Below are 56,148 nucleotides of genomic sequence, written 5' to 3' on the forward strand. Positions count from 1 at the left end.
ACTTCGACAAGCCATGTTGTCTGCATCACACAATCCCTTGCCTGTTCGGATGCAGCGCGTGGTTTCGCCGTGGCGAAAGTCAGACGTGCATCCCGGTTGCGAATCCTTGCATGGGGTGTCGCCACTCTGGCGCGACCTGCTGTTCAGGCCTGCCGATTTCGAGGGTTTCAAGCCGCCCTGCGAAGCCAATAATGTACTAGTCAATTAGTACTGTTCGCATATCCTAGTACAGACAAAATGCCTAGGCAACACGTTTTCTGTGCTGGTCGTTAGAAAATTTACAGGCAGTCAAGATGCACAAACAGGTTTCGATTGTGTGAAAACAGGCTGAATTTATCGTGGAATCTGCACATAAATCCACAGGCAAGAAAAAACGCACCCGGCCACTCATGTGCCCGGATGCGTTGAGACAAACACAATGGCTGGCCAAAGGCCAGCAAACGGAGGGGTCAGTGCGCGAGAGGATCAGGGACGACGGCGCCCCAATTGCCCATGGCGTGGCCTGCGACTTTTTCCAGCGCATCGCGCGGCGAACCATCGCGCGCCACCATGGCCATGCCGCGCTGTACCACGCCGTAGTAGTTGGCCAGGCTCTCGCAGTCGACATGCTCGCCGATCTCACGGCTGGCCTGCCCAAGGCGCAGGCGGTTTTTCAACATCTCGAAGGGTTTGCAGCGCAGCACCTTGAGCCCGACCCTGAGGTTGGGTAACGGGGAATTGAGGTCGGTCTGGGTGACGAAGCAACCGTGGGGGCGGTCTTCTCGGGTGAGGATCCTGGCGGTTGCCAGCAGAACGGCCTGGATCGAGTCCTGCGCCCGTTCGTACTTGTACAGCTCGCTCCAGATTTCCTCGCCAACCGTGGACCAGTAAAGCTCCAGCGCTTCGAGGAACAGGTCCTCCTTGGAGCCGAAGGCGGCATAGAGGCTGGGTGACTTGATCTTCATCACCCCCATCAGTTCGCTCAGCGACGTGCCATCGTAGCCCTTGTCCCAGAACAGCAGCATGGCCTTGACCAGCGCCTCGTGACGATCGAACTCCCGGGGTCTTCCACGACCACTCATATCTACTTCTCCCTTCAAACAACGGGTGGATCGCAACCTGGGCAGTCACAACCCGGATCCCACTGCGCCCCCAGGCAGCCATGACCTGCAGGCCTTGCGCGACAAGGCTTGCAGCGGCAATACGTGAACGGCGTTACAAAAAGAATTGTATTGTACTAATACATCCGTACAATCGGCGGTGTGCGAATGATATGCGGCCGCCAGCGGGGTACGTCAACCCCGGCTTACAAACAATAAGTCATGGCGTACATGCATGATCGCCAAAGCTTTTTCAGCGAAGATCACCCACAAAGGAGCGTTTCAGCAATGGATGTTGCAACTTACAGAAATGCAATGGCCCGGCTCGGCGGCGCCGTCTCCATCATCAGCACCGATGGCCCCAGCGGTCGCCATGGCTTCACGGCCTCAGCCGTGTGCAGCGTCACCGACACCCCGCCCACCCTGCTGGTGTGCATGAACAACCAGTCGCGCCAGCGCAGCAGTTTTGAAGAAAATGGGGTGCTCTGTGTGAACGTGCTGCGCGGTGACCACCAGCACCTGTCGGGCATCTTCGCCAACAAACACCTGGACATGGAGCAACGTTTTCAGGCAACGCCCTGGTCCACCGGGCACAGCGGCGCGCCGACCATGGACGAGGCGCTGGTCTGCTTCGACTGCCGGATCAGCGAAATCCACACGGTGGGCAGCCACAGCATCTTCTATTGCCAAGTGCTGAACATCGACAGCGCCCAGCACCCGGAAGGGTTGATCTATTTCGACCGTGCCTATCATCGCGTCGCCGCACCCGACCAGTCCGCGGCCTGAAGACTTCCGGAGAACACGCGTCATGGACAATCTCTGGACTTCGCTGCCACTGCCTGGCCTGAGCGACGATCAACGCCACTGGCTATTTGCTCCAGGCTCGCTGACCTTGCGCCTGAAGGCGCTAGGCCGGTTCAGCCTGGAGGTGACCCAGCAGCGGATCGATTTCCCCGAACCTGGTGAAGCCCATGCCTTGGGCTGCACCACGGACAGCCCTGCCTGGATCCGTGAAGTGGCCTTGAAAATCGACGACCAGGTGATGGTCTGCGCCCGCAGCCTGACCCCCATGCGCGAGCGCCGGCCAGCCTGGCCGGAGCTCGCCGGCTACGGCGGCGAGCCGTTGGGCAGCATGCTGTACAACACACCGGATATTCACCGCGGCGCTTTCGAATGCCAACGCCCGCAGGCCGATGACCCGCTGTCGCGCCTGGCCACGTCACTTGGCCAGCCAAGCGGCAAGCTGCTGGCCCGCCGTTCGCGCTTCCTGCGCGACGGCCAGCCACTGCTGATCGCCGAATGCTTCGTCGAGGGTTTCTGGGCGTTGCTGCAGGAGCGGAGCGCGCCGCTGAAACTGGCTATCTGAGCCAAGGGCGCGCTCGCGGGGGGAGGCGAATCAGCCTTCTTCCAGGCGGGCTTCGTTGTCGCGAATGACCTGCGAGGTGTGCGGGTCTTTGTCGACCGCGTCGAGCAGGGAGCTGAGCAAACCTGGGAAGCGGGCTTCCAGGTCATCCCGGCGGATCGACAGCAAGTTCTCACGACCATAAGGGCGTTGCCAGATCACGCCGCTGTCGCGCAGCACGCGCCAGTGGTGGGTCATGGTCGATTTGGAGGCACCTTTGAGGATGCGCCCGCAAGGGTGCTCTTCGCCATCGGCGAGGACCTTCAGCACGGTCAGGCGCAACGGATTGCCAAGTGCTGTCAGGACGTTTTCCAGGCGGATCTGCTCGATGCTGGGGTGGTTGGCAGTGTACATGCAATAACCTCAATAGCCTTACAAGGATCACCACGCCCCGGATCGCTTGCGCGGTACCGTCCGTGGTTTCCCCGTATTGATCAGGCGCGATTCCATGTCGCGCTCCTGGGAAGCCGAGTCCGAACCTGGCAATACCCCGTGGGGACAGCATGTTCCCAACTACCTAGGGCCATCAGTCGATGGCTGCCTGCCTCTGGAATCACGACTGTTTGTTAGTACGAACAGTGTAGGACTATACACCATTGTTACAACCGTTCGCGAGCCAATCGTGTTGCATGTGCTACCCGGGTGCATCAAGGTGCAACCCATTTAGCCTTGTAAAACAGGACGTTGTGCATTGCGACGGATTTAGAAAGGGGTGTGTTTCAAGGTGTAAAGCGCGGGTTTTTCGTTGGAGGAGTTGTAGCGCTCTTGAGACCGGGCGCCGCCTGCGCGGCGCATCGCGGATGAATCCGCTCCTACATCGGTTGCAACGTGCCGCACCTGCGAGGCCGAATGATCCCGAAGAAAACCTGTAGGAGCGGATTCATCCGCGATGCGCCGCACAGGCGGCGCTCGATCTCGTAGGCGCTGCAACTCTCCGGGCGAACACTTGAAAGCCAACGCCAGGTGCAACCCCGGCGCCGGCTGAACCAGCATTCAACGAACAGCGCTTGGCTCGGGCTCGTAGCCGCCCCCAAGTGCAGTAACCAGGCTCACCGCCGAGTCGATCTGCTTGCTGCTGAGCAACGCCAGGCGCATTTCATCCTCGATCAACTGCTCTTCGATATTCAGCGAATCGAGGAAATTGTTTTCCCCGACCTCGAACCGTTCGACAGCCAGATCGAAGGACGACTGAGCCGTATCCCGCGCGGTGCGTTGCAGGCCGATCTGCCGGTTCACCGCCTGCAACTCGGTCACCGACGTCGCCACCTGGTGCAGTGCCGTGTTCAGGGTCGAGTTGTAACCGGCGATCGCCAGGTCCAGGTCGGCGTTGCTCTGCTTGAGCTCGGAGCGCAAGCGCCCGGCATCGAACAAAGGCAAGGTCACGGTCGGCGCGATGTTCCAGAAACGGCTCACGCTGTCGTTGAAACTGTCACCGGACATGGCATGGATGCCGCCCGCCGCACGCAGGTTGATGTTGGGGTAGAAGCGCGTCTTCACCGACGCCACGGTCTGAGTCTGCGCCTCGACTCGCCAACGCGCCGCGACAATGTCGGGGCGACGCCCCAGCAGTTCGGCGGGCAGGTTTTCCGGCAAGGCGGCTTCGTCGCTCCTGAGCGGCTTGGGCCGGGCTATGTCGTGGGCACCATCGACGCCAGTGCCCAGCAACGCCGAGAGCTGCAGGCGGGCGACCTGCACATCGCTCCTGGCCCCCAGCAAGCTGGCCTCGGCACGTGCCACCAGGCCATCGACCCGCTGCAACTGGGACTTGTTGTCCAGGCCGTTGTGGTAGCGATCGCCGGTCAGGCTCTGCAGGTTGCGCAAGCGCTTGAGGTCGCGCTCGCTGAGGTCGACCACGTCCCAGGCGTAGGTCAGCTGGTTGTAGGCCTTGACCACGTTGGCCGCCAGCAGCAGGCGCGCCGACTGCACCTCGACCTCCGCCGCCCGCGCCTGGCTGACCGAGGCCTCCCAGGCACTGCGCTTGCCGCCCCACAGGTCGAGGTCGTAGTCGAAGGTCACGCCCAGGCTGCGCACGGTGACATAGCGGTTGCCCTGCCCCGCGTAATCTTCGCTGCGCGACAGCCGCGAGCGCTTCACGTCGCCGAAGGCGTCCACCTGCGGCGCCCGGTCGGCGCCGTAGTATTCCTGGTAGGCGTTGGCCTTGTCGGCCCGCGCCCGCACTTCCTGCAACCCTGGGTTGTTCTGCCAGGCTTTGGCCACCAGCCCGTCCAGCTGGGCGTCGCCGTAGCGCTGCCACCACTGCCCTTGCGGCCAGGGAGCGGCCGGCAAACGGGCGTCGGCCAGGGTAGTCGACGGCGCGCCTTCGGGGGTGAGCAGGGTTTGACGGTGGTCGATGCCGGCGTGGTTGACGCAACCACTCAGGGCCACCAGGGCCGCCAGCGACAGCGGCCATGCACAACGTGTGAGTTTCAACATGCGATTATCCCCGGGCCGGCGCGTCGATGGCCTGGCCTTCAGTGCTGTCGGCAGGCGTTGCCTTGGGCTGCCTGGCGGTGCTCAGCAGGCTGTAGACCGTCGGCAGGATGAACAGGGTGAACAAGGTGCCGATCAGCATCCCGACCACGATCACCAGGCCCAGGCCGAAGCGGCTGTTGGCCCCGGCACCGGTGGCGAAGATCAGCGGCGCCAGGCCCACGACCATGGCCGCGGTGGTCATCAGGATCGGCCGCAGGCGCACTTCGGCGGCGTGGCGGATCGCCTCCAGCTTGCCCATGCCGTGGTGCATCTGCAGTTCGTTGGCGAACGCCACCATCAGGATGCCGTGCTTGCTGATCAAGCCAATCAACGTGATCAGGCCGATCTGCGTGTAGATGTTCAGCGAGGTGTAGCCCAGCGCCAGCGGCAGCAGTGCCCCGCAGATCGACAGCGGCACGCTGATCAGGATGATGAACGGGTCGATGAAGCTCTCGTACTGCACCGCCAGCACCAGGTAGATGATCACCAGGGCGAAGGCGAAGGTCAGCACCAGGGTGTTGCCCTCCTGCACGAACTGGCGGGTATCCGACTGCCAGTCGTAGGTGTAGCCAGCCGGGAACTGCTTGGCCTGTTCGGTGAGGAAGGCCACGGCGTCGCCCAGGGTCACGCCCGGCAGGGGGATGGCCTGGAAGGTCGCGGCGTTCTGCTGGTTGAACTGCGGGCGCAGGTTCGGCTCGACCTTGACCTTGATGGTGGCCAGGGTCGACAGCGGCACCAGGTTGCCGTGCTGGTCCTTGACGTAGTAGCGGTTCAGCGCCTCGGGGGTCAGGCGATCCTGCGGCACGGATTGCGGAATCACGTCGTAGGAGCGGCCGTGGTAGGCGAAGCGGTTGACGTACTTCTCACCGATCAGGCTGTTGAGGGTCTTGCCGATGTCGCTCATGCGGATGCCCATGGCGTTGGCCTTGGCCCTGTCGACCTGCACCTCGACCACCGGGTTGTTGAAGTCCAGGTCACTGTCGACCACGGCGAACAGGCCGCTGCTGCGGGCACTGGCCTTGAGCTTGTCCATCACGTCGAACAGCGATTGGTAGTCCTGGTCGCTGCGCACCACCATCTGCACCGGCAGACCGCCGGTGGAGCCCGGCAGCGGCGGCATCTGGAAGACGAAGATGCTGGTGCCTTCGATCTGGCTGACGCGTTGTTGCAGCAACGGCTGGATCTGGTTGGCGCTGCGTTCGCGCTTGTCCCAGTCCACCAGGTTGATGCCGCCGACACTGTTCGACAGACCGTCGGTGCCGTTGGCCACCCAGTCGCTGTAGCCTTCCGGGAACTCCTTGAACACTTCGTGGAGCTTTTCCGAGAACGCCTCGACGTAGTTGATGTTGGCGTGCTGCGGGGCCTTGATCGCGGTCAGCAGGATGTTCTGGTCTTCCAGTGGCGCCAGTTCGCTTTGCGCCGACTTGTACAGCACCGGCAGGCTGAAGAAGATCACCAGCGCGATGGCCAGGCTGATCCAGCGCTTGGACAAGGACACGCCCAGCAACTTGCCATAGCGCTCGGCCAGCCAGTTGAAGAAGGCCTCGGCCTTGTGCGCCATGTAGCCTTCGCTCGACTTGGCGTCGAGCAGCCGGGTGCTCATGATCGGCGACAGGGTCAGGGCGACGATGCCGGACACCACCACCGAACCGGCCAGGGTCAGCGCGAACTCCTTGAACAGGGTACCGGTCAGGCCGCCCATCAGGCCGATCGGCGCGTACACCGCCGCCAGGGTGAAGGTCATCGCCACCACCGGCCCGGCCACTTCGCGGGCACCCAGCAAGGCGGCTTCGAACGGCGTCTTGCCGTCCTCGATATGGCGGTGGACGTTCTCCACCACGACGATCGCGTCATCCACCACCAGGCCGATCGCCAGCACCATCGCCAGCAGCGTCAGCAGGTTCAGGCTGAAGCCGAACATCTGCATCAGCACCGCGGCACCGAGCATCGACAGCGGGATGGTCACCAGCGGGATCAGCACGGTGCGGAAGGTGCCCAGGCACAGGTAGATCACCAGGACCACGATCACCAGCGCCTCGATCAGGGTGTGGGTCACCTCGTCGATGGACGACTGGATGAAGTGCGCCACCTCGAACGGGATCTGCACCTTCACGCCTGGCGGCAGGGTCTTCTCGATTTCCGGGATCAGCGCCTTGACCGCATTGACGATGGTCAGCGGGTTGCCGGTGGGCGCGGCGTCGAGGCCGAGGAACATCGCCGGGACCGCGCTCATCGCGCCACTGGTGTCGAACGACGCGGCGTTGAGCTCGACGGTGCCGACATCACGCACGCGGATGATGTTGCCGTTGTCGTTGCGCAGGACCATGTCCTTGAAGTCTTCGACGCTGGTCAGGTCGGTGTTGATGCGCAGGTTGCTGACCACGTACAGGCCTTTGACCTGGCCGGGCGCGGCCTGGAAGTTGTTCTCCTTGATCGCGTCGGCCACGTCCTGGCCGGTGATGCCGTAGCCGGCCAGCAGGTCAGGGTCCAGCCATAGGCGCATGGACATGGTCTGGCCGCCCAGCACGTTGATCTTGGCCACGCCGTCGATGCCCGAGAACATCGGTTCGACCACCCGCGAGATGTAGTCGGCCACTTCCGGCATCGACAGCTGCTCGCTGGAGAACGCCACGTAGGCGACGCTGGTGAAGCCGCCGGAGGTGCGCTCGATTACCGGGTCATAGGCTTCGGCAGGCAGCTTGTAGCGGATCTGGTTGACCTTGGCCATCACCTCGGTGAGCGCATTGATCGAGTTGCTGTTGAGCTGCATGCGCACGGTGACCAGGCTCTTGCCCTGGGTCGAACTGGACGACAGGTAGTCGATGCCCTCGACCGAGGCCACGGCCTGGCTGATCGGCTGGGTCACGAAACCCTGCATCAGCTCGGAAGAGGCACCCGGGTACTGGGTGGTGATGGTGATGGTCGAGGTTTCCAGCATCGGGTACTGGCGCACCGGCAGCTTGGTGAACGCCATGATCCCGAACAGCAGGATCAGCGTGCTGACCACCAGCGCCAGCACGGGCCGGCGCAGGAAAATATCGGTGAAATGCATGATCGTTCCTCAGCGCTGGACGTTGAGCCGCACGGTGTCGGCCACAGGCTCGATGGCGACGCCGTCCTGCAGCTTGATCTGCCCGGAGGTCACCACTTCGTCGCCTGCTTGCAGGCCTTTGGCAACCACCGCCAGGCCATCGCGGCGCTCGCCGATGCTGATGTTCTGCCGGCGGACCTTCTTCAGGCCGTTTTCTTCGTAGGTGACGAACACACTTTCGCCATAGGCGTTGTAGGTGATCGCGGTTTCCGGCACCACCAGCTCATCCTTGCCCGGCAGCTGTACCTTGACCTTGGCGTACATGCCCGGGCGCAGCTTGCCCTGGTGCTCCTTGAGCAGCGCCTGGACCTTGATCACGTGGGAGTTGTTCACCTGTGGGTCGATGGCGCTGACCGTGCCTTCGAACTTCATGCCGCTCCACGCATCGACAGCCAGCTCGACGGCCTGGCCCTTGACGATGTTGGCGCTGTCGCGCTCGGAGACGGTGAAGTTGACCCGCAGGCCATTGAGGTCGGTGAGCGTGGCCAGTGGGCGACCGGCCTGCACGTAGTCTCCCAGGTGAACCTGGCGAATGCCCAGTTCACCGGAGAACGGCGCGCGGATGGTCTTCTGCGCGATCTGCGCCTGGATGTTCTCGAGGTTGCCCTTGGCCGCGTCGAACTGCGCCCGGGCGCTGTCCAGCGCGCGCTGGCTCTCGGCGCCGTTGCGCGCCAGGGCCTGCAGGCGCCCGTAGTGGGTCTTGGCGGCTTCGAACTCACCACGCAGGCGAGTCAGCTCGCCTTCTTCCGGCGAGGTGTTGAGCTTGACCACCACGTTGCCGGCCTTGACCTTGTCGCCCGAGTCGAAGGCCAAGGCCACCACCTGGCCGCTGACTTCGGCCGACAGCAGTACCTGCTGGCGGGCCTCGATCTGGCCGATGGCAACCTGGTAATAGGTGTACGGCACCTGCTTGACCTTGGCCAGGGCCGCGGGTACCAGAACGGGGGCGGGCGCCGGCTCTTCTCCATGAGCCACGTAACGCAGTGACAAGCCCCCCAGTACCGCAAGCGTGACCACTGACGCCGTTACTTTCCCTAGATAGTGTTTCGCCCGCATGACTTACCCCCTGTCGCCTGGATCGGCAACCTTCTGGAAATTCAACATTTAGAAAACTCCAACCTGCACGCTGCTGGCCCGGTCGGGCTGACCGGGGTGGCATCGGCTGAATGTCGGTGACTGGCGATGAACGCCGGATCAATAGATCTTGCTGGTCTGCGCCTTGCCCAGGTACAGCTTGCCCAGGCCGAACAGGTTCAACGGCGACAGGACGAAGTGCTTGGAGCCGACATGGATGTCGCGCAGGCTGCGCTCGAGCGCGCAGGTCTTGTAGACCGCCTTGGAGCCGGTCAGCCCATGCAACTGGTTCACGGCATTGAGCGCATGCTCGTTGAGCAGCGAGCCGGCCAGCCCGACACGTACGTTCATGCCGTCGCCATCGGCCAGTTGCGACTGGGTGATGGCGTCTTCCAGCAGCAACTGGGCGCTGTGCAGTTGCGCCAGGACGATGCCGGTCTTCTCGCTGGTCAAGGCGGCCACGCCCTCGTCGGCCGGCACGGTGCGCTCGTCGCGGAAGTACTCCAGCGCGGCCTTGGCCACACCCAGCACGGTGCCCATCGCGGCGATGGTGCCGAAGTCGTAGTAACCCACCTTGTAGGCCAGCGAGGCGCGTGGCGCCGGGGCCTTCTTCAGCGATTCAGGATCGACGCTGTAGTGCGCCGGCACAAAGACATTGCTGCATTCGAAATGATTGCTGCCGGTACCGCGCATGCCCATCACATCCCAGGTCTTGAGGATGCGGCATTCGCTGCGTGGCACGAAGAGCATGCGCACCTGCGGCTGCGAACCGTCGGCGACTTCCTGCTTGAGGGTGGCCGTGCACACCAACCAGTCGGCATGCGCCGAACCGCTGGCGAAGCCCCACTTGCCGCTGACACGGTAGCCACCTTCGACGGCGATGGCTTCGCCGCCCGAGTGGATCGCACCGACCACGAAGCCGTTGCACCCGCTGTAGATCTCTTGTGCAGCCTGCTCAGGGAGGTAGTCGGCCAGGCGACCCATGGCGACCTGCACCATCACCTGCCAGGACACCGAGGCGTCGAGGGCGGCGAGGCGCTGGACGATCTGCGAGATGACCCGCATGTCCAGCTGCTGGCCACCGAAGGCCTTGCTCACGCACAGACGGGAAAAGCCCAACTTGAACAGCTCGGCCATGACTTCAGGGTGGGTTTCGCCATGCTCTTCGGCGTAGTCGCGGTGCCGCAGGATCAGCGGCCGGACCGCCTCGATACGGGCCATCCATTCTTCTGCCTCGGCAGGCAGGTCACGCCACTGCATCAATGTCTTCATGTTCAGCTCCTTGCTGTGTGGGATGAATCCTGGGGTCCGTGTCGACATCGAACGAGGCCAATGTACGCATACAGTCGTACTGTTGCAAGCCCCTCGTACAATCTTTCTGTAAAGCGGGTTTGGAAACTGAGAAGACGAGTAATCAGCCGTAAGCACCGGCAAACATCAGGCAATGGCAGCGTTCGGCGGGATATCTGTAAGGCACCCGACAGAAAGGCACGGCGCCCGGCGCCGTGCCGAGTGGCAGGTTTCAGCGTTCGTCGAAGGGGATGCCGCCCTTGGCCTTGTCACCGGGCGGGGCCTCGACGATTTGCACCACCACGTGTTCACGGGCGATCTCGAAACTGTTGGCCACCGCCTCGGTCACCGAGCGCAGCAGTTTCTTCTTCTGCAGGTCGGAACGGCCGGCGGTTGCGTAGACGATCACTTCTGGCATGTCGCTTCTCCTTAAGCGTGGGAATCCAGCGGGGTCGCCAACAGATTGCCGGCGACAGCACGATCATACGCCGAGGAAAAGGAGTTGAACAGTTCGCGTACATGCGTACAATCGCAACATTCGTCACAATTCAGGAGGCAAGGATGCAATTCGGAATTTACAGCGTCGGCGACGTTACCCGCGACCCGACCACAGGCCGTATCCCCAGCGAGGCCGAGCGCCTGTCGGCGATGGTGCGCATCGCCCTCAAGGCCGAGGAGGTCGGCCTGGACGTGTTCGCCACCGGCGAGCACCACAACCCACCCTTCGTGACCTCGTCACCCACCACCCTGCTGGCGTTCATCGCCGCGCAGACCTCACGCCTGATCCTCTCCACCTCGACCACGCTGATCACCACCAACGACCCGGTGCGCCTGGCCGAGGAGTATGCGGTGCTGCAACACCTGTCGGGCGGGCGCATGGACCTGATGCTCGGGCGCGGCAACACCGCGCCGGTCTATCCCTGGTTCGGCAAGGACATCATGCAGGGCCTGCCGCTGGCGCTGGACAACTACGACCTGCTGCACCGCCTGTGGCGCGAGGAAAACATCGACTGGGAGGGCCGCTTCCGCACCCCGCTGCACCGCTTCACCTCGATCCCGCGGCCACTGGACAACCTGCCGCCGTTCGTCTGGCATGGCTCGATCCGCACCCCGGAGATCGCCGAGCAGGCGGCGCGCCATGGCGATGGTTTCTTCGCCAGCCACATTCTCTGGCCCAAGGGGCACTTCCAGCGCATGGTGGCCTTCTACCGTTCGCGTTTCGCCCACTACGGCCACGGCACCCCGCAACAGGCCATGGTCGGGCTGGGCGGGCACATCTACGTCAACCGTGATTCCCAGGTCGCCCGCGAGCGCTTCCGCCCGTTCTTCGACAACGCGCCGGTGTATGGCCACGGCCCGTCGCTGGAAGAGTTCATGCGCGAGACGCCGCTGTCGGTCGGCAGCCCCCAGGAGATCATCGACAAGACCCTGACCTTCCGCGAGCAGTTCGGCGACTACCAGCGCCAGCTGTTCCTGTTCGACCATGCCGGCATTCCCTTGCCGGAGGTGCTGGACATGCTGGAGCTGTTCGGCAGCGAGATCCTGCCGGTGCTGCGCCGGGAAACCGCCAAGGGGCGCAACCCCGGCGCGGCCGAGCCGCCGACCCACGCCGGGCGGTTGGCGCAACGTGCCCAGGCCACCGATTGATCGGCGCTCGCGCACTTCAGCCGTGTGCCGCGAAGTAGCGGTTCAGCGCATTCAGGTCGGTGACATCCAGCACCCCCGCCAGATAACGCAACTGCAGCCAGGCGCGCAGGTACTCATGCCGCGCCTGGGCCAAGTCACGCCGAGCACCGAACAACTGCTGCTCGGCGTCCAGCACGTCAAGGTTGACCCGCTCTCCGCCGCGCACGCTCTTGCGCGTGGCCTGCACAAGCGCCGCCGCGGCGTTCACCGCCAGGCCATAGGCGCGGATCTTCGCCGTGCTGCTGGCACACAGGTTGAACTGCCGGCGCAGCTGGTTGACCGTCTCAAGCAACTGCGCGTCCAGTTCGTGCCCAGCGGCATCGCGCTGCGCCCGGGCCTGGCGCACCGAGGCCGCGACACCGCCCCCGGCGAACAGCGGCACGCTCACCTGCAAGCCGACCGTGTCGGTGTCATAGCGCTGGTTATAGCTGCTCTCGGAACTTGAACTGGAAATGCCCTTGCTGACATAGGCACTGAGCGTCGGCAGGTGACCGGCGCGCTGGTGCTCGACGTTCTGCTCGGCCACCTCCAGCCCATGGCGCTGGCTGGCAAGCTCGGCGTTATGGGCCACGGCCAGGTCGCGCCAGGGCTCGAACCGCGCAGGGGACAACGGCTGGACACTGAAGTCCGGCAGCATCGGCGCCAGGTCGTCGACGGCCACCGTCTCGCCGATGATCGCCTGCAATGCCCGCAGCGCCGCGTCGAGGTTGTCAGCGGACTCGATCTCCTGGGCCTGGGCCAGCTCGTAGCGGGCACGGGTTTCCAGGACATCGGTGCGGGTCCCCTCGCCGCCCTTGAGCAGGCGCTCGTTGAGGCTCAGTTGCTCGGCGTAGGTACGCCGCTGGGCCTGGGCCAGGGCAATCTGCTCCTGGGCGAACAGTGCCTCGCTGTAGGCGCCGAACAGCCGCACCATCAGCTCCTGGCCACGCCCGCGAAAGCGTTCGTCGGCCAACGCCGCCTGGGCCGCGCCACGGCGGTACTCGCTCCAGGCGGCATAGTCGAACAGCGGCTGCTGCAAGGTCAGGGTGGAGGTGTAGCTGCGGTAGTCGCGCTGGGTGGTGATATCCCCGAACTGGCTGCGCTGGGTCACCTCGGAGTCGTTGCGCGCACGGTTGTAGCGGTACGACAGGTTGGGCAGCAGCCCGGCACGGCCAATCGCCAGGTGCTCGAGCCCGGCGGCGTGCTCGGCGACCGCGGCCTTCAGGGTCGGATCGTTGCGCAGGGCCAGGGCGTAGGCGTCGCCCAGGTCCAGGGCTTGCACGGGCAGGCTCAGGCCGAACAGCAACATCGGCAACAACAGGCGCACGGGCATCACTCCTCCGCCAGGGCGACATGCACCCGGTCGGCCAACGGTTTGAACAGGTAGTTGAGCAGCGAGCGTTCGCCGGTGCGCACGAAGGCCTCCACCGGCATGCCTGGACGGATGTCGAGCCCGGCCAACTGGCGCAGGCCCTCTTCACTGACCTTGATGCGCACCTGGTAATAAGGTTGCTGGGTCTTGTCGTCGAGCAGGCGGTCGGCCGAGACCAGGGTCACCTCCCCCGCCACCCGTGGCGTGGTGCTCTGGTTGAACGCGACGAACAGCAACTCGACCGGCAAGCCGGGCTTGAGGCGGTCGACCAGTTCCACCGAAGCCCGCGCATCCACCAGCAGCGGCGCATTGGCGGGCACGATCTCCATCAGCGGCTGGCCGCGGGCGATCACGCCGCCATTGGTGAAGACACTCAAGCCGACCACGGTGCCGCTGGCCGGTGCGCGCACCTGGGTGTGGGCCAGCTCGAACTCGGCGCCACGCAGGCGGTTGCCCAGGTCTTCGGCGCTGGCCTGCCGTTCGCTCAGTTGCTGGCGTACATCGTTCTGGAATTCCTGCCGGCGCTGCACGGCGCGCAATTTAAGCTCCTGCACCTGGCGCTGGGTGCGACCGATCGCCCCCAGGTCCTCGGCAATCGAACCGTTGACCTGGGCCAACAGGCGCTCGCTGTCGAGCAGGCGATTGCGCGGGATGTAACCATCGCTGGCCAGCTCGCGCAGGCCTTTGAGCTGTTCGTCGAGGGCATCGCGCTGGGCCTGCTTGCTGGCCAGCGTGCCCTGCAAGCCCTGCAACGACGCCTGGGCGCCCGCGATGCTCTCGCCCAGGCCAGCCAGCTCCGTCTCCAGTGCCTGGCGGCGGCTGCCGAACAATTGCCGCTGGGCCTCCAGGGCTGCAGCCACCCACGGTGTGGCCGCTTGCTCGCGCAGCGCCGTGGGAAACTCGATCACCGCGCTGCCGTCGCGCTCAGCCAGCAGGCGCGCCTCGCCTGCGCGGGCATTGACGTATTGGACATGCAACGAGCCCTGCTGGGCCTGGGCCTGGGTGGCGTCCAGGCGCAACAGCACCTGCCCGGTCAGCACCTGGTCACCGTCGCGCACCAGCAGTTGTTCGATCACGCCACCCGTGGGGTGCTGCACCGCCTGGCGGCTGCCAGCCACCACCACGTTACCGCTGACCGGCACGCCCTTGTCCAACGGCGCGAGCGCGCCCCACAACAGGAAACCACCCAGGCCGACGAGCACCAGCCAGCGCCCTGCGCGGGCCGGCCCACGGGCGTCATCGCGCAGGGGCAGTGGCGCCTGAGCGGCGGACGGTTGGGAAAACAATGGATGCACGCTCATGCTCAGGATCTCTGGCTGCCTTGGTTGAAGCTGTAGCTGACACTGCTGCGCCCAGCCCCTGGTGCCGGTGTGGCAGGCCCCCGCGCCGAGCCTTGCAGCACCCGCGCGGTCGGGCCGAAGTTCTGCATCTGCCCGCCCTGCAACACCAGCAGTTTGTCCAGCCCGACCAACAGGCTGGACTTGTGGCTGATCATCACGACGGTGCGCGCCTGCGCCTTGAGTTCGGCCAGCGCGGCCAGCAAGGCTTTTTCACCCGCCTCGTCAAGGTTCGCGTTGGGCTCGTCCAGCACCACCAGCGCCGGCAGGCCGTACAGCGCCCGTGCCAGCCCGATGCGCTGGCGCTGCCCGCCGGAGAGGCCGGCGCCCCCCTCGCCCAGCAGCGTGTCGTAGCCCTGGGGCAACTTGAGGATCAGATCGTGCACGCCGGCCAGTTGCGCCGCCGCCACAACCTGTTCGGCATCCACCGGCCCGAGGCGGGCGATGTTGTCGCCGATGCTGCCGGCAAACAGCTGGACATCCTGGGGCAGGTAGCCGATATGCCGGCCCAGCGCTGCCCGTGACCACTGGTTCAGGTCGGCGCCATCCAGGCAGACCCGGCCCGCGGCCGGGCGAGCGGCGCCGACCAGCAGGCGGGCCAGGGTGGTCTTGCCGGAGCCGGAGGCACCGATCAGGCCCAGCGACTCCCCGGCCGCCAGGTCAAACCCCAGGCCACTCAGGCAAGGGCGCTGGCTGCCCGGCACCAGAGCCGCCAATTGCTCCACTCTCAACCCACCTCGTGGCGCGGGCAGCGCCATGCCCTCGACCTGGGGCGGGAAGGTCCGCAGCAGCGTGTCCAGACGCTCGTAGGATTGGCGCGCAGCACCCCACTGGCGCCACACCGCGATCAACTGGTCGATCGGCGCCAGCACCCGGGCCATGAGAATGGAACCGGCGATCATCATGCCGGGGGTGATCAGGTGTTCCAGCGCCAGCCAGGCACCCAACCCCAGCACCAGGGATTGCAAGGCCAGGCGCACCACCTTGGACACTGCGGTGATCGCCGCAGTGCGTTCGCTGCCCAGGTTCTGCTGGCCGAGAAAGCCGTGCTGCAACACGCTCCAGCGCTGACGCACACCGTCGAGCATGCCCATGGCGGCGATCGCCTCCGCATTGCGCAGGCTGCCCGAGGCCTGCTGCACGGCCTGTTGGGACAAACGCCCGGCCTCGGCGAACGGCCCTTGGGTCAGGCGCTCGTTGAGCCAGGCCAGGCCCGCCAACAGCACCGCGCCGACCAGCGCCAACAGCCCGAGCCACGGGCTGAACAGGAAGATCACCAGCAAGTAGAGCGGAAACCACGGCGCGTCGAAGAAGGCGAACAAGGCCTGGCCGGTGGCGAACTGGCGCAGCCCGGTCAGGTCGCCCAGGGCCTGTTGCGCGCCGTCCCGATGCCCGGCCAGGCTGGCCTGGCTGGCGGCCTCGAACACCCGTGGCGCCAGGCGCAGGTCAAGCCGTGTGCCCAGGCGGATCACCACCTGGCTGCGCAACCACTCCAGCGCGCCCATGAAGGCGAACAGGCCCAGCACCATCAGGCTGAGCATCAGCAAGGTCATCTCGTTGCCGGAAGACAGCACCCGGTCGTACACCTGCAGCATGTACAGGGCCGGCGCCAGCATCAGCAGATTGATGACGGCGGTGAACAGGGCGACATTGCCCAGCCCGCCACGGCAATCCAGCAGGGCCTGCCACAACTCGCCCGGGGCGTTGCGGGGTGTCTTCATCGATGACCTCGACAAGCGAGGCAGCCACAGGCATTTGACCTGCAGCCGGCCGCCTCGCAAAATTCGGAGGCACCACGGCCTGGGCCCGACAAGACGCGGGCCGTGGTGCGAGCAATGCGGCCAATGACGGTGCCATCCGTCATTGGCCTTTTTTCATGCCTGGCTTCAGGCGGCCAGGGCCAGGTCCTCAGGCAGTGCCTGCACGCCCACGGCCTGCGCGGAAGCTGCGCCGGAAGCGCCGCCCAGGGCTGCGGCCACCACGTCGAAGGTGTCGTTGGTCGACACGCCGTAGCTGGCCAGCAGGGTGTCCAGCACGCCTTCCAGCCCTGCGGTATTGCCCTGCATCAGGCCGTAGATCACGGTCTGCACTTCGTTGCCGGCACGCCCGGCGCCATGGGCGGCGTCCAGGTCCAGGCCATTGAAGTTCACCACGTAGTTGCCCAGGGTGAAGTCGCTGCCGCTGCCGCCACCCAGGACTTCACCCAGCGAGACGTTGTCCAGCGAACCCCACAGGTAGTGGTTGAGGTTGTCGCCCGGCGCCTTGCTCGGGTCGAACACATAGTGCAGGCCGTTGGCGTTGTTGCTGTCGGCGATGAACGCGTAGTCCGAGCTGTTGCGACCGTGGGTGGCGTACTGGTCGCCATCGTAGGTGCCGTTGCTGAAGCCGCCGGTGTTGCTGTAGCCGTGGCCTGCGGTGACGAAGCCGGCGCTCCAGAACGCCAGGTAGTCGTCGATGGTCGAGCTGGCGAAGGCGGCGTCATAGTTAACGGAAATAGTCATAACGGTTCCTCGTTCTTGCACAGTGAAGGCGAAGGCGTGTTCCGTGCCTTCGCGTCGCCCGGAATGGGCAAACCCGGTGGATCAGAAGCGGTACTCGAACATCCCGCTCAAGGTGCGGCCACGGGCCAGCGACAGGTTGTTGCCGTCGCCCATGGCCACGAAATAGGCCTCGTCGGTGGCGTTCTCCAGCGACAATGAGAGGTTGACGCTCGGGGTCATCCAGTAGCTGGCGTAGAGGTCGTAGACCTGGTACTTGGGCCACTGGGCCTGGTCGATCTTGTTGTAGGTGTGGCTCTTGAGGTTCTCGCCATTGCCCTCGCTGTAGCGCAGGCGCATGCCCACATCCAGACTGCGGTCGAGCAGGCGCATGCCCAGTGTCAGCGCGCCACGGTCGGCCGGCATGTAGGAGGCGTTGCCCATGATGTCACCGCAGCTGACGACTGCATTGGTGTCGGCGGCGGACTCGGCCCGCGACACACGGACCGGGAGCATGATGACGCGGTTGCCCACCCGTACCGGGCGCATGATGGTGCCGGCACTGACCAGACGCTGGGCGCCGCCCATGTAGAACTGGTTCGAGCAGAAGTCATTGCTGCCGATCATGTGGGTGTAGCTGAGCTGGCCGTAGTAGTCGCCGGCGTCATAGTCCAGGCTGTACTCCACGCCACGAAAGCGGGTGGTCTCCAGGTTGTTCTGGTACGCCGAGCGCCCCAGGGCGATGCCAGCCACGCTGCTGCCGGGCAGCGAGACGTTGGTGTCGAGGAACGAGAAGTTGTCGATACGCGTGTCGAAGTAGGCGACCTTGGCGCCGAAGCGGTCGCCGTCGCGCAGCAGCGATTCCTTGAAGATGTTCACGCCCAGCTCCCAGTTGTGCGACTCCTCGGCCTTGAGGAACGGGTTGGGGTAGACCATCTCGGCGCTGCCACCAGCATGCGGGCGGCCGCTCATGAACACTTCGGTGACTGCCGGCGGGCGCCAGCCACGGCCCCAGCGGGTGTACACCTGCAGCCATTCCGGCCCCGGTTTCACGGCAATGCCGAAGGTCGGCGAAAAACGCCCTTCCTCAGTGTCCTCGTCGAAGATCATGTGGGTCTGCCGACGGCTCAGCCCGACATCGGTGACCCCTTCGGGGTACATCCAGGTGGTGACGCCGGTCTTGCCGGTCAGGCGGTAGCGGTCATAACGCAGCCCGGCGTCCAGGGTCAGCCAGTCGTCGTGCTCGTAGGTGAGGTTGCCGAACAGGCTGGCCATCACCCGCTTGCCCTTGGGGTTGGCGCCCTGCACATAGGGCAGCGACTCCACCTCGTTGGCGGCGGCGACACGCTCGGTGCTGGGGCGGAAGCTGTCCTGGAACAACTCGGTGCCATAGTTGAAGCTCAGGGTGTCGGCTTGCCCCAGGTGCCAGCGCGAGGTGTTCTGCAACTGCAGGCCCCAGGTGTCGGTCTGGAAGCGGTCGCTGTAGGCCTCGACACGGTTGCCGGTGCTGGCGCTGGCCATGTTGTCGGCGTTCCAGCGGTCCTGACGGGTGGTCACGTAGTACAGCTTGGCCTTGAAATCGACCAGGTCGTTGTCGGGGCTGTAGCTGTAGTCGAGAGCAGCGTTCTTCGCGTTGATGTCGTTGCTGCCGGTGACCTGGTAGTAGTAGCGATTGCGCGTACTGTCGTTGTAGGTCCAGGCGTCCTTGCTGTCGGTGTCGGTCTCGAAGTAGCTCAATTGCACGCGCTGGTCGTCAGTCAGGTTCAGGCCGAGCTTGAACAATTGCGAGCGGGTCACGCTGTCCATCGCCCCGACTTCACCGTCGAGCCAGCTTTTCCAGGCTTCGCGGTTCTCCAGCTTGCCGCGGATCTGCGTGCCCAGGTTATCGGCGTTCTGCGTGCCGCTGCGATAGTTGCCAAAGTGCCGCTCGCTGTGGCCGAGCAGGATGTCGCCCCGCTCGTTGCCAATGGCGAACAGCGCGCTGCCATTGAAGTAGGTGCCGTTGCCCAGCTCACCGATACCGTGGCCGGCGCGCAGGCGGCCGCCGATGTCCTTGCCGGGGGCGAGCAGGTCGCTGGCCTGGACGGTATTGAAGCTGGCGATGCCGCCGATGACCCCGGCGCCGCCCATGCCGGCGGAAGTGCCCTTGTCGATCTCGACGCCCTGGATGAACTCCGGGTCGATGAACATCACACCGTTGCGCTGCTGGTGGCCGTTGACGTTGAAGTTCTGGCGCATGCCGTCGATGTTCATGTTGACCCGGCCGTAGTCCTGCACGCCGCGGATGTTCACCGACAACCCCGGGTCGCGCTGGTTGACCGCGGTATATACGCCGGCAGTCTGTTCCAGCAGGTCGGCGGCATGGCGTGGCGCACGCTGCTCGATCTGCTCGCGGGTGATCACGCTGACCGAGCGCGGCGCCTGGTACACCCAGTCGCCGTCACGGTTCGACTCGACATGGGTGGCCCCCAGTTCCAGTGCTTCGTCTGCCTGGGGAATTCGCTCCAGGCCGACCTGCCCGACAGCACTGAAGTGGTAGCGCACCGGGTTGCCACGCAACAGTTGGCGCAAGCCTTCCTCGGCCTCGTGGCTGCCCTGCAGCCCATCACTGCGCAGGCCGGCCAGCTTGCGGCTGTCGAAGAACACCTGCACGCCTGACTGCTCGGCGTAGGCGAGTACCGCGCTGTCGAGCGCCTGGGCCGGAATGTCGAACTGGATCAGGTTGCGCTTGGCGGTGCTCTGCTGGGGCGCGGCCTGCGCCATGCCGATCCCCATCGGCAAGGTGCAGCTTGCGAATGCCAGGCTACCGGCCAGGGCGAGGCGACCCAAAGGGCGCAGAGGTTGTTGTCGTGGCGTGCTCACTGCAATTGCTCGTCCGTTGTTGGCGTTTTCTAGTAATGAAAATCAATCTCAACAATCAGACGAGCAACACAGGAAAAGTCAGTAACGGAAAATGAAATTAATTGTTCGCCGCGCCGTTTCAGTAGATCACGGTCACGCCAGGCAGCTCGAAACGTCTGGCCTTGAGCTCGTCGGCCAGGACATTGGCCGCCGCGCCAAGGTTGTCGAGGCGGAATACACCGCTGACCTCGCGGCGTGCCAACGCTTCGTTCATCACCATCAGCCGCCCATCACGGTAGTGATTGAGCCGTGCCACCACTTCGGCCAACGGCTGGCGTTCGAACACCAGCACCCCGCGCTGCCAATCGGTGGCCCGGCGCAGGTCATGCCGTGGCCAGGGCCGCACGCCGGCCTGCTGGTCGTAGCGCAGGCTGTCGCCCTGCTCCAGCACCTGGCGGGCCTTGCCCTGCGTGGGCGGTGCCAGCAACTCCACGGCGACGCTGTGTTCGAGCATGCCGACCCAGCCGCCCTCGCCCGCCGCGCCGACCACGAAGCGGGTGCCCAGGGCGCGGCTGGTGGCGCCCGCGTACTCGACCACGAATGGCCGTTGCTCGGCGGCGCTGACGGGGGCGGCGGTGAAGATCGCTTCGCCCGTCAGCAAACGGATGCGCCGCTCCCGTTCGTCGAAGGCGACCTGAATGGCACTGCGGCTGTCCAGGTCGACCTGGCTGCCATCGGGCAGGGTCACCTGACGCACCTCGCCGGTGCCGGTGAGATAGTCGGCACGCCAGCCCAGCCAGGCCTGCGGCCCTTGCTGCACGGCCAGCACCGCCAGCAGCACCGTTGCCACGCAGGCAACCAGCCTGCGCAAGCGCGGGCGGTGCCGACGGGGCACCCTGGCGGGGCGTATTGCGCCTCGGTGGGCCTGGCCAGTGGCCGGAAGGCTCGCCAGTTGGCCCAGGTCGGCCCAGGTAGCCTGGGCCAACGCATAAGCTTGGGCGTGACGCGAGTCACTGCCGCACCACCGCTCGAGCGCCTGCTGCTGCGCGGTGCTCAGGGGGCCGGCGCCCTGCAGCACCACCCACTCGGCGGCCTGCTCGCGGATGGCTTGCTCGTTCTGGCTGCTCACACGGTTCTCTCGCGATCTGGTTATGTCTGGGCTGACGTCTGAGGCGGGGTTTGTCAGTAAACCGTTGGTCATTCGGTTTCCTGCAGGCACTGCATCACATAGGCCAGGGCCTTGGCCAAGTGCTTCTGCACGGAACTGTCGGAAATCCCCAGGTGGCGGGCGACCTCCGCGTGGGTCATGCCTTCCAGGCGGTTGAGACGAAACACCTGTTGGGTGCGCTCGGGCAGTTCACCGAGTATCGCCTGCAAACGACGCAGGTGCTGCTCCCGGGCCGCCTGTTCGTCGAGCGCCGGGCGCTCCTCGACAATGCTTTCAAGCGCTTCATGGGGAACCAGGTCGGTCTTGCGCCGCTGCTGCTGGCGCACATGGTCAACCATCAGGTTGTGCGCGGTGCGGTACAGGTAGGCCTGGGCGTTGTCGATCTGCTCATGACGCTGCTGCTCGGCCAGGCGCAGGAAGCTGTCCTGCACCAGGTCGGCCGCCAGCTGCGGGTCGCGCACCTTGCGCGTGAGCAGGCCCTGAAGGTTTTTCGCGTGCTTGAGGAAAAGCCGCTTGAGATCGAACTCCGCCACACGCACTCCATGGGTGGTCGCAAGGTGGCGGCATGCTACTAGCTATTGAGAATCACTTGCAAGAAGGCATTACAGAGGGTACTACCTGGTCGCAAACCTTATAGGTAAAGACTTCTGGCGCCGACAGAGCCACCTGCACCACCGGCACGAATCGACCGGTCGACTTGTAGAAGTCCTTCTGGATGCTCCTGGCGGGCTCGCGACCGGCAGTGCTGGTGTAGAAGAACGCCTCCACCGGCAGGTTGTGCACGTTCTGCGCCCAGGTCTTGATCACCACTTCGTTCTGGCGCCAGCGCACGTGTTCCTGATCGGGGTTTTCCCGCGCCTGCAGGCTCAAATCAAAGCCCGCCTTGTCCGGATCGAAACTGCACTGATGATCGTAACGCGCCTCACCCGTTGGATACTGCGTGAAGCGGCGGCGCCATTGTGTCACGGTGTTGATTTTCCCTAGCGCACAACGATCACTGTCTGCATAGCCCTTGTTCTTCCCACAACCGCTGCCATCCCGCGTCGCAGTACCGCCATCATAGGGATAGGCGCACAGCACTTTGAGCGGGAGCAAAGGCGCCACCCAACGGTTGCCTTCGGTAAGAATCAGGCCGTGGGTGCGGTTTTCCTGCAGCTTGAGGGTCTTCAGGTCGCGACGGATGTAGCTGAACGAAACACCACCGAGCTTCTGTGCGCCAGGGCTCGGGTTCCAGGCACGAAATGCCGGCGAGTAGTCGACCACGCGGATGAACACGCCATTGCATTGGTAGTCCGCCTGGTCGCCCGGGCAAGGCCCGGTCTCCTGAAAGCGGGCGTTCAAGCCCTGTACCACCTGCGCCCCCGACACCGCGACGCGGGCCAGCGCTGAAGTCACCGTCACGCTCAGCGGCCTGGAAACGACCAGAGCACCGGCACCAGCGATCTTGTAGCTGTAGGTGAGCGTGATCGAACGCCCGATATTCTCCTGCAGCCAGGCACGCGGAATACTGAACGTCAACGGCCCATCGTCAACCACCTTTTCTATCTTGGTGTCACGCGTGACTGAACCAACCAGGCGCACGCCAACCGTGTCACCCGGCGCCATGGCGCCGAAGAGCACCGTCACCTTGGCGTCATCGCCAAGGGAATCGAACTCCAGCTGGCCATCGACCGTCCCCGCGACGCCGAACTGTTCGGGCCGAGTGCTGACGATACTGACCGGTAGCGCGGCAGAGGTGAACAACTTGCCGGTACCCTTGGCCTTGTAGCTGTAGGTCAACGTGACCGTACGCCCCAGGTTTTCGCGCAACCATGACCGGGGCAGATTGAAGCTCAACACGCCCGGCGCGGTCACGGTCTGGATCACCGTATCGCGGGTGAGAACACCGGCCAGCCTGGCCCCGACCGTGTCGCCCTTGCCCATGCCGGTGTAGAACACCTTCAGGGTGGCGTCACCTGTCAACGGGTCGAGGTCCAGTTCGCTGCCAACGGCCTGTTGCAGGGCAAACACCGGCTGCTCAGGCAAGGGCTCGGCGACCGCGACAATCGACAGCAGCATCAGCACGAAAACCGGGAACGAGCGCATGCATGCATCCTCGTGGACGTGAGCGAAGGGGCTCAGCGTCGCAGAGGATTTCAAAACGCAAAACTGGCAAAAATGCCAGGTATGGCACCTGGCAGTGGTGCTTGTCGTTACTCGAACAGCGCGTCCAGCGCCTGCTCAAGGCGGGTCACCGCGATCACCTGCAGGCCCGCCGGTGCTTCCTTCGGCGCATTGCCCTTGGGCACGATGGCGCGCTTGAAACCATGCTTGGCCGCTTCCTTCAGGCGCTCCTGGCCACTGGGGACCGGACGCACCTCGCCCGACAGGCCGATCTCGCCGAACACCAGCAGGCCGTGGGCCAACGGGCGATTGCGCAGGCTCGACATCACCGCCGCCAGCAGCGCCAGGTCGGATGCAGTCTCGAGCACCTTGACCCCGCCCACCACGTTGAGGAACACGTCCTGGTCGTGGGTGGGGATGCCGCCGTGCCGGTGCAGCACCGCCAGCAGCATGGCCAGGCGGTTCTGGTCCAGGCCCAGGGTCACCCGGCGGGGGTTGGCCAGGTGGCTGTCGTCGACCAATGCCTGCACCTCCACCAGCATCGGCCGGGTCCCCTCCCAGGTGGCCATGACCACGCTGCCGGGCACTTCTTCCTGGGTGCGGTTGAGGAAGATCGCCGACGGGTTGGAGACCTCTTTCAGGCCGCGGTCGGTCATGCCGAACACGCCCAGTTCGTTGACCGCGCCGAAGCGGTTCTTCACCGCCCGCAGCAGGCGCAGGCGGCCATCGGACTCACCTTCGAAATACAGCACGGTATCGACCATGTGTTCCAGTACCCGTGGGCCGGCCAGCGAGCCCTCCTTGGTGACATGGCCTACCAGGAAGATCGCCGTGCCGCTCTGCTTGGCGTAGCGCACCAGCAGCGCCGTGCTCTCGCGCACCTGGGCCACGCCGCCGGGGGCCGACTGCAACTGCTCGGTGAAGATGGTCTGGATCGAGTCGATCACCATCACCCGCGGCTTCTCCACGCGGGCGGTGGCGATGATGGTTTCGATGCAGGTTTCGGTCATCACCTTGAGCTGGTCCTGGGGCAGGCCCAGGCGCCGCGAGCGCATGGCCACCTGCTGCTGCGACTCCTCGCCGGTGACGTACAGCGCAGGCATCTGCACGGCGATGTTGCACAAGGTCTGCAGGAGGATGGTCGACTTGCCGATGCCGGGGTCGCCACCAATCAGCACCACGGAGCCATCCACCAGCCCGCCCCCCAGCACCCGGTCAAGCTCGGTGCTGCTGGTGGTGAAGCGCGGGATCTCCTCGACGCTCACCTCGGCCAGGGTCTTGATCTGCGCCTGCTGCCCGGTCCAGCCGGCACGCCCGCTGGGGGCCGCGGCGCCGCCGCTCTCGATCATGGTTTCAACCAGGGTGTTCCAGGCGCCGCAATCGCCGCACTGCCCGGCCCATTTGGGGAAGGTCGCGCCGCACTCGGTGCAGCCATACAAGCGCTTGGCCTTGGCCATGGGCGGGGTCTCCTGGAAAAAACCGCCATGATAGCCGAACACGGACGTGTCTCGGGGGCCTCGAGGGGCGACAAAACTATTCGCGCTAAGCGCAGTCATTAGCTGCGAACGTCACGCATGAAGCGTTTTAGTGGCTTACACTGCGTTTACCTCTCCATTCGTAACAAAGGAATACAGCATGGGCATGCTCAGTGAATTCAAGGCCTTCGCGGTCAAGGGAAATGTCGTCGACATGGCGGTGGGTATCATCATCGGCGCGGCCTTCGGCAAGATCGTGTCGTCCTTCGTCGGTGACGTGATCATGCCCCCCATCGGCCTGCTGATCGGCGGCGTGGACTTCAGCGACCTGGCCATCACGCTCAAGGCCGCCGAAGGCGATGTGCCGGCCGTGGTGCTGGCTTATGGCAAATTCATCCAGACCATCCTTGACTTCATCATCGTCGCCTTCGCCATCTTCATGGGCGTGAAGGTAATCAACCGCCTCAAGCGCGAAGAAGCCGTGGCCCCGACCGCACCGCCAGTGCCCAGCGCCGAAGAGACCCTGCTGACCGAGATTCGCGACCTGCTCAAGGCGCAGAACCGCCAGCCCTGACCGAAGCCGGCGCCTATGACGCGCCCTGTAGGGGCCAGCCTTGCTGGCGAACGAGCGCGCCACGGTTTCAACAACGAGCCCTGGCCGGTTCGCCAGCAAGGCTGGCTCCTACAGGGGGATACCGCGCATTACCAGTAGTTTTCTACCGCCACCTGGCCGGGGCGCTTGCTCAGGCTCAGTTGCAGATCGCGGGCCTTCAGCACCTTGCGTGTCTCGTCGATCATCTCCGGGTTGCCGCAGAGCATGATCCGCGAGTGCTCCGGTGACAGCGCCAGCCCCGCCGCCTTCTCCAGTTCGCCATTCTCGATCAGCGTGGTGATGCGCGCGTTCAGCGCGCCCGGATGCTGCTCACGGGTCACCACCGGGATGAACTGCAGCTTGCCCGCGAACTCGGCCAGATAGTCGCGTTGTTCCAAGCCGGCAATCTCCTCCAGGTAGGCCAGTTCCTTCGCCTCGCGCACCGAGTACACCAGCTTGATGTTGTCGAAACGCTCCCAGGCCTCGAAGTCCTGAAGAATCGACATGAAGGGCGCAATACCGGTGCCAGTGGCCAACAGCCACAGGTCACGACCACCCACGAACCGGTCCAAGGTCAGGTAGCCGAATGCCTGGCGATCGATCAGCAAGGTGTCGCCCTCACCCAGCCGGCTGAGCTCACTGGTGAACTCGCCACCGGGCACCACGATGGAGAAGAAATCAAGGAACTCGTCGTGAGGTGCGCTGACCATGGAATACGCGCGCCAGACCACGCTGCCATCGGCCTTGGTCACCCCCAGGCGAGCGAACTGCCCGGCACGGAAGCGAAACCCGGCGTCGCGGCCGACCCGCAGGCTGAACAGGTTGGGGGTCAGGGGCTGGACGTCGAGCAGGGTCTGGCGGGTGAACTTGTCGGCACTGGCGGTCATGACGGGCTCCATCTACAGGTGCGCCTAGTGTCGCGCAATGCGGACAGGATAAACACCGTCGGTTTGTAGGGCATCGTCAACGGACTACAGCAAACTGCTTAGAAAGCGGCACAGCTATAGCAAAAAAACCGAGCACAGGACGAGGACATTTCCTACACTTCGTCCCGTGCGGCGTAGTTATTGGATCCATGGCGAAACAATGGAGCTTCACCGATGCCTTACTGGAAGAGCGAAGATATTCAGCAGCTGCTGGAAGAGCGCAATCCTCAGCGAATGTTCGAAATTGCCGTGACGATGTCCCAGGCACTGGGGATGGAATACCTCGGCCTAAGCCTGCACCTGCACATCGCCGCCCAAAATCCGCAGGTGATTCTCTACAACAATTATCCGCGCGAATGGAACGAACACTATCGACAGGGAAACTTCCTCACGATAGATCCGATAGTGTCAATGTGCCATAAAACGCTCAAACCGCAAATCTGGAGCGACGAACTGTACTGCGAGGTTCCACATTTTCGCGAATCGGCCATGCGATTCGGAATCACCCATGGCTGGACCCAGTCAGTCTTCGATCAACGGCACAATGAAAGTCAACTTAGCGTGTGCCGGGGCAAGCGCCCAATCAAGGTGAAAGAAGTCTATGACAAAGCTTCCCAGGTGATGTGGCTGTGCAACACATTGCACGCGGCGCTCAGTGAGCACCACCTGGAAAAACTCAGCCCGACACCCAATCTGAGCGAGCGTGAGCTGGAAGTGCTCAAATGGTCCGCAGGCGGCAAGACCGCCGCGGATGTGGCAACCATTCTGTCGCTGTCCACCAGCACGGTGAATTTCCATATTCGTAGTGTGATCAACAAGACCAACGCCGCGAACAAGGCTGGCGCCATCGCCGTCGCCTTCCTGCGCGGCCTGCTCTGACAGCCCGTCCCCCGTCGACGGGCAAAGCCCTGTAGAATCGCCCACCGCAAGCCTGCCGCACAGCGCGCCAGGCAGATTCGCAGCTGAGCCCATGTCATGCCCCTGTTCAACAGCCCCTTCGCCGACCTCGACCTGATCCGCCAGCCGGAGCAGGCCAACGACCCGCTGCTGGCCTTCGACGCCGCCGACCAGTATCTGCTGGAGCACCTGGCCGCCCAGGCCCCGGCAGCGAACTGCAAAGTACTGGTGCTCAATGACAGTTTCGGTGCCCTGGCGGCCAGCCTGGCTGGACGGCTGGAGGTGATCAGCAGCGGCGACTCGCACCTGGCGCGCATGGCGCTGGAGAAGAACCTGGCACGTAACGGCAAAGGCTTTGACAGCGTGCCGTTCATGCCTGCCAACGAAACCTGGCAAGGTCCGTTCGACCGGGTGCTGGTGCGTGTGCCCAAGACCCTGGCGCTGCTCGAGGAGCAACTGATCCGCCTGCAAGGCCAGCTTGCCCCGGGTGCCCAGGTGATCGCCGGCGCCATGATCAAGCACCTGCCACGCGCCGCGGGCGACCTGATGGAAAAGTACATCGGCCCGGTCCAGGCTTCGCTGGCGCAGAAAAAGGCCCGTCTGCTCACTGCCACCGTCGCCGAGCGCCCATTGGCGAGCTCTCCCTACCCTAGCCGCTACCGCCTGGACAGCCCTGCGCTGGAGCTGGTCAACCATGCCAACGTGTTCTGCCGCGAAGGGCTGGACATCGGCACCCGGGCCTTCCTGCCCCACCTGCCGCGCAACCTGGGCCAGGCGCGGGTCGCGGACCTGGGCTGCGGCAACGGCGTGCTGGCCATCGCCAGCGCCCTGGCCAACCCCGATGCCCACTACACGCTGGTGGACGAGTCGTACATGGCGGTGCAATCGGCCCGTGACAACTGGCAGGCGGCGCTGGGTGAACGCGCAGTCGAGATTCACGCAGCCGACGGCTTGGCCGGGCAAGAAAAGCAATCGTTGGAGGTGGTGCTGTGCAACCCGCCGTTCCACCAGCAACAGGTGGTCGGCGACTTCCTCGCCTGGCGGATGTTCCAGCAGGCGCGTGAGGCGCTGGTGGTGGGAGGTGCGCTGTACATCGTCGGCAACCGGCACCTGGGCTATCACAGCAAATTGGCGCGGTTGTTCCGGGGGGTCGAGCAGGTGGCGGCGACGCCGAAGTTCGTGGTGTTGAAAGCCCGGAAATGAAGAGGGCCGCTGCGCGGCCCATCGCGGGTAAACCCGCTCCTACAGGTACCGCGCCAGACCTGTAGGAGCCAGCCTTGCTGGCGAACACCGGCAAGGCCGGTGCCAAACACTGCCGTGTCTGCTTCGCAGGTCAGTGGGTACTCAACCCCGCCGCGCTCATGAACATGCGCATGCCATAAGCCACCACCCCCAGCGCCGCGACGCTCAGCGCCCAGATCAGCACCAGCCAGCCCAGGCGTTGCCACAACGGTTTTTTCTCTTCGACACTCATCACCACGCGCTCCTAGTGATAGCCATCTTCATGGGTCACCTTGCCGCGGAACACGTAGTAGCTCCAGTAGGTGTAACCCAGAATGAACGGCAGGATGAACAGCGTGCCCACCAGCATGAAGCCCTGGCTCTGCGGCGGCGCCGCGGCATCCCAGATGCTGATCGACGGCGGGATGATGTTCGGCCACAGGCTGATGCCCAGCCCGCTGTAGCCCAGGAAGATCAGCACCAGCGTCAACAGGAACGGCGTGTAGTGCGCGTTACGCGCCACCGCCCGCAGCAAGCCGTAGAAGGTCACCAGCACCAGGATCGGCACCGGCATGAACCAGACCAGGTTGGGCATGCTGAACCAGCGCTCGGCGATTTGCGGGTAGGCGATTGGCGTCCACAGGCTGACGATGCCGATCACCGCCAGCAGCACCAGCGCCAGGGGCCGGGCCATGTCATGCATTTTCTGCTGCAGTGGCCCTTCGGTCTTCATGATCAGCCAGGTGCAACCCAGCAAGGTGTAGGCCACGATCAGGCCCAGGCCGCAGAACAGCGTGAACGGGGTCAGCCAGTCCAGGGTGCCGCCGGCGAACTTGCGGTCGACCACCTTGAAGCCTTCGATGAAGGCCCCCAGGGCCACGCCCTGGAAGAAGGTCGCCACCAGCGAACCCCAGATGAACGCCTTGTCCCAGATATGCCGCTTGTTGGCCCTGGCCTTGAAGCGGAACTCGAAGGCCACGCCGCGGAAGATCAGCCCCACCAGCATCAGGATCAACGGCAGGTACAGCGCCTCGAGCACCACCGAGTAGGCCAGCGGGAAGGCACCGAACAATGCCGCGCCCCCCAGCACCAGCCAGGTTTCGTTGCCGTCCCATACCGGGGCGACGGTGTTCATCATCACATCACGGTCACGCTCGTCCTGGACGAAGGGGAAGAGCATGCCAATCCCCAGGTCGAAACCATCCATCACCACGTACATCATGACGCCGAAGATGATGATCACGGCCCAGATCAGCGGAAGATCGATACCCATCTCAGTTCCCCTTGCTCAGGCTGGTGGAGTCGGCCTCGTGGCCTTCATCGGCGGCGGACAGCGGCCGCGCCGGCGTGCGTTGCTGGCCAGGGCCACCCGGCGTGTGCTCCTCGCCTTCGCCGGTCTTCGGCCCTTTGCGCACCAGGCGCATCATGTAGCCGATGCCGGTGCCGAACAGGGCGAAGTAGACCACCACGAACATCACCAGGGTGAAGCCCAGCTGCGCGTAGCTATGGTTGGACACCCCATCGGCGGTGCGCATCAGCCCATAGACCACCCACGGCTGGCGGCCAACCTCGGTGGTGAACCAGCCGGCGAGGATGGCGATCAGCCCCGACGGGCCCATCCACAAGGTCAGGTAGAGGAACGGGCGCGAGCTGTACAGGGTGCCGCGCTTGCGCAGCCACAGGCTCCACAGGCCGACGACAATCATCAGCATGCCCAGCCCGACCATGATCCGGAACGACCAGAACACGATGGTGGAGTTGGGCCGATCCTCAGGTGGAAATTCCTTCATCGCCGGCACTTGCTTGTCCAGGCTGTGGGTGAGGATCAGGCTGCCCAGTGCCGGGATCTCGATCTTGAAGCGCGTGGTCTCGGCTTTCATATCGGGAATGCCGAACAGGATCAGCGGGGTTGGCTCACCGGGCTTGTTTTCCCAGTGCCCCTCGATGGCGGCGATCTTCACCGGCTGGTGCTTGAGGGTATTGAGCCCATGGAAGTCACCGATCACCGCCTGCACCGGCGCGACGATCAGCGCCATCCACATGGCCATCGACAGCATCTTGCGCACCGCCGGGTTGTCACGCCCGCGCAGCAGGTGCCAGGCCGCAGACGATCCGACGAAGAACGCGGTGGCGACGAAGGCCGCGGTGGCCATGTGCATCAGGCGATAGGGGAACGACGGGTTGAAGATCACGGCGAACCAGTCCACCGGGATCACCTGGCCATTGACGATCTCGTAGCCCTGGGGGGTCTGCATCCAGCTGTTGGAGGCAAGGATCCAGAACGTCGACACCAGCGTGCCGAGCGCCACCATGCAGGTGGCGAAGAAGTGCAGGCCACGGCCGACACGGTTCCAGCCGAACAGCATGACACCGAGGAAGCCGGCCTCCAGGAAGAAGGCGGTCAGCACCTCGTAGGTGAGCAGGGGGCCGGTGATGGAACCGGCGAAATCGGAGAACTGGCTCCAGTTGGTACCGAACTGATAGGCCATGACCAAACCGGAGACCACGCCCATGCCGAAGTTGACGGCGAAGATCTTCGACCAGAAGTGGTAGAGGTCACGGTAGGTGTTGTCGCCGGTCTTCAGCCAAAGACCTTCGAGGACGGCCAGGTAGCTCGCCAGGCCAATGGTGATGGCTGGGAACAGGATGTGAAAGGACACGGTAAAGGCAAACTGGATTCGGGCGAGCTCTAGGGCTTCTAATCCGAACATGGTGCTTCCTCTTCAGATAATCCGGCGGCCGGGCCCATGGCCCCGTCGCCCACTGCCCCCACGGGTGTCGAGTGTGGCCTGTTCTTCTTGTTGTGTTCGATCGCAGGGATTCCGGCCCGAAGGCCAAATCGTTGCTTTTGGAACGATTGATCCAGATCAACGACTGTTTGGAAGCATAGTCCTGAATGACCTATCCGGATGTGTGGTTGATTGCCGCGTGACCCGTTGCCTCACCCTCTTTTGCGCAGGTCGACAAGTTGATCCACGCGTCTTTCAGCAACCATTTGTTACAAACAGATGTTACGCTTCAGCCCCCTCTAGCACCGAGGTCGCAGGCTCGCCGATGTCCGATTCCACCCCGCAATTGCTGCGCCATCACCGCCCCTTCATCGCCTTCTGGCTGGCCCGGGTGTTCACCGCCAGTGGCTTCCAGATGCTCACCGTGGCCATCGGCTGGCACCTCTACCAACTGACCGGCAATGTGCTCGACCTGGGCCTGGTCGGCCTGGTCGAGTTCGCACCCCGCGTGCTGTTCATGCTGCACACCGGCCACGTCGCCGACCGCTATGACCGGCGCAAGGTCGCCGCCCTGTGCCAGACCCTGCAGGCGCTGATCGCCCTGGCGCTGGCCCTGGGCAGTTTTACCGACAACGTCAGCCGCGAGCTGATCTTCGTACTGGCCTTCCTGTTGGGGGCCGCCCGTTCGTTCGAGATGCCGGCGACCCAGGCCCTGTTGCCCAACGTGGTGCCACCCGGGCTGTTCCCCCGTGCGGTGGCGGCCTCGGCTTCGGCTTCGCAGGCGGCGACCATCGTCGCCCCGGCAGTGGGCGGCCTGCTCTATGCCTTCGGCAGTACCTGGGTGTATGGCCCGACGGTGGCCCTGTATGTCATCGCCTGCCTCCTCACCCTCAACCTGGACGCCCGCCAGCAGCTGCCACAACGCGGCCGCGCCAGCCTCGACTCGCTGCTGGCCGGGATCCGCTTCATCCGCAGCCGCCCGGACATCCTCGGCGCCATCTCGCTTGACCTGTTCGCCGTGCTGCTGGGCGGTGCCACCGCGCTGTTGCCGGTGTTCGCCAAGGACATCCTGCTCACCGGCGCCTGGGGCCTGGGCCTGTTGCGTTCGGCGCCCGCCGTCGGAGCTCTGCTGATGTCGCTTTGGCTGGCGCGCTTCCCGGTGGAGCGCAAGGTGGGGCTGACCATGTTCACCGCGGTGGGTGTATTCGGCGTGGCGACCATCGCCTTCGGCCTCTCGACCTCCTTCTGGTTCTCCCTGGTGGTGCTGGTGGTGCTGGGCGCGGCGGACATGATCAGCATGGTCATCCGCAGCGCCTTCGTGCAGTTGGAGACGCCGGACGAGATGCGTGGCCGGGTGAGCGCGGTGAATGGCTTGTTCATCGGTGCCTCGAATCAGCTCGGCGAGTTCGAATCGGGCGTTACCGCGCACTGGTTTGGCACAGTGCCGGCAGTGGTGCTCGGTGGCGTGGGCACACTGGTGGTGACCGGGGTGTGGATGAAGCTGTTCCCGACCCTGACCCACCGCGACCGTATGCATGAAGGCCACCCGTAGGAGCCAGCCTTGCTGGCGAAGCTTTTTCCCGCCGGCGCGTGCAATGCCCTTCGCCAGCAAGGCTGGCTCCTACAGATCATGTGCGAACCCCACCTCCCGAATGGCCATAGGCCCCCGCCATCCATGCTGGTATGATGCGCGGCTTTTTTCCGCCCCACACAAAACCACGGCATCCGGTACGGTCTGTGCTTTGCTGTTGGGGTCGATACATTCACGGCGCGAGGGCGCCCTGGGGAGCAGGCATGCTGGAAAGGCTGTTTCAACTAAGAGCACACAACACCAACGTGCGCACCGAGATTCTCGCGGGCGTCACCACCTTCCTGGCCATGGCCTACATCCTGTTCGTCAACCCGAGCATCCTCGGCGAGACCGGCATGGACAAGGGCGCGATCTTCGTCGCCACGTGCCTTGCCGCGGCCATCGGCTCGGTGACCATGGGCATCATCGCCAACTACCCGATCGCCCTGGCGCCGGGCATGGGCCTGAACGCCTTCTTCACCTACACCGTGGTCCTGCACATGGGCCACACCTGGCAGGTGGCATTGGGCGCGGTGTTCCTCTCCGCAGTGCTGTTCTTCCTGCTGTCGATCTTCCGCATCCGCGAGTGGATCGTGAACAGCATCCCGCTGCCGCTGCGCTCGGCCATTGCCGCCGGCATCGGCCTGTTCCTGGCGCTGATCGCCCTGCATAACGCCGGCATCGTCGTCGATAACCCGGCAACCCTGGTGGGCCTGGGCGACCTCAGCAAGCCGGCGCCGATCCTCGCCATCCTGGGCTTCTTCCTGATTGTCGCCCTTGAGTCGCTGAAGGTCCGTGGTGCGGTGCTGATCGGCATCCTGGCAGTGACCGTGGCCTCGATCGCGATGGGCGTCACTCCGTTCAATGGCGTGGTCTCGATGCCGCCTTCGCTGGCCCCGACCTTCCTGCAACTGGACATCGCCGGCGCCCTCGACGTGGGCCTGATCAGCGTGATCTTCGCCTTCCTGTTCGTCGACCTGTTCGACAACTCCGGCACCCTGATCGGCGTGGCCAAGCGCGCCGGCCTGATGGGCAAGGACGGCCACATGCCGAAAATGGGCCGCGCCCTGATCGCCGACAGCACCGCCGCCATGGCAGGCTCCCTGCTGGGCACCTCGACCACTACCAGCTACATCGAATCGGCCGCTGGCGTGAGCGCCGGGGGCCGCACCGGCCTGACCGCCATCGTGGTCGCGATCCTGTTCTTGCTGGCGCTGTTCTTCGCCCCGCTGGCCGGCAGCGTGCCGGCCTTCGCCACCGCCCCGGCGCTGCTGTTCGTCGCCGTGCTGATGGCCTCGGGCCTGGCCGAGATCAACTGGGACGACGTCACCGAAGCCGCGCCGGTGGTGGTGACCGCCCTGGCCATGCCGCTGACCTACTCGATCGCCAACGGCATCGCCTTCGGTTTCATCGCCTGGACCGCCATCAAACTGATCTCCGGTCGTCACCGCGACCTGAACCCGGCGCTGGTGATCCTGTCCATCCTGTTCGTCATCAAGCTGGGCTGGTTCAACGCATGAGTGCTGTCTTCGACCCCTCGCAATACGACGCGCAGCTGGCGGCCAAGGCCGCCCGCCTGCGCGAGCTGCTGGCACCGTTCGGCGCGCCGGAGCCGTCGGTGTTCGACTCGCCGCGCGAGCACTACCGCCTGCGCGCGGAGTTTCGCCTGTGGCGCGAGGGTGGCCAGCGCCACTACGCGATGTTCGCCCCGGGCGAGAAGCACAAGGCGATCCTGATCGACGACTTCCCCATTGCCAGCCAGCGCATCAACGAGCTGATGCCACGCCTGAAAGCCGCCTGGCAGGGCAACGAGGACTTGAACAACCGCCTGTTCCAGGTCGAGTTCCTCACCACCCTGGCCGGTGATGCGATGGTCACCCTGTGCTACCACCGTCCGCTGGACGAGGCCTGGGAAGCGGCCGCGCAGCAACTGGCCAGCGAGCTGAACGTCAGCGTGATCGGCCGCTCCAAGGGCAAGCGCGTGGTGATCGGCCGTGACTACGCGGTAGAGAACCTCGACATCGCCGGCCGCACCTTCAGCTACCGCCAGCCCGAAGGCGCGTTCACCCAGCCCAACGGCGCGGTGAACCAGAAGATGCTCGGCTGGGCCTTCGAGGCCATGGGCGAGCGTGACGACGACCTGCTCGAACTGTACTGCGGCAATGGCAACTTCACCCTGCCGCTGGCCACCCGCGCGCGCCAGGTGCTGGCCACCGAGATCAGCAAGACCTCGGTCAACGCCGCCCTGCACAACCTCGACGAGAACGGCGTCGACAACGTGCGCCTGGTGCGCCTGTCGGCCGAAGAGCTGACCCAGGCACTGAACGAGGTCCGCCCGTTCCGCCGCCTGGAAGGCATCGACCTGAAAAGCTACGACTTCGGCACCGTGTTCGTCGACCCGCCGCGCGCCGGCATGGACCCGGACACCTGCGAGCTGACCCGCCGCTTCGAGCGCATCCTGTACATTTCCTGCAACCCGGAGACCCTGGCGCAGAACATCGCCCAGCTGCAGGATACCCACCGTATCGAACGCTGCGCCCTGTTCGACCAGTTCCCCTACACCCACCACATGGAAAGCGGGGTGCTGCTGGTTCGGCGCTGACCCGCGATCGGGCGGGGCCGCAACGGCCCCGCCGCTCGCTGCAAGGAGTGATGTGCCGATGGACCAGTTGAGCGCCATGCAGACCTTCCGCCGGGTCGTCGACCTCGGCAGTTTCAGCGCCGCCGCCACGCAGGCGGGGCTGTCCCATACCGTGCTGTCGCGCCAGGTGAAGAACCTCGAACGTGAGCTCGGCACACAACTGCTCAACCGCACCACCCGCCGCCTGCAACTGACCGAAGCCGGCGCGCTGTTCTATCGCCACTGCGTGCAGATCCTCGAGCAGATGCAGGCGATGACCCTGGAGCTTTCCGAACACCAGCAACAGCCTACCGGCACCCTGCGCCTGGGTGTAGCCACCGCGTTTGGTGAACTGGAGTTGGGCCGCTGGTTGCCGGACTTCGTCGAACGCCACGAGCGCCTGCAGATCGAGCTCAACTGCAGCGATCGTTTCGTCGACCTGCTGGAAGAGGACATCGATGTCTGCCTGCGCGTGACCGACCACCTGCCCGACTCCAGCCTGGTGGCACGCAAGCTCGCCACCAGTGAGGTACTGCTGGTGGCCGCGCCCGCCTATCTTGAACGCCACGGCTGTCCCAGCACACCCGACGCGCTCGCGGCGCATCCATTGCTTGGCTACAGCCAACTGCTGCATCCGCAGCGCCTGCAACTTCACGGGCCAGCTGGGGAAACGACTGATGTGGTCATGCCCCGGCGTCTGAGCGCCAACTCGCCGATGGCCCTGCGCGCAGCCGCCATCGGTGGCCTGGGGATCGCCAGCTTCGACCGTTTCATCGTGCACGACGCCCTGCTCGACGGGCGCCTGACACCGGTACTTGAAGGGTGGTCACTCCCCTCGCGCGCGCTGTATGCCATCTATCCGCAAAGCCGCTACCTGGCGCCGAAGGTGCGCGCCCTGCTCGACTTTGTGCAGGCTTACTACGACACACCACGCTGGCAAACCTGATATGTGCCTTTATTGCACAAGTCATGGCATTCGATTGGCGTATTTGTGCTCTCAATGATTGATTAACCTTCGCTCCACCTTTTATCTGGCGAAGGAGCCCCCCATGAAAGCACTGAAACTGATGATCGCTGGCCTGACCCTGGCTGGCCTTGCCGGCACCGCTATCGCGGCAGGCGAACATCGCGTCTCGGTACCCGACAGCGCCACCCTCCAATGGCAGGAAGTCTCGGGCACGCAAGGCGCGGTGCGCTATGCCAATGTCGAAGGTGACCTGTTCGGCAAGGGCCCGTACTCGGCCTATGTACTGTTCCGCAAAGGCACCGACAATGGCCTGCATACCCACAGCCAGACATTGCCGACCGTGGTGTTGAGCGGCACGTTCTATGCCGTGATCGATGGCAAGCGCATCGAGTACCCGGCCGGTGCCTACTACAAGTTGCCAGCGAACCTGGTGCATGAAAGTGGCTGCACGGCGGCGGCCGACTGCCTGTTGTTCCAGTACCAGGCCGATGCCTTCGACCTGAATGCAGTCAAAGGCTGAGTGATCCCGTAGGAGCCGGCTTGCCGGCGAACCATGGCCCCACCCGGCGAAGGTTCGCCAGCAAGCTGGCTCCTACAGGGATTGGGGCAACATCAGAAATCGAAGAACACCGTCTCCCCTTCCCCTTGAATACGGATATCGAAGCGATACGCCGTCTTCCCCTCCACTTCGCAACGCCGGGCAATCAAGGTCTCCCGCCGCTGCGGCTGCTCGATCAGGTTGAGCACCGGGCACCGGGCGTTCGCCTCTCCCTCGTCATCGAAGTACAGCCGCGTGTGCAGGTGGATGTTGATCCCCCGGGCGAACAGGCTGAGGTTGATATGCGGCGCCATTGGCACCCCCGCGGCATTGTTCACCACACCTGGCTTGACAGTGTGCAGGGTCCACTCCCCGGCATCAAAGGTGGTGGCGGTGCGGCCGAAGCTGTTGAATACATGCTCATGGTTGTACGCGTCCTGGTAGAGGCCATTGGCGTCGGCCTGCCACACCTCCAGGAACGAGTCACGCACCAGGTGGCCGTTACCGTCGTACACCTGGCCGATCAGCAGGATGTGCTCACCCGGCGCGTCGGCCTTGGCCAGGCGGTTCCAGATTTCCTGGTCGCGGGTCGGGTTGCCGGCCGCCTCCAGGGCAAGGCCGATGTGCACGTAGGGGCCGGCGGTCTGCGAGGGGGTTTCCGGCAGCAGTTCGATAGGCATGGCGGAACTCCTCAGCGGTTTTCGAAGTGGGTCTGGCGCTGGCCGCGCAGGACGATGTCGAAGCGGTAGGCCAGGCAATCCATCGGGTTGGCGTTGCTCATGTCGAGCTTGGCGATCAGCCGCTCGACCGCGTCGGGGTTGGCGATCGACTTGACGATCGGGCACAGCGGGATCAACGGATCACCCTCGAAGTACAGCTGGGTGATCAGCTTGGTGGCGATCGACGGCCCGCTGATGGAGAAGTGGATATGCGCCGGGCGCCAGTCGTTGGGGCCATTGCGCCATGGGTAGGGGCCGGGCTTGATGGTGCGGAAGCTGTAGTAGCCGTCGCGATCCGTCAGGCAACGGCCAACACCACCGAAGTTCGGGTCCAGCGGGGCCAGGTAGCGGTCGTTCTTGTGCCGATAGCGGCCACCGGCGTTGGCCTGCCACATTTCCACCAAGGTATGCGGGACCGGCTTGCCGTACTGGTCGACCACCCGCCCGGCCACGATGATGCGCTCACCCACCGGCAGGCCGCCGTGGTTGAAGTTCAGCAGCAAGTCGTGGTCATGCTCGCCGAAGCGCAGGTGGGAAAAGTCCGGGCCGGTGGTTTCACTGATCGACTGCGGGATGCTGACCAGCGCCTGGCGCGGGGAGCGCGCCACCGAGGTCTTGTAGTCGGGGGTGAAGGCCTTGGGGTGCCAGTTGCGATCACGGATCACGAAGCGGCTGGTGTCCTGGGCGGGCATGCCGATGTCCTCTCTTGGAATTGTCGAACGCCTGGGCGTGGTAGGCGGACTTGCAGTTTCCGATAGGCCCTTGGTGATGAATATTGATTTTCAGGGTCACATACATAACCATTTGGTTATGCATGATCATGCAAGGCACCCGCCTGTGCGGCGCTGGGCTAATCTTTGACTTCATGTTTCACAAACCGGAGAGCAGTACATGGAATGGCGAAAAGGTCGACGCAGCGACAACGTGGTCGATGCCCGCGGCGAAGGGGGTGGCGGCGGCGGGATGCGCTTCGGGGGCGGCAAGGGCCTGGGGCTGGGCGCCATCCTGCTGATCGTCGGTATCGGCTGGCTGACCGGGCAGGACCCGCTGCAGATCCTGGGCCAACTGGCCGGGCAAATGGACCAGCAGCAGACCGCGCCCGCCAGCGTAGGCAGCAAGGCGCCGCCGGCCAACGACGAGCAGGCCGAGTTCGTCGCCTCGATCCTCGGCGACACCGAAGACACCTGGAAAGCCCTGTTCGCCCAAGCCGGCAAGCAATACCGCGACCCGAAGCTGGTGCTGTTCAGCGGCCAGGTCAACTCCGCTTGCGGTTTTGCCTCTTCAGCGGTGGGGCCGTTCTACTGCCCGGGTGACCAGCGCGTGTACCTGGACATGACCTTCTTCCGCGAAATGGAAACCCGCTTCCGCGCCGCCGGCGACTTCGCCCAGGCCTATGTGATCGCCCATGAGATCGGCCACCACGTGCAGACGTTGCTCGGGGTTTCGGCCAAGGTCGACGCGGCCCGACGCAACGGCCAACGCATGGAGGGCGACAATGGCTTGCTGGTGCGCCAGGAACTGCAGGCCGACTGCCTGGCTGGCGTTTGGGCCTACCAGGCGCAGAAGCGCTTGAACTGGCTTGAGCCCGGCGATGTGGAAGAAGCGCTCAATGCCGCCAACGCTATCGGTGACGACCGCCTGCAACAGCAGGGGCAAGGCCGCGTGGTACCGGATTCATTCACCCATGGCACCTCGCAACAGCGGGTGCGCTGGTTCAAGGCTGGGTTCTCCAGTGGCGACCTGAACCAGTGCGACACCTTCAGTGCGCGTAGCCTTTAAGCTCCGGGGCCGCTTCGCGGCCCATTCGCGGATGAATCCGCTCCTACAGGCGTTGTGTTGGGGGAATGGGGGCTACTTGCACATTTCTTCCTTCAACCCCGCTGGCTGCTCCGGTGCCTTGCGCCACTGCGGCAACCCGATGAGCACCACCGCGCCGATGATCACCGCCATTGCCACGCACTCCTCGGCGCCAATCTGCTCACCCGCGAAGACAATCCCCAGCAGCACCGCCACGGCCGGGTTGACGTAGGCATAGCTGGTGGCCGCCGCTGGGCGCACGTGCTTGAGCAGGTACATGTAGGCGCTGAACGCCAGGATCGAACCGAAGAACACCAGGTAGGCCAACGCGCCCCAACCGGCCGCGGTGGGCATCTGCGTCATGCGCTCACCGCTCAGGGCGCTGGCGATCAGCAGCACGACACCCCCTACCAGCATCTCGGCGGCACTGGCCATGGCGCCTTGGGGCAGGGGCAGGTTCTTGCTCCACACCGAGCCAAACGCCCAGGCCGCCGCCGCGAACAGGATCAACGCCGCCCCCATGGGGCTGGCCTGCAGGTTCGACCCCATGTTGAGCATGCCGATACCCACCAGCCCGAGGGCGATTCCCGCCCATTCCAGCCGCGAGTTGCGGTGGCCGAACATCAACCCGAACACCAGGGTGAACAACGGCACGGTCGCCACCGCCAGCGCTGCCACGCCCGAGGCCACGCCCGCGTGCTCGGCCAGGGTCACGCCACCGTTGCCACAACTGAGCAGCAAGAAGCCGATCGCCCCCGCCGCTCGCCATTGCGGCCAAGTCGGCGCGGGTACGCCACGCCAGCGCAGGAAGCCATACAGCAGGCAACCCGCGATGACAAAGCGCACGCCCGCCATCAGCATCGGCGGCCACGACGCCACACCAATGCGGATGACCAGGTAGGTCGAACCCCAGACCAGGTACAGGGCAAGGAAGGCACCGACAAGCAACAGTGGGAAGCGACGGGAAGCAGGCATGGTGTTGGGCTCGAAATCCGTTTACAGGTGGCCTAGTTTAGAAAGGGCACCGGCCAAACATAAGTTACAAAACACGTTTAAATCACCCGAACACTTTGCTATGAACGGTAATTTTCAACCCTCACCGTTGATTGCAAAGCCACCAGGAAACGTCATGGACAAGTACGACCGCATGCTGCTCGCCGCCCTGCTGGAAAATGGTCGCGCCACCTACGCCCAGCTGGCGCGCCAGGTGAATCTCTCAGCCCCCGCGGTGGCTGAGCGAGTGGCCAAGCTCGAAGCCAGCGGGGTGATCAGTGGTTACACGGCCAAGGTCGACCTGGAGAAAATCGGCCTGCCGATCCAGTGCGTGATCGAGTTGCGCCTGGCCAGCCATGGCAACCAGCAGGCCTACGACGCCCTGACCCGCATCCCCGAGCTGATCGAATGCCACCGGGTCACCGGCGACCCCTGCGTGATCATGCAGGCGGCGGTGGCGTCGATGGGGGAGTTGGAGGCGTTGATCAACCGGGTGTCGCAGTTGGGCTTCAGCAAGACCTCGATCGTGCTATCCAGTGCAGTGGAGCGCCGGGTGCCGCTGGCACACCTGGAAGCCACCCCCAAAAAAACCTGACCCCCCGCCCCCCTGTAGGAGCCAGCTTGCTGGCGAACCACTGCCAGCGCATGGCCATGTACCTTGGTTCGCCAGCAAGCTGGCTCCTACAAAGCGCATCAGTGGCGCAGGAGCAGCTTGCCCTCGATCGGCACGTAGCGACTGGCCGAACGGATCAGCGACAACGCCGTGAGCCCGGGCACCCCATACACCACGGTCTCGACCCCATGACGCTTTGCCGCCCGCTCCAGCAACAGGTCGAAATCGCCGTCCCCCGAGGCCAGCACTACCTGGTCGACCCGCTCCGCCGCTTCGATCACATCGAGGGTGATACCCACATCCCAGTCGCCCTTGGCCGAGCCATCGGCACGCTGGATGTAGGGTTTGAGGCGCACCTCGAAACCGAGGTTGCGCAGGATCTGCTGGAACTGTTGCTGCTTGCTGTCGCCGCGGTCGATTGCATAAGCAACCGCTTCGACGATCTGGCCTTCGCGGCTGACTTCAGCCCACAGCGTGGTGTAGTTGAAGTGGCAACCGTGGACCTGGCGCACGGTGTAGTAGAGGTTCTGCACATCGGCGAACAGCGCGATCTTCTTCAAGCCAGGGCACCTCGTTGAATACATGAGAGGGGCTGCTGCGCAGCCCATCGCGGCACAAGGCCGCTCCTACAGGGACGGTGTGATGCCTGCAGGAGCGGCCTTGCGCCGCGAACAGGGCGCAACGCGCCCCCGGATGCCAACGAGTATGCCAGACCCTTCAGACGAAGGTGTCGTCGTCCGAGAAGAAGCCGCCATCGTCGCTGCCGTAGTCGGTGTCGGCATATCCACCCTGGTCGTTGCCCCAACCGCTGTTGTCGGCCACCTGGCGCTGGCTGTCATGGTCGCTGGCCGGGGCCGGCTCCTCCTTGATCACCTCGACGATCTGCTCAGGCTGCGCGTTGTGATTGAACAGGCTGCTGATGCCCTGGGCCAGCAGCACGCCCCCGGCAACGCCAGCAGCGGTCTGCATCGCGCCACCCAGGAAGCTGCTCGCTCCGCTGCGAGCGGGCGCGGGCACCGCGCCGAAACCGGGTTGCGCCTGGGGCTGGGCATAGGCCTGTGGCGCCGGTTCGCGCCAGCCACCGCCGGAGGATGGCGGTGGCGCGACCGAACGTTGAGGCTCCGGTGCCGGGTTACGCGCACCGGCGCCAAAGATGCTGGAAAGGAAACCGCCACCGCCGTTGTTGCTGCTCGATCGGGTCGCCTCAAGCTGCGCGCGGGCCTGCTTGAGGTCGGCCTCCAACTGCTTGTTCTGCTCGTCCAGGCGCTTGATCGCCGCCTCCTGCACCAGGATCGCCTGGGCCATGTAGTAGGGCGCCGCCGGTTGCTGGCGCAGGCGTTCCTCGATATGCGCCTGGGCCTGGGCATCACGCGGCTGGGCGGGATCCTCGGCTTGCTTGAGACGGCTGAACAGGCCGTCGATCAGGGTTTGTTCTTCAGTGTTCATCAGGGCAACCTCGTGCGCGGAACAGGACATCGGACAGCGTCAAAGATGGGGGGCCGGGCGCTGCGATTCAATTAACGGGGCCATGAAACTTTTTTCAGCAAGCAGGCGGTCTGGGCTAAAGTGATGCCCTGCTTTTTCTGCCATGCGATGTTGACCGATGAATCCGCTGAGCGTTCTGCGCGACTCCCTGTACTTCTTCCGCCGTCACCTGACGAGCATTCTTCAGCTGTGCCTGCCGTTGGTGGTGCTCGAAGCCCTGGGCACCCAGCTGCTCTACAGCCAACTGGGCGAACAGGCCTCGCCTGCCTACGGCATGCTGGTCAGCCTGCTGTTCTACCCGCTGTACAGCGCCGCGCTGATCCTCTACCTCGACACCCGCAGCAACGGCCAGCCGATTGCCAAGCGCGACCTGTTCGCCCGCGCCGTGCAACTGTGGCCGGCTTTGGCCCTGTTGATCCTGATCAGCTCGCTGCTGATCATGGCGGGCCTGGCACTGTTCATCTTCCCAGGCGTGTGGATCATGGTGAACCTGGTGTTCGCCGAATACCTGCTGGTGCTGCGCGGCCTGCCGGTGATCGAGTCGATGCGCACCAGCGCGCGCATGACCACCGGGCACTTCCTGCGCATCATGGTCTGCATGCTCTCGGTGCTGGCCCCGCTGTGGCTGATCGACGGCCTGCTGCTGACCGCCTTCCCCGATCCGCAGCCGGGCGTGCAGTTGCTGCTCGACAGCCTGAGCGGATTCCTCCAGCTGTTCAGTACCGTGGTGCTGTACCGCCTGTTCATGTTGCTCGAAGGCGAAGCCAGCGCCTGACCGGGGTCAGGTACCCCTCGGCTTGGCCCGCGCCGTGGCCTCGGCCACCAACGGGTCGTCCGGCCAGTAGTGCTTGGGGTAGCGTCCCTTCAAGTCCTTCTTCACTTCGGCATACGTCGTGCGCCAGAAGTTGGCCAGGTCCTGGGTAACCTGCACGGGCTGGCGCGCCGGCGACAACAAGTGCAGCTTGACCTGCTGCCTGCCATTGGCGATGCGCGGCGTATCGGCCAGACCGAACAGTTCCTGCAGGCGCACGGCGAGGATCGGCGGCTGCTCGCTGTAGTCCAGACGGATGCTCGAGCCTGACGGAACCGCCAGGTGCGAGGGCGCGAGCTCCTCCAGGCGCTGGGGCAACGGCCACGGCAGCAGGTTGCGCAGCAGCGACGGCAGGTCCAGGGCGGCGAAATGGCTCAGCCGCGAGACCTTGCCCAGGTAGGGCTGCAGCCAGTCTTCCAGGCTGGCCAACAACGCTTCGTCGCCCAGGTCCGGCCATTCGCTCGCGCCCTGCTGTTGCAGGTCGAGCTGGCGCAACAGGGCGACACGGGCCTGCCACTGGCGCAGCTCGGGCGTCCAGGTCAGCAGGTTCAGGCCCTTGCGCCGCACCAGGCCCAACAGCGCCTTCGCGCGGGTATCGTCGTCCAGGCCAGTCAGGGGTTCGCGGCTGAGCACCAGCTCGCCAACCTTGCGCTGGCGTTCGGCACGCAGTACCTGTTCGCGTTCGTCCCAATCGAGCAGGTCTAGGCATTCGACCTGCTCGGCCAGCACGTCCTCGAACAGCAGCGGATCGAAGTCGGCGGCGAGGTAGATACGCTCCTCGCGCTGGCCCTGACGGCTGCCCAGGTCGGCGATCACCAGCCACGGGCATTTCATCAACGCATCGACTTCGCTGAACATCGCCGCGCGGCCGTTGGCCAGGCGGTATTCGGCACCACCTTCGCGGCGCTGCTGTGCCACGCGGTCCGGATAAGCCAAAGCCAGCAGCGCGCCAAGCCAGCGTGGGTGGTCAGGATCGGCCACCGCCGCACGCGGTTTGCCGCGCAGTTGCCCGCGATACTGGCGTGCCAGCTGGCGGGCGCGCTGCACACCACCCTGGCCACTGCGGCCAGTGCGGGTTTCGCCACTGAGCAAGGCAAGGCGAGTGTGCAGGTCGGCACCGCCGCCACGCAGGATATCGCGCTCGCCAAGCAAGGCGGCCACGTCGCAGGCCATGTCGGCCAACCCCAGATCCTGGCCGCGCAGCAGCAGGTGGGCGATGCGCGGGTGCGCGGGCAAACCGGCCATGGCCTGGCCATGTTCGTTCAGGTTGTCGCGGCTGCCGGGCTTGAAGGCGCCGAGCCGCGCCAACAAGTCCTGGGCCTGGGCGTAGGCGGCAGCCGGTGGCTGGTCGAGCCAGCTCAACTGCTCCGGCGGCACGCCCCAGCGCGCCAGCTGCAAGGCCAGCCCGGCCAGGTCGGCCTGGAGGATCTCGGCGCTGCCATGCGCGGCCAACTGATCGTGTTGCGCCTCGGACCACAGGCGATAGCACACGCCCGGTTCCAGTCGCCCCGCCCGGCCGGCACGCTGGGTGGCGCTGGCGCGGGAGATACGCTGGGTGTCCAGGCGGGTCATGCCGCTACCCGGGTCGAAGCGCGGCACCCGCGCAAGACCGGCATCGATCACCACGCGCACACCGTCAATGGTCAGGCTGGTCTCGGCGATATTGGTGGCCAGCACAACCTTGCGCTGGCCCTTGGGCGCCGGCTCGATGGCGGCGCGCTGGGCATTCAGGTCGAGCTCGCCGTGCAACGGGCAGAGCAGGATGCCCGGGCAATCGCCCAAGGCTTCCTGCAAGGACTGATGAACACGGCGTATCTCGGCCTGGCCGGGGAGGAACACCAGCAGGCTGCCGCTTTCATCCGCCAGCGCTTGCAGCACGCAATCGACCACCCGCGGCTCGATGAATTCGCCAGGCTGGAACGGCCGGCTCCAGCGGATATCCACCGGGTACATGCGGCCCTGGCTGCTGACCACCGGGGCTTCGTCGAGCAGCCGTGACAGACGCTCGCCTTCCAGTGTCGCCGACATCAGCAGGATCTTCAGCGGCGGCTCATCGCGCAGCAGTGCGCGGCCATTGAGGCTCAGGGCCAGGGCCAGGTCGGCGTCGAGGCTGCGCTCGTGGAACTCGTCGAAGATCAGCAGCCCGACACCCTCCAGTGCGGGGTCGGCCTGCAAGCGGCGGGTGAGAATACCCTCGGTCACCACCTCGATGCGGGTGTTCGGCCCAACCTTGCTGTCCAGGCGAATGCGGTAACCGACCGTGCCGCCCACCTGCTCCCCCCGCTCGCTCGCCAGCCGTTCGGCCGCGGCGCGCGCGGCCAGGCGGCGCGGTTCGAGCATGAGGATGGTCTGGCCGGCGAGCCACGGCTCGTCCAGCAGGGCCAGGGGTACGCGGGTGGTCTTGCCGGCGCCGGGCGGCGCCTCGAGCACCGCCTCGTCGCGCAGGCGCAGGGCCTGGCGCAGTTCGGGCAGTACTGCATCGATCGGTAATGAATTCATGGTGGTCCTCGAACAATCGTCCGAGTATAACGGCGAACCGAGCCTGCCCTATCATGGTCTTAGCTTCAGGCGTTGGCGCGTGCCTTCGCCCCTTGTAGCGCCTACTTTTCCGGAGATTCACATGCGCATCCCTTCCCGCGTCATTGGTGGCGTGCTCATCGCCACGCTGCTGACCCAGCTGACGGCCTGCGGCACCCTGTTCTACCCCGACCGCCGCGGCCAGATCGAAGGCAAGATCGACCCAGTGGTCGCGGCGCTGGACGCCATCGGCATTCTCTTCTATGTCATCCCCGGCCTGATTGCCTTCGGTATCGATTTCGCCACCGGTGCCATCTACTACCCCGGCGGCCAGACCGCGCATATCGACCCGGCCAAGCTCAAGCCCGCCATCAACGCCGACGGCCAGGTCGACAAGGTCAAGCTGCAGGCCATACTCGAGAGCGAGCTGGGTCAACGCCTGCCGCTGAACGACCCACGCCTGATCCAGCACCGTGGCAGTGTCGAACAACTGGCCGCCTATGGCCTGGTTCCGGCAGCCTGATTTCTTCAAGGACGCAATCACGCGCATGACCGCGACCGCCGAACACAAGCGCCTGCTGCGCCTGGCCACCCGCGCTTCGCTGACGGTGGCCAGCCTGCTGGTACTGGCCAAGGCCGTGGCCTGGTGGCTTAGCGGCTCGGTGAGCCTGCTGGCCGGGCTGACCGACTCGGCGCTGGATGCCGTGGCCTCGTTCCTCAACCTGCTCGCCGTGCATTACGCGTTGCGCCCGGCCGACGACGACCACCGCTTCGGCCACGGCAAGGCCGAAGCCCTGGCCGGCATGGCCCAGGCACTGTTCATCGCGGTCAGCGCGGTGTTGATCGGGGTGCAGGCCGTGGAACGGTTGCAAGCGCCACAGCCGCTGGGCGACACCGCCGCCGGCATCGTGGTCATGCTGCTGTCACTGGTACTGACCCTGGCGCTGCTGGCCTTCCAGCGCAAGGTCATCCGCCTCACCGGCTCCACGGCGGTGCGCGCCGACTCCCTGCACTACCGCTCCGACCTGCTGCTCAACGGCAGCATCCTCCTGGCGCTGTTGCTGGCGCGCTTCGGCTGGCCGCAGCTGGATGCGCTGTTCGGCCTGGGCATTGCCCTGTACATCCTGTGGAGCGCGATCCAGATCGCCCGCGAAAGCACAGCGATCCTGATGGACCAGGAGCTGCCGGCCGACATCGGCGAACGCATGCTCGAAGTAGTGCTGGCGATTCCCGGGGTGAAGGGCGTGCACGACCTGCGTACGCGGGTGTCGGGGAGCCACTGGTTCGTGCAGTTGCACCTTGAACTGCCCGGGGAGCTGCCACTGCATCAGGCCCACGAACTGTGCGTGCAGGCTTCGCAGGCCATTCGCGAGCGTTACCCGCGGGCGGATGTGATGGTGCATGCCGACCCAGTCTGAGCAGAGCCTCACCACAACCCCGTAGGAGCCAGCCTTGCTGGCGAACACCGGCAAGGCCGGTGCCCGGCACTGCAGTGCCTGCATAGCGGCTAAAGCCGCTCCTACAGGAATCAGTTGATGCTATAGCCTCGTCCACTCAGGCAGGCGCCCAGCGATCGCCGGTAGTTGTCGGCCACATTGGCCGGTGGCGCGTAGGTCGCAGTGGCAGGGTCGAAGCCTGTCTGGCTGACCGCCCAGCGATGGCACTGATAACGGTCCTGCTCCTGCTGCTCCGGTCCCTGCCCATAGGCCGGGTAGGCGATCACGTCATAACCGTTGTACGGCTGCTGGACAGGCGCTGGCGCCGGCACGGTGGTGGGCGGATTGACCACCACATACTCTCGACTGTCGGCCTGGTACTGGTAGTAGGTGTCAGCCACCAGGAAGAACAACGCGCCCCCCAGCCACACTTCACGGGCATAGGGCGGCAGGTAGCCGACCCTCACGCCGTAGGGCGGCCTGACCACTACATAGCCGCCGCCATGCGGGCGATACCAATAGCCACCGGAATAGAAGTAATCCTGCCCACGATAAGGCACTTTCCAGTAACGGTCCGGGAAACGGTCGACACTATGGCCGGGGTGATACTGCGGCCCCGGGCCCCAACCGTTGCCATGGCCATCCGGGCGGCCGGCCCAGTCACCGCCCGGCCGCTGCCCGTAGTAACGGTCGTCGCCATGGCGACGCGGGATGTCCTGGTAATAACCCTGGCGCGGCGGCTGGGTCTGGCGCACTTCGTCACGGGAATTGAGCGGCGAACCGCGCCCGCCATTGGGGTCCTCCGGCCCTTGGGCCAAAGCGCCCAGGCTCACACCCATGCCCAGCAAACCAACACCTGCCAACTGCCAGATGCGCGACCTCATGTTGTTCCTCTCGTTTGGGAAAACTGCATGGTGCCCAGTTTACCGTGGCACCTGGCCAGAGAGATGAAATCGCAGGTATAAAAAAGGGAGGCCTTGCGGCCTCCCTTCGGGAATTGTCGTCCGTGCTCGGCGCTTGTGACACCGGCTCACCTCGCGCCGTCTTCTGGACAGTGCGTAGCCCGGGGGCCTGGCGGATCCTGTTGGATGGCCGGCCGCGACCGCCCGTCTGGGGCGCGTCGCCGTGGACTGATGTCCGGGCAGTGATTCTGGTGATAAAGATAGGTCGAATGGTGCGGCAGGGGATTGCGAAGATTGCTCTGATAAATAGCACTTGCGCAATTTTTAACCCTGGATTGATAATTCGCCGCAATCTGATCAGAAAAGGCCTTTTCCATGAGCAAGCTCGACCGCTACGACCTGAGCATCCTCGCCGAATTGCAGCGTGACGCGCGCATCTCCAACCAGGAGCTGGCCGAGCGCATCGGCCTGTCCCCCTCCCCTTGCTCGCGTCGGGTCAAGCAACTCGAGGACGACGGCTACATCTCGCGCCAGGTGGCGCTGCTGGACCGCAAGAAGCTTGGGTTGAGCCTGACCGCCTATGTGCTGATCGGCATGGACCGCCACACCCCCGAGCGCTTCGAGACCTTCGAGGCGGCAATCCGCAGCCTGCCCCAGGTGCTCGAATGCAGCCTGGTCACCGGGATGGACGCCGACTACCAGCTCAAGGTGGTGGTGCCGGACATGGACCACTACCAGAAACTGCTGCTCGGCAGCCTGACTCGCATCGAAGGCGTGACCAGCGTGCGCTCGAGCTTCGTGCTCAACCAGGTGCTGGCCAGCACCGAGCTGCCCTTGACCCATCTGCGTTGAATCCCTCGGCGCAGGGCGTATGATCGGGTGCTCAGCCTGCCTGGAGTGAACTGATGGATCCCGCCGTATTCGAAGAGTGGATGATGATTGTCCTGGTCACCGTGCTGATCGCTTTCATGGGCTTCATCGTCTGGGACCTGGCGAAGAAATCCAAGGCGGGGCGCTTCGGCACCCTGATCCTATTCTTCGTCCTTGGCCTGGGGGTGCTGGCGTTCATCATCAAGAGCGTGGTGGTGGGGTTCCTCGAAGGCGTCTAGAGCGGGTTCGCCGGCAAGCCGGCTCCTACGGAGATTTGCACAGCACCTGTAGGAGCCGGCTTGCCGGCGAACCGCGCACGATCACAACTTCGCCACCACTTCCCGCCAGCAACCCTGCTCCAGCCCCTCGATCGTCCAATCACCGATACGTACCCGCACCAGGCGCAAGGTTGGCAACCCCACCGCCGCCGTCATCCGCCGCACCTGGCGGTTTCGCCCCTCACGGATCACCAGCTCCAGCCAGGCTGTCGGCACGCTCTTGCGAAAGCGTACCGGCGGATTACGCGGCCAAAGCTCGGGCTCCTCGAGCAAGCGTGCCTCGGCTGGCAGCGTTGGCCCGTCATTGAGCTCGACCCCCTCACGCAGGCGCTTGAGTTGCTCTTCGCTCGGCTCACCCTCGACCTGCACCCAGTAGGTCTTGGCCAGCTTGTGCTTGGGGTCGGCGATACGCGCCTGCAAGCGGCCGTCATTGGTCAGCAACAACAGCCCCTCGCTGTCGCGATCCAACCGCCCGGCCGGATAGATGCCAGGGATGTCGATGAAGTCCTTGAGCGTGGCACGCCCCTCGCCGTCGCTGAACTGCGTCAGCACGTCGAACGGTTTGTTGAACAGGATCAGGCGAGGCTCGGCCGGCGGCGCCTTGGGCTGGCGACGCGGGCCGGAAGGCCGCGCCGTCGGACGGCGCGGTGTGTTGCGGGGTGGCAGGGACATGGATCCTCAGCGGAACGGCGGCTCATCGAAGCTGCGCAGTTTACGCGAGTGCAGCGAGTTGAGCTCGGTGCGCAGCAGGTCGAGGGCGGCGATACCGATCTTCAGGTGCTGGCTGACCGCGCGGTTGTAGAACGCGTTGGCCGAACCCGGCAGCTTGATCTCGCTGTGCAGCGGCTTGTCGGACACGCACAGCAAAGTGCCGTACGGCACGCGCAGGCGGTAGCCCTGGGCGGCGATGGTGCCGCTCTCCATGTCCACGGCCACAGCGCGGGACAGGTTTATCAACGGCCGCTCCTGGGCCCAGCGCAGCTCCCAGTTGCGGTCGTCGTAGGTGAGCACGGTGCCGGTGCGCAGGCGCTTCTTCAACTGGTCGCCGCGCTCGCCGGTGACCTGCGCCGCCGCTTCCTGCAGGGCCAACTGCACTTCGGCGAGGGCCGGGATCGGGATATTGGGTGGTACCACGCGGTCGAGGATACCGTCACGGCGCATGTAGGCGTGGGCCAATACGTAGTCGCCGATGGTCTGCGACTGGCGCAGGCCGCCGCAGTGGCCGATCATCAGCCAGCAGTGCGGGCGCAGGACAGCCAGGTGATCGGTGATGTTCTTGGCGTTGGACGGCCCGACACCGATGTTGACCAGGGTGATGCCGTCGCCATCGGCGGCGATCAGGTGGTAGGCCGGCATCTGGTAGCGGTGCCAGACCACGCTGGCGACCAGCGCCTGGGCCTCGCCGTGGTCCATGCCTTTCTCGATGATCACGTTGCCCGGCAACACCATGCGCACGAAGCGCGGGTCCTCGCGCAGTTGCTCCAGGCCGTGGCCGATGAACTGGTCGACATAACGGTGGTAGTTGGTGAGCAGGATCCATGGCTGCATGTGCCGCCAGTCGCTGCCGGTGTAGTGCACCAGGCGGCGCAGGGAGAAGTCCACGCGGGCGGCGTCGAACAGTGCCAGCGGCAGCGTGTCGGCGCTTTCCCAGTCGTACAGGCCGTCGGCGATGTTGTCGGTGGCCGCCGACAGGTCGGTGCTGGGGAACACCCGCGCCAGCTGCGCCGCGGTGATGCCGCTGCCGGCCAGTTCATCGCCCTGGTCGACCACGTAGGGGTACGGGATGTTCTGTTCACTGACACCCACTTCCACGCTCACGGTGTAGTCGTGCATCAACGGGCGCAGTTGCTCCAGCAGGTAGCTGCGAAAGGCCGCAGGCTGGGTGACGGTGACGCTGTAGGTGCCGGCCACCTGGACCTTGGCGTAGGCGCGGGTGGTGGCGGCGACTTCACCCAGGCTGTGGTAGGTGAGGCGCAGGGCCGGGTAGCGGAACAGTGCGCGCTCGGCCTCGGTCGGTTCGGTGCGGTCCTTGAGGTAGCGCTTGAGGGCCTGGCTCAAGGCCCCGGTGGCCTGTTCATGCAAGGCCGCCAGACGGTCGACGGCCTGTTCGGGGGTAGCAACGACTGCAAACGCTTGGCTCACGCTGGGCTTCCTGTCTTAGGGACATGCATGCCAACCATCTTGCCTGCGTTCACGGGTAAATACACCCCCGGATATCGGCCACCCGGTCCCCGTGGAAGCCTCTGTGCGGTGTCGGCCTCACTGGCCTCTTCGCCGGCAAAGCCGGCTCCTACAGGAGATCTATGCACCGTTCCACACCGGAGTCGCACGCGCCACCAGTGCCGCTGCGTCCACGCCTCGCGGCAACGCGCCATACACCCGGCCGCTGCCGCTCAACCGGCTACCGATGAACGCATCGCTGACTGTTGCATTGCCTGCCTCGAGCAAAAGCTTGGCCTGCAGCGCCAGTGCAATGTCCTCGGTCAGCTGGCGTGCGCGGTACTGGATATCGCCAGTGTCGGCGAAGGCGCCTTTGAGGTTGCCGATGAACGCAGCCAGCCGCGCGTCGCCATGGCCATCCCCCAGTTCGCTGAACAGCGCGTCGAGCACGCCTGGTTCCTTGGACAAGGCTCGCAACACGTCCAGGCACTGCACGTTGCCCGACCCCTCCCAGGTGGAGTTGACCGGCGCCTCGCGGTACAGCCGTGGCAGGATGCTGTCCTCGACATAACCGGCGCCCCCCAGGCACTCGGCGGCTTCGTTGATCATTCCCGGCGCCCGCTTGCAGATCCAGTACTTGCCCACCGCCGTCACCAGCCGCGAGAAGTGTGCCTGCTGCGGATCGTCCAGCTGGTCAAGCGCCTGGCACATACGCAGGCTCAGGGCCAGCGCGGCCTCGCTCTCCAGCGCCAGGTCGGCCAGCACGTTCTGCATCAACGGTTGCTCGTTGAGCACACGGCCACCGACCTTGCGGTGCGCACAGTGATGCGCCGCCTGGGTCAGGGCCTGGCGCATCAGCGCGCTGGAGCCGACCATGCAGTCGAAGCGGGTCATGGCCACCATCTCGATAATGGTCGGTACGCCCCGGCCCTCTTCGCCCACCATCCACGCCAAGGCGCCACGGAACTCCACTTCACTGGAGGCGTTGGAGCAGTTGCCGAGCTTGTTCTTCAGGCGTTGGATATAGAACTGGTTGCGCTGGTCGTCCGGGCGGTGGCGCGGCAGCAGGAAGCAGCTCAAACCCTTGTCGGTCTGGGCCAGGGTGAGGAAGGCGTCGCACATGGGCGCCGAGCAGAACCACTTGTGCCCCACCAGCTCGTAAGGCTGGCCCGGGCCCGGCGCGCCCACCGGGTAGGCGCGTGTGGTGTTGGCGCGCACATCGGTGCCGCCCTGTTTCTCGGTCATGGCCATGCCGAGGGTGACCCCGGCCTTGTGCCGGTCGCCAATGTTGCGGGGGTCGTACTCTCGAGCAAGGATCTTCGGCAACCAGTAGCCCGCCAGCGCCGGCTGCAACCGCAGCGCCGGCACGGCGGCGAAGGTCATGGTCAGCGGGCAGCCGGTGCCGGCCTCGGCCTGGCTGTGCAGGTAGGTCATCGAGGCACGCGCCACGTGGGCACCTGCGCGCGGCTCGGCCCAGGGTAGTGACGGCAGGCCGTGCTCGACAGCGGTGCGCATCAGTTCGTGGTAGGCGGGGTGGAACTCAACCAGGTCGATGCGATGGCCATAGCGGTCGTGGCTGCTGAACTCGGGCTTGTGGGCATTGGCGAGAAACCCCGCAGTCATCAACGGGCCGCCGGCCAGGGCGCCGTAGGCGTCGATACGCGACTCGGCCCAGCCGGCACCGAAACGCCGCGACCACTCCTGGAGCGGCAGGTCGAGGCGGTAGAGATTGGCGCCGTCCAGCGAAGGTGGCTGGTTGGTGACTTCGTGGGTTTCAGCGAACTGGTGCAGGTTCATCGGGGCCTCCTGGTTCCGGTCGTGCCTGAAAGCCCCAGTGAAGCACCGCTGCCCGGTGAGTCAAAGTGACAAAACGGACTACATGGGGGGCACTTCGCCGGCGTGCCGGCGAACGGTTGCCCTCAGAAGCGGCTCAAGCCAGAGGCCGCTCGGGTTGGCGGCAGTTGCACCTGCGCCACGGCCAGTGTCAGGCTCAATTCGAAACGACTACCCAGCCCCGGTGTGGACTCATGGGACAACTTGGCATCGATCAGCTCGCCCAACTGCCGGCAGATCGAAAGGCCCACCCCCAACCCGCCGTAGCGCCGGGTCATCGACCCATCCACCTGAGCGAACCGCTGGTACAGCACCGCCTGGTCCAGGTCATCGAAACCGATGCCGCTGTCGCTGATGGTAATGCTCAAAGCCAGGCTGTCCGGCCCGACACGACGGCCTCGCACCTGCACGGTAACGCCCCCCTGATGGGTGAATTTCAGGCCGTTGTCCACCAGACAGGCCACGCAGCGAGCAAGCTTCTGCGCATCGCCCACCAGGCTGTCGGGCAGATCGGCAGGCACATCAAGGCTCAGGTAAAGGCCTTTGGCCAGGGCCTGGCTGGCGTAACCCGCGCGCAGCTCCTGCATCAGCCGCCGCAGGCTGAACGGCCCATGCTGGTTGCGCAGGTGGCCGGCCTGCAGCTCGGTGAGGATGAGAATGTCGTCGACCATCGCCATCATGTCCTGGGCGGAGCCGGTGGCGGTGCGATGGTACTGGGCCTGCTCTGCACTCATGGGCAGGGTGTGCAGCAGCTCAAGCGAGCCAATCACACCGTTCATCGGCGTGCGCAATTCATGGGTCACGGTGGCCAGGAACTCATCCTTGAGCCGGTTGCTGCGGGCCAGTTGCAGGTTCATCTGTTCCAGCGTACGGCCGGTCTCGCGCAGGGTCTGGGCCTGCTGCTCGCGCAGGCTGTTGATGCGGTCGGCCAAGGCCAGCGACAGCAGCGCCACCTCCAGCGCCGAACCCAACTGGCTGGCGTACATGGTGATGAACAGGTTCGGCAGGTAGCCCAGCACCATCAGGGTGTTGACCAGCCCGCCGAGCAGGAAGGCGGTCCAGGCGATGATGAACCAGCGCGCCACCCGCAGCCCGCGCCACCCGGCATACAGCCCGGCGCTGAAGATGCTCACGGTGAACAGCAGCGCCAACAGCGTGGCCATGCGCAGCGCCACGCCGTAGCGCAGGGTCAGCGCCAGGACCATGACCAGGCCACCGCCAGCCATCAGCACCATCAGCAGGCGATCGAAACCTCGGCTCAAGCGCCCCAGTTGCAGGAAATGACGGGCGAACTGGCAACCGAACAAACCGGCGGCGCCAATGAAGAACGGCGTCGCGGCATTGGCCCACCATGGGCTGTCCGGCCAGAAATAGGCGATGCCGGCACCATTGACCGATACCTGGTAGAAACCGAACGAGGCGATGTACAGGATGTAGTAGAGGTAACTGACATCACGCACGCTGAGGTAGATGAACAGGTTGTACACCAGCATCACCAGCAACACGCCGTAGATCATCCCCAGCACGTACAGGCGGGTGGGCTGGTCCTCGAGATAGGTTTCGGCCGACCACAGGGTCAGTGGCGCCTGGATCGAACCCTGGCTGTGCAAGCGCAGGTAGGCGGTGGTCGACTGGCCAGGACGCATGGGCAGTTCGAACAGGTAGTTGTTCTGGCGGATCTGCCGGCTGGCGTAAGGCAGTGCGTCACCGGTGCGCTGGGCCAGGCGGTAGGTTCCCTGCTCATCCGGCAGGTAGAGCTCCAGGTGGTCCAGGGGCGGATAGGCCAGTTCCAGCAGCCATTGGCGCGGCGCGGCAGAAGGAGGGGCGGCGTAGTCGAGGTCGATGCGCAGCCAGAACACCGAGGTCGAATAACCGGCGTTCAACACCTCGTCCTGGTGCTGCACGAAGTGGCTGGCAAAGGAGGGGGCGCTGACCTGGGTGATCGTGGCGTTGCCATCGTGGTCCTCGTAGACCAGCATGGAACGGCCCAGCGGCAGACGGCCGGTGCTGTCATTGAATTCGACCGCTCCGGCGAGCAAGGGCAAGCAGCCCAGAAGCACAATCAGCAAATAGCGCATACAGCCCCAGCATGGCCTGTCCAGTCGCGTCGCGGTTGCCTCCTTTCCCTTTGAGACGACGTGATCCGGCAGAGCCCGTTTATCGAGTTATCCGAGCACTCTAGCATAGCTTTTCGGCATGGCCAGAGGCCACTGCGAATTTGCCTTCAGAAGCTCTAGAATGCAGCTTTCAGAGATTCACACAATTACATCTTGACCACTTGATCAGCAAATCTTGCGCAGCGACCGATCCGCGCAAAAAGGTTTGGTGATAAGCTCGCCGACCATGAATACCTACAGCTCCCGCCCCGTTGTCCTCTGTCTGTCCGGCCACGACCCCAGTGGTGGCGCCGGCCTGCAGGCAGATATCGAAGCCCTGCTCGCCCAGGGCTGTCACGCCGCGCCTGCCGTGACCGCCCTGACCGTGCAGGATACCGTCAACGTTTCCGACTTCCGCGTGCTCGACCGCGAGTGGGTGCTGGCCCAGGCCAACGCCGTGCTGGCCGACTCCACGGTGGCCGCGGTCAAGCTGGGCATGCTCGGTTCGATCGAGATGGTCGACACCGTCGCCGAACTGCTCGCCGCGCACCCGCACCTGCCGCTGGTCTGCGACCCGGTGCTGCGTGCCGGCGGCGGCGGTCGCCTGGGCAAGGACGAGGTCGGCTACGCCCTGCGCGAACGCCTGCTGCCCCTGGCCACCATCGCCACGCCGAACCTGCCGGAAGCGCGCATCCTCGCGGAACTGCCGGACGGCACGGCGGACGAATGCGC

Annotated in this window: 51 protein-coding genes (2 of these 51 cut by a window edge); 19 read left to right on the forward strand and 32 right to left on the reverse strand. The window is 64.9% G+C overall.

Annotated features, from left to right (window positions below; all coding sequences use genetic code 11):
* Window positions 1-26, reverse strand: the beginning of a protein-coding gene (locus PSEEN_RS27145) for a DapH/DapD/GlmU-related protein (protein ID WP_011535769.1). 946 nt of this gene lie to the left of the window's left edge; 26 of the gene's 972 nt are visible here — the first part of the coding sequence; it begins with the start codon at window positions 24-26; the stop codon falls past the left edge of the window.
* Window positions 27-449: 423 nt separating this feature from the next.
* Window positions 450-1,061 carry a TetR/AcrR family transcriptional regulator gene (locus PSEEN_RS27150; RefSeq protein WP_011535771.1) on the reverse strand — a complete coding sequence of 204 codons (612 nt, stop codon included), beginning with the start codon at window positions 1,059-1,061 and terminating at the stop codon, window positions 450-452.
* A 306-nt stretch (window positions 1,062-1,367) separates the two neighbouring features.
* Between PSEEN_RS27150 and PSEEN_RS21975 the strand changes: the two genes are divergently transcribed.
* The gene (locus tag PSEEN_RS21975; RefSeq protein WP_011535772.1) at window positions 1,368-1,865 is read left to right on the forward strand and encodes a flavin reductase; all 498 of its coding nucleotides are present in this window, start codon (window positions 1,368-1,370) and stop codon (window positions 1,863-1,865) included.
* A gap of 22 nt (window positions 1,866-1,887) precedes the next feature.
* Complete coding sequence (locus PSEEN_RS21980) at window positions 1,888-2,445, forward strand: chorismate--pyruvate lyase family protein (RefSeq protein ID WP_011535773.1); 558 nt, start codon at window positions 1,888-1,890, stop codon at window positions 2,443-2,445.
* Between the two features lie 30 nt (window positions 2,446-2,475).
* Here the strand turns inward: PSEEN_RS21980 and PSEEN_RS21985 are convergent, their stop codons facing one another.
* From PSEEN_RS21985 to PSEEN_RS22010, 6 genes are all read right to left on the reverse strand, one after another.
* Window positions 2,476-2,835: an ArsR/SmtB family transcription factor gene (locus tag PSEEN_RS21985; RefSeq protein ID WP_011535774.1), complete on the reverse strand. Its 360-nt coding sequence runs from the start codon at window positions 2,833-2,835 to the stop codon at window positions 2,476-2,478.
* 639 nt (window positions 2,836-3,474) lie between these two features.
* Window positions 3,475-4,914 (reverse strand): efflux transporter outer membrane subunit, encoded by a 1,440-nt coding sequence (locus PSEEN_RS21990; protein WP_011535776.1) that lies wholly within the window; start codon window positions 4,912-4,914, stop codon window positions 3,475-3,477.
* A 4-nt stretch (window positions 4,915-4,918) separates the two neighbouring features.
* On the reverse strand, window positions 4,919-8,005 hold the full coding sequence (locus PSEEN_RS21995; RefSeq protein WP_011535777.1) for a MexW/MexI family multidrug efflux RND transporter permease subunit: 3,087 nt from the start codon (window positions 8,003-8,005) through the stop codon (window positions 4,919-4,921).
* Window positions 8,006-8,014: 9 nt separating this feature from the next.
* On the reverse strand, window positions 8,015-9,100 hold the full coding sequence (locus PSEEN_RS22000; RefSeq protein WP_011535778.1) for an efflux RND transporter periplasmic adaptor subunit: 1,086 nt from the start codon (window positions 9,098-9,100) through the stop codon (window positions 8,015-8,017).
* Between the two features lie 138 nt (window positions 9,101-9,238).
* Window positions 9,239-10,390: an acyl-CoA dehydrogenase family protein gene (locus PSEEN_RS22005; RefSeq protein ID WP_011535779.1), complete on the reverse strand. Its 1,152-nt coding sequence runs from the start codon at window positions 10,388-10,390 to the stop codon at window positions 9,239-9,241.
* A gap of 250 nt (window positions 10,391-10,640) precedes the next feature.
* The gene (locus PSEEN_RS22010; protein WP_011535780.1) at window positions 10,641-10,826 is read right to left on the reverse strand and encodes a tautomerase family protein; all 186 of its coding nucleotides are present in this window, start codon (window positions 10,824-10,826) and stop codon (window positions 10,641-10,643) included.
* A gap of 143 nt (window positions 10,827-10,969) precedes the next feature.
* Between PSEEN_RS22010 and PSEEN_RS22015 the strand changes: the two genes are divergently transcribed.
* Window positions 10,970-12,055, forward strand: coding sequence for an LLM class flavin-dependent oxidoreductase (locus PSEEN_RS22015; RefSeq protein ID WP_011535781.1), 1,086 nt, complete (start codon window positions 10,970-10,972; stop codon window positions 12,053-12,055).
* Window positions 12,056-12,071: 16 nt separating this feature from the next.
* Here PSEEN_RS22015 and PSEEN_RS22020 read toward each other — a convergent pair whose 3' ends face one another.
* The 9 genes from PSEEN_RS22020 to radA form a co-directional block, all read right to left on the reverse strand.
* Window positions 12,072-13,400 carry a TolC family outer membrane protein gene (locus PSEEN_RS22020; RefSeq protein ID WP_476726658.1) on the reverse strand — a complete coding sequence of 443 codons (1,329 nt, stop codon included), beginning with the start codon at window positions 13,398-13,400 and terminating at the stop codon, window positions 12,072-12,074.
* Window positions 13,401-13,405: 5 nt separating this feature from the next.
* Complete coding sequence (locus PSEEN_RS22025; RefSeq protein ID WP_011535783.1) at window positions 13,406-14,746, reverse strand: HlyD family type I secretion periplasmic adaptor subunit; 1,341 nt, start codon at window positions 14,744-14,746, stop codon at window positions 13,406-13,408.
* Window positions 14,747-14,748: 2 nt separating this feature from the next.
* Window positions 14,749-16,503, reverse strand: coding sequence for a type I secretion system permease/ATPase (locus PSEEN_RS22030; RefSeq protein WP_011535784.1), 1,755 nt, complete (start codon window positions 16,501-16,503; stop codon window positions 14,749-14,751).
* A gap of 165 nt (window positions 16,504-16,668) precedes the next feature.
* A complete protein-coding gene (locus PSEEN_RS22035) occupies window positions 16,669-17,283 on the reverse strand; it encodes a heme acquisition protein HasA (protein WP_011535785.1) in 615 nt (204 codons plus the stop codon).
* An 81-nt stretch (window positions 17,284-17,364) separates the two neighbouring features.
* The gene (locus PSEEN_RS22040) at window positions 17,365-20,121 is read right to left on the reverse strand and encodes a TonB-dependent receptor (protein ID WP_011535786.1); all 2,757 of its coding nucleotides are present in this window, start codon (window positions 20,119-20,121) and stop codon (window positions 17,365-17,367) included.
* A gap of 118 nt (window positions 20,122-20,239) precedes the next feature.
* Window positions 20,240-21,229 carry a FecR family protein gene (locus tag PSEEN_RS22045; protein WP_011535787.1) on the reverse strand — a complete coding sequence of 330 codons (990 nt, stop codon included), beginning with the start codon at window positions 21,227-21,229 and terminating at the stop codon, window positions 20,240-20,242.
* Between the two features lie 68 nt (window positions 21,230-21,297).
* The gene (locus PSEEN_RS22050; protein ID WP_011535788.1) at window positions 21,298-21,801 is read right to left on the reverse strand and encodes an RNA polymerase sigma factor; all 504 of its coding nucleotides are present in this window, start codon (window positions 21,799-21,801) and stop codon (window positions 21,298-21,300) included.
* A gap of 52 nt (window positions 21,802-21,853) precedes the next feature.
* Complete coding sequence (locus PSEEN_RS25835) at window positions 21,854-23,353, reverse strand: hypothetical protein (RefSeq protein ID WP_011535789.1); 1,500 nt, start codon at window positions 23,351-23,353, stop codon at window positions 21,854-21,856.
* A 107-nt stretch (window positions 23,354-23,460) separates the two neighbouring features.
* Window positions 23,461-24,828 carry a DNA repair protein RadA gene (gene radA, locus PSEEN_RS22060; RefSeq protein ID WP_011535790.1) on the reverse strand — a complete coding sequence of 456 codons (1,368 nt, stop codon included), beginning with the start codon at window positions 24,826-24,828 and terminating at the stop codon, window positions 23,461-23,463.
* A 178-nt stretch (window positions 24,829-25,006) separates the two neighbouring features.
* Between radA and mscL the strand changes: the two genes are divergently transcribed.
* Window positions 25,007-25,420: a large-conductance mechanosensitive channel protein MscL gene (gene mscL / locus PSEEN_RS22065; RefSeq protein ID WP_011535791.1), complete on the forward strand. Its 414-nt coding sequence runs from the start codon at window positions 25,007-25,009 to the stop codon at window positions 25,418-25,420.
* A 128-nt stretch (window positions 25,421-25,548) separates the two neighbouring features.
* Here the strand turns inward: mscL and PSEEN_RS22070 are convergent, their stop codons facing one another.
* Window positions 25,549-26,325, reverse strand: coding sequence for a ferredoxin--NADP reductase (locus PSEEN_RS22070; RefSeq protein ID WP_011535792.1), 777 nt, complete (start codon window positions 26,323-26,325; stop codon window positions 25,549-25,551).
* A 213-nt stretch (window positions 26,326-26,538) separates the two neighbouring features.
* Here PSEEN_RS22070 and PSEEN_RS22075 point away from each other — a divergent pair, with 213 nt between their 5' ends.
* Window positions 26,539-27,243 carry an autoinducer binding domain-containing protein gene (locus PSEEN_RS22075; protein ID WP_011535793.1) on the forward strand — a complete coding sequence of 235 codons (705 nt, stop codon included), beginning with the start codon at window positions 26,539-26,541 and terminating at the stop codon, window positions 27,241-27,243.
* A 96-nt stretch (window positions 27,244-27,339) separates the two neighbouring features.
* Window positions 27,340-28,464 (forward strand): methyltransferase, encoded by a 1,125-nt coding sequence (locus PSEEN_RS22080; protein ID WP_011535794.1) that lies wholly within the window; start codon window positions 27,340-27,342, stop codon window positions 28,462-28,464.
* 130 nt (window positions 28,465-28,594) lie between these two features.
* Here PSEEN_RS22080 and PSEEN_RS22085 read toward each other — a convergent pair whose 3' ends face one another.
* Genes PSEEN_RS22085 through PSEEN_RS22095 form a run of 3 tightly spaced genes read right to left on the reverse strand, consistent with a single transcriptional unit; the run spans window position 28,595 to window position 31,193 of the window.
* Complete coding sequence (locus PSEEN_RS22085) at window positions 28,595-28,735, reverse strand: DUF2474 domain-containing protein (RefSeq protein ID WP_011535795.1); 141 nt, start codon at window positions 28,733-28,735, stop codon at window positions 28,595-28,597.
* A gap of 12 nt (window positions 28,736-28,747) precedes the next feature.
* A complete protein-coding gene (gene cydB, locus PSEEN_RS22090; RefSeq protein ID WP_011535796.1) occupies window positions 28,748-29,755 on the reverse strand; it encodes a cytochrome d ubiquinol oxidase subunit II in 1,008 nt (335 codons plus the stop codon).
* A 1-nt stretch (window position 29,756) separates the two neighbouring features.
* The gene (locus PSEEN_RS22095; RefSeq protein WP_011535797.1) at window positions 29,757-31,193 is read right to left on the reverse strand and encodes a cytochrome ubiquinol oxidase subunit I; all 1,437 of its coding nucleotides are present in this window, start codon (window positions 31,191-31,193) and stop codon (window positions 29,757-29,759) included.
* A gap of 343 nt (window positions 31,194-31,536) precedes the next feature.
* Between PSEEN_RS22095 and PSEEN_RS22100 the strand changes: the two genes are divergently transcribed.
* From PSEEN_RS22100 to PSEEN_RS22120, 5 genes are all read left to right on the forward strand, one after another.
* A complete protein-coding gene (locus PSEEN_RS22100; RefSeq protein WP_011535798.1) occupies window positions 31,537-32,763 on the forward strand; it encodes an MFS transporter in 1,227 nt (408 codons plus the stop codon).
* Between the two features lie 242 nt (window positions 32,764-33,005).
* A complete protein-coding gene (locus PSEEN_RS22105; protein ID WP_011535799.1) occupies window positions 33,006-34,301 on the forward strand; it encodes an NCS2 family permease in 1,296 nt (431 codons plus the stop codon).
* Entirely contained in the window at window positions 34,298-35,383 is a 1,086-nt protein-coding gene (gene trmA, locus PSEEN_RS22110; RefSeq protein WP_011535800.1) for a tRNA (uridine(54)-C5)-methyltransferase TrmA, read from the forward strand. Before PSEEN_RS22105 ends, trmA begins: the two co-directional genes overlap by 4 nt.
* Before the next feature lie 58 nt (window positions 35,384-35,441).
* Entirely contained in the window at window positions 35,442-36,347 is a 906-nt protein-coding gene (locus PSEEN_RS22115; protein WP_011535801.1) for a LysR family transcriptional regulator, read from the forward strand.
* 103 nt (window positions 36,348-36,450) lie between these two features.
* Window positions 36,451-36,888, forward strand: a complete 438-nt coding sequence (locus tag PSEEN_RS22120) for a cupin domain-containing protein (protein ID WP_011535802.1) — start codon at window positions 36,451-36,453, stop codon at window positions 36,886-36,888.
* Window positions 36,889-36,980: 92 nt separating this feature from the next.
* Here PSEEN_RS22120 and pcaG read toward each other — a convergent pair whose 3' ends face one another.
* Window positions 36,981-37,586 (reverse strand): protocatechuate 3,4-dioxygenase subunit alpha, encoded by a 606-nt coding sequence (gene pcaG, locus PSEEN_RS22125; protein ID WP_011535803.1) that lies wholly within the window; start codon window positions 37,584-37,586, stop codon window positions 36,981-36,983.
* Between the two features lie 11 nt (window positions 37,587-37,597).
* On the reverse strand, window positions 37,598-38,317 hold the full coding sequence (gene pcaH, locus PSEEN_RS22130) for a protocatechuate 3,4-dioxygenase subunit beta (protein ID WP_011535804.1): 720 nt from the start codon (window positions 38,315-38,317) through the stop codon (window positions 37,598-37,600).
* Between the two features lie 199 nt (window positions 38,318-38,516).
* Here pcaH and ypfJ point away from each other — a divergent pair, with 199 nt between their 5' ends.
* A complete protein-coding gene (gene ypfJ / locus PSEEN_RS22135; protein ID WP_011535805.1) occupies window positions 38,517-39,404 on the forward strand; it encodes a KPN_02809 family neutral zinc metallopeptidase in 888 nt (295 codons plus the stop codon).
* Between the two features lie 72 nt (window positions 39,405-39,476).
* On the opposite strand, the gene yedA is transcribed toward ypfJ, so the two are convergent.
* Complete coding sequence (yedA, locus tag PSEEN_RS22140; RefSeq protein WP_011535806.1) at window positions 39,477-40,397, reverse strand: drug/metabolite exporter YedA; 921 nt, start codon at window positions 40,395-40,397, stop codon at window positions 39,477-39,479.
* A gap of 154 nt (window positions 40,398-40,551) precedes the next feature.
* On the opposite strand from yedA, the gene PSEEN_RS22145 reads away from it, so the two are divergent.
* A complete protein-coding gene (locus PSEEN_RS22145; RefSeq protein WP_011535807.1) occupies window positions 40,552-41,010 on the forward strand; it encodes an Lrp/AsnC family transcriptional regulator in 459 nt (152 codons plus the stop codon).
* A 98-nt stretch (window positions 41,011-41,108) separates the two neighbouring features.
* Here the strand turns inward: PSEEN_RS22145 and PSEEN_RS22150 are convergent, their stop codons facing one another.
* Together PSEEN_RS22150 and PSEEN_RS22155 are read right to left on the reverse strand one after the other, a co-directional pair.
* On the reverse strand, window positions 41,109-41,612 hold the full coding sequence (locus tag PSEEN_RS22150; protein WP_011535808.1) for an NYN domain-containing protein: 504 nt from the start codon (window positions 41,610-41,612) through the stop codon (window positions 41,109-41,111).
* Window positions 41,613-41,745: 133 nt separating this feature from the next.
* Window positions 41,746-42,474 carry a DUF2076 domain-containing protein gene (locus PSEEN_RS22155; RefSeq protein ID WP_011535809.1) on the reverse strand — a complete coding sequence of 243 codons (729 nt, stop codon included), beginning with the start codon at window positions 42,472-42,474 and terminating at the stop codon, window positions 41,746-41,748.
* A gap of 157 nt (window positions 42,475-42,631) precedes the next feature.
* Here PSEEN_RS22155 and PSEEN_RS22160 point away from each other — a divergent pair, with 157 nt between their 5' ends.
* Window positions 42,632-43,288 (forward strand): YciC family protein, encoded by a 657-nt coding sequence (locus PSEEN_RS22160; RefSeq protein ID WP_011535810.1) that lies wholly within the window; start codon window positions 42,632-42,634, stop codon window positions 43,286-43,288.
* Between the two features lie 6 nt (window positions 43,289-43,294).
* Here PSEEN_RS22160 and hrpB read toward each other — a convergent pair whose 3' ends face one another.
* Window positions 43,295-45,823, reverse strand: a complete 2,529-nt coding sequence (gene hrpB, locus PSEEN_RS22165; RefSeq protein ID WP_011535811.1) for an ATP-dependent helicase HrpB — start codon at window positions 45,821-45,823, stop codon at window positions 43,295-43,297.
* Window positions 45,824-45,944: 121 nt separating this feature from the next.
* Here hrpB and PSEEN_RS22170 point away from each other — a divergent pair, with 121 nt between their 5' ends.
* A complete protein-coding gene (locus tag PSEEN_RS22170; protein ID WP_011535812.1) occupies window positions 45,945-46,364 on the forward strand; it encodes a hypothetical protein in 420 nt (139 codons plus the stop codon).
* A 25-nt stretch (window positions 46,365-46,389) separates the two neighbouring features.
* Window positions 46,390-47,259: a cation diffusion facilitator family transporter gene (locus PSEEN_RS22175; protein WP_011535813.1), complete on the forward strand. Its 870-nt coding sequence runs from the start codon at window positions 46,390-46,392 to the stop codon at window positions 47,257-47,259.
* Window positions 47,260-47,369: 110 nt separating this feature from the next.
* Here the strand turns inward: PSEEN_RS22175 and PSEEN_RS22180 are convergent, their stop codons facing one another.
* Window positions 47,370-48,161 (reverse strand): DUF6515 family protein, encoded by a 792-nt coding sequence (locus PSEEN_RS22180; protein ID WP_011535814.1) that lies wholly within the window; start codon window positions 48,159-48,161, stop codon window positions 47,370-47,372.
* A gap of 393 nt (window positions 48,162-48,554) precedes the next feature.
* On the opposite strand from PSEEN_RS22180, the gene PSEEN_RS22185 reads away from it, so the two are divergent.
* Both PSEEN_RS22185 and PSEEN_RS22190 read left to right on the forward strand, forming a co-directional pair.
* A complete protein-coding gene (locus PSEEN_RS22185; RefSeq protein WP_011535815.1) occupies window positions 48,555-49,031 on the forward strand; it encodes an Lrp/AsnC family transcriptional regulator in 477 nt (158 codons plus the stop codon).
* Window positions 49,032-49,084: 53 nt separating this feature from the next.
* Complete coding sequence (locus PSEEN_RS22190; protein WP_011535816.1) at window positions 49,085-49,288, forward strand: DUF2788 domain-containing protein; 204 nt, start codon at window positions 49,085-49,087, stop codon at window positions 49,286-49,288.
* 81 nt (window positions 49,289-49,369) lie between these two features.
* Here the strand turns inward: PSEEN_RS22190 and PSEEN_RS22195 are convergent, their stop codons facing one another.
* From PSEEN_RS22195 to PSEEN_RS22210, 4 genes are all read right to left on the reverse strand, one after another.
* Window positions 49,370-49,999, reverse strand: coding sequence for a pseudouridine synthase (locus PSEEN_RS22195; RefSeq protein ID WP_011535817.1), 630 nt, complete (start codon window positions 49,997-49,999; stop codon window positions 49,370-49,372).
* A 6-nt stretch (window positions 50,000-50,005) separates the two neighbouring features.
* Complete coding sequence (gene amn / locus PSEEN_RS22200) at window positions 50,006-51,469, reverse strand: AMP nucleosidase (protein WP_011535818.1); 1,464 nt, start codon at window positions 51,467-51,469, stop codon at window positions 50,006-50,008.
* 159 nt (window positions 51,470-51,628) lie between these two features.
* Window positions 51,629-53,284 carry an acyl-CoA dehydrogenase family protein gene (locus PSEEN_RS22205; protein ID WP_011535819.1) on the reverse strand — a complete coding sequence of 552 codons (1,656 nt, stop codon included), beginning with the start codon at window positions 53,282-53,284 and terminating at the stop codon, window positions 51,629-51,631.
* Between the two features lie 122 nt (window positions 53,285-53,406).
* Entirely contained in the window at window positions 53,407-55,398 is a 1,992-nt protein-coding gene (locus PSEEN_RS22210; protein ID WP_011535820.1) for a sensor histidine kinase, read from the reverse strand.
* 265 nt (window positions 55,399-55,663) lie between these two features.
* Here PSEEN_RS22210 and PSEEN_RS22215 point away from each other — a divergent pair, with 265 nt between their 5' ends.
* A protein-coding gene (locus PSEEN_RS22215; protein WP_011535821.1) for a hydroxymethylpyrimidine/phosphomethylpyrimidine kinase crosses the window boundary here: on the forward strand, window positions 55,664-56,148 show its 5' portion. 313 nt of this gene lie beyond the right edge of the window; only the first 485 of its 798 coding nucleotides appear in the window; it begins with the start codon at window positions 55,664-55,666; its stop codon lies off the right edge, out of view.

Origin of the sequence: Pseudomonas entomophila L48 (assembly GCF_000026105.1) — a bacterium.
In the GTDB taxonomy this organism is placed as follows: domain Bacteria; phylum Pseudomonadota; class Gammaproteobacteria; order Pseudomonadales; family Pseudomonadaceae; genus Aquipseudomonas; species Aquipseudomonas entomophila.

What these genes read in the sequence shown, in the direction of transcription:
- PSEEN_RS27150 (WP_011535771.1), bottom strand. Translation starts at nt 1,061, where the DNA reads ATGAGTGGTCGTGGAAGACCCCGGGAGTTCGATCGTCACGAGGCGCTG.
- PSEEN_RS21975 (WP_011535772.1), top strand. Translation starts at nt 1,368, where the DNA reads ATGGATGTTGCAACTTACAGAAATGCAATGGCCCGGCTCGGCGGCGCC.
- PSEEN_RS21980 (WP_011535773.1), top strand. Translation starts at nt 1,888, where the DNA reads ATGGACAATCTCTGGACTTCGCTGCCACTGCCTGGCCTGAGCGACGAT.
- PSEEN_RS21985 (WP_011535774.1), bottom strand. Translation starts at nt 2,835, where the DNA reads ATGTACACTGCCAACCACCCCAGCATCGAGCAGATCCGCCTGGAAAAC.
- PSEEN_RS21990 (WP_011535776.1), bottom strand. Translation starts at nt 4,914, where the DNA reads ATGTTGAAACTCACACGTTGTGCATGGCCGCTGTCGCTGGCGGCCCTG.
- PSEEN_RS21995 (WP_011535777.1), bottom strand. Translation starts at nt 8,005, where the DNA reads ATGCATTTCACCGATATTTTCCTGCGCCGGCCCGTGCTGGCGCTGGTG.
- PSEEN_RS22000 (WP_011535778.1), bottom strand. Translation starts at nt 9,100, where the DNA reads ATGCGGGCGAAACACTATCTAGGGAAAGTAACGGCGTCAGTGGTCACG.
- PSEEN_RS22005 (WP_011535779.1), bottom strand. Translation starts at nt 10,390, where the DNA reads ATGAAGACATTGATGCAGTGGCGTGACCTGCCTGCCGAGGCAGAAGAA.
- PSEEN_RS22010 (WP_011535780.1), bottom strand. Translation starts at nt 10,826, where the DNA reads ATGCCAGAAGTGATCGTCTACGCAACCGCCGGCCGTTCCGACCTGCAG.
- PSEEN_RS22015 (WP_011535781.1), top strand. Translation starts at nt 10,970, where the DNA reads ATGCAATTCGGAATTTACAGCGTCGGCGACGTTACCCGCGACCCGACC.
- PSEEN_RS22025 (WP_011535783.1), bottom strand. Translation starts at nt 14,746, where the DNA reads ATGAGCGTGCATCCATTGTTTTCCCAACCGTCCGCCGCTCAGGCGCCA.
- PSEEN_RS22030 (WP_011535784.1), bottom strand. Translation starts at nt 16,503, where the DNA reads ATGAAGACACCCCGCAACGCCCCGGGCGAGTTGTGGCAGGCCCTGCTG.
- PSEEN_RS22035 (WP_011535785.1), bottom strand. Translation starts at nt 17,283, where the DNA reads ATGACTATTTCCGTTAACTATGACGCCGCCTTCGCCAGCTCGACCATC.
- PSEEN_RS25835 (WP_011535789.1), bottom strand. Translation starts at nt 23,353, where the DNA reads ATGCGCTCGTTCCCGGTTTTCGTGCTGATGCTGCTGTCGATTGTCGCG.
- radA (WP_011535790.1), bottom strand. Translation starts at nt 24,828, where the DNA reads ATGGCCAAGGCCAAGCGCTTGTATGGCTGCACCGAGTGCGGCGCGACC.
- mscL (WP_011535791.1), top strand. Translation starts at nt 25,007, where the DNA reads ATGGGCATGCTCAGTGAATTCAAGGCCTTCGCGGTCAAGGGAAATGTC.
- PSEEN_RS22070 (WP_011535792.1), bottom strand. Translation starts at nt 26,325, where the DNA reads ATGACCGCCAGTGCCGACAAGTTCACCCGCCAGACCCTGCTCGACGTC.
- PSEEN_RS22075 (WP_011535793.1), top strand. Translation starts at nt 26,539, where the DNA reads ATGCCTTACTGGAAGAGCGAAGATATTCAGCAGCTGCTGGAAGAGCGC.
- PSEEN_RS22080 (WP_011535794.1), top strand. Translation starts at nt 27,340, where the DNA reads ATGCCCCTGTTCAACAGCCCCTTCGCCGACCTCGACCTGATCCGCCAG.
- PSEEN_RS22085 (WP_011535795.1), bottom strand. Translation starts at nt 28,735, where the DNA reads ATGAGTGTCGAAGAGAAAAAACCGTTGTGGCAACGCCTGGGCTGGCTG.
- cydB (WP_011535796.1), bottom strand. Translation starts at nt 29,755, where the DNA reads ATGGGTATCGATCTTCCGCTGATCTGGGCCGTGATCATCATCTTCGGC.
- PSEEN_RS22095 (WP_011535797.1), bottom strand. Translation starts at nt 31,193, where the DNA reads ATGTTCGGATTAGAAGCCCTAGAGCTCGCCCGAATCCAGTTTGCCTTT.
- PSEEN_RS22100 (WP_011535798.1), top strand. Translation starts at nt 31,537, where the DNA reads ATGTCCGATTCCACCCCGCAATTGCTGCGCCATCACCGCCCCTTCATC.
- PSEEN_RS22105 (WP_011535799.1), top strand. Translation starts at nt 33,006, where the DNA reads ATGCTGGAAAGGCTGTTTCAACTAAGAGCACACAACACCAACGTGCGC.
- trmA (WP_011535800.1), top strand. Translation starts at nt 34,298, where the DNA reads ATGAGTGCTGTCTTCGACCCCTCGCAATACGACGCGCAGCTGGCGGCC.
- PSEEN_RS22115 (WP_011535801.1), top strand. Translation starts at nt 35,442, where the DNA reads ATGGACCAGTTGAGCGCCATGCAGACCTTCCGCCGGGTCGTCGACCTC.
- PSEEN_RS22120 (WP_011535802.1), top strand. Translation starts at nt 36,451, where the DNA reads ATGAAAGCACTGAAACTGATGATCGCTGGCCTGACCCTGGCTGGCCTT.
- pcaG (WP_011535803.1), bottom strand. Translation starts at nt 37,586, where the DNA reads ATGCCTATCGAACTGCTGCCGGAAACCCCCTCGCAGACCGCCGGCCCC.
- pcaH (WP_011535804.1), bottom strand. Translation starts at nt 38,317, where the DNA reads ATGCCCGCCCAGGACACCAGCCGCTTCGTGATCCGTGATCGCAACTGG.
- ypfJ (WP_011535805.1), top strand. Translation starts at nt 38,517, where the DNA reads ATGGAATGGCGAAAAGGTCGACGCAGCGACAACGTGGTCGATGCCCGC.
- yedA (WP_011535806.1), bottom strand. Translation starts at nt 40,397, where the DNA reads ATGCCTGCTTCCCGTCGCTTCCCACTGTTGCTTGTCGGTGCCTTCCTT.
- PSEEN_RS22145 (WP_011535807.1), top strand. Translation starts at nt 40,552, where the DNA reads ATGGACAAGTACGACCGCATGCTGCTCGCCGCCCTGCTGGAAAATGGT.
- PSEEN_RS22150 (WP_011535808.1), bottom strand. Translation starts at nt 41,612, where the DNA reads ATGTATTCAACGAGGTGCCCTGGCTTGAAGAAGATCGCGCTGTTCGCC.
- PSEEN_RS22155 (WP_011535809.1), bottom strand. Translation starts at nt 42,474, where the DNA reads ATGAACACTGAAGAACAAACCCTGATCGACGGCCTGTTCAGCCGTCTC.
- PSEEN_RS22160 (WP_011535810.1), top strand. Translation starts at nt 42,632, where the DNA reads ATGAATCCGCTGAGCGTTCTGCGCGACTCCCTGTACTTCTTCCGCCGT.
- hrpB (WP_011535811.1), bottom strand. Translation starts at nt 45,823, where the DNA reads ATGAATTCATTACCGATCGATGCAGTACTGCCCGAACTGCGCCAGGCC.
- PSEEN_RS22170 (WP_011535812.1), top strand. Translation starts at nt 45,945, where the DNA reads ATGCGCATCCCTTCCCGCGTCATTGGTGGCGTGCTCATCGCCACGCTG.
- PSEEN_RS22175 (WP_011535813.1), top strand. Translation starts at nt 46,390, where the DNA reads ATGACCGCGACCGCCGAACACAAGCGCCTGCTGCGCCTGGCCACCCGC.
- PSEEN_RS22180 (WP_011535814.1), bottom strand. Translation starts at nt 48,161, where the DNA reads ATGAGGTCGCGCATCTGGCAGTTGGCAGGTGTTGGTTTGCTGGGCATG.
- PSEEN_RS22185 (WP_011535815.1), top strand. Translation starts at nt 48,555, where the DNA reads ATGAGCAAGCTCGACCGCTACGACCTGAGCATCCTCGCCGAATTGCAG.
- PSEEN_RS22190 (WP_011535816.1), top strand. Translation starts at nt 49,085, where the DNA reads ATGGATCCCGCCGTATTCGAAGAGTGGATGATGATTGTCCTGGTCACC.
- PSEEN_RS22195 (WP_011535817.1), bottom strand. Translation starts at nt 49,999, where the DNA reads ATGTCCCTGCCACCCCGCAACACACCGCGCCGTCCGACGGCGCGGCCT.
- PSEEN_RS22205 (WP_011535819.1), bottom strand. Translation starts at nt 53,284, where the DNA reads ATGAACCTGCACCAGTTCGCTGAAACCCACGAAGTCACCAACCAGCCA.
- PSEEN_RS22210 (WP_011535820.1), bottom strand. Translation starts at nt 55,398, where the DNA reads ATGCGCTATTTGCTGATTGTGCTTCTGGGCTGCTTGCCCTTGCTCGCC.